Annotated in this window: 46 protein-coding genes and 3 tRNA genes (2 of these 49 only partly in view); 21 read left to right on the top strand and 28 right to left on the bottom strand. The window is 65.9% G+C overall.

The genetic code is table 11. The features are described from left to right. The 3 genes from ACILRJ_RS14200 to ACILRJ_RS14190 form a co-directional block, all read right to left on the bottom strand. Positions 1–805 carry the start of a hypothetical protein gene (locus ACILRJ_RS14200; RefSeq protein WP_395683850.1) on the bottom strand. It extends 1,175 nt beyond the left edge of the window, so 805 of the gene's 1,980 nt are visible here — the first part of the coding sequence; its start codon is at positions 803–805; the stop codon falls past the left edge of the window. 179 nt (positions 806–984) lie between these two features. After that, on the bottom strand, positions 985–2,922 hold the full coding sequence (locus ACILRJ_RS14195) for a hypothetical protein (protein ID WP_395683849.1): 1,938 nt from the start codon (positions 2,920–2,922) through the stop codon (positions 985–987). A gap of 3 nt (positions 2,923–2,925) precedes the next feature. Beyond that, entirely contained in the window at positions 2,926–4,869 is a 1,944-nt protein-coding gene (locus ACILRJ_RS14190) for a hypothetical protein (RefSeq protein WP_395683848.1), read from the bottom strand. 134 nt (positions 4,870–5,003) lie between these two features. Between ACILRJ_RS14190 and ACILRJ_RS14185 the strand changes: the two genes are divergently transcribed. The 3 genes from ACILRJ_RS14185 to ppk2 all read left to right on the top strand — a co-directional run bounded on the left by ACILRJ_RS14185 (position 5,004) and on the right by ppk2 (position 8,572). Beyond that, positions 5,004–7,094 carry a tetratricopeptide repeat protein gene (locus ACILRJ_RS14185; RefSeq protein WP_395683847.1) on the top strand — a complete coding sequence of 697 codons (2,091 nt, stop codon included), beginning with the start codon at positions 5,004–5,006 and terminating at the stop codon, positions 7,092–7,094. A 91-nt stretch (positions 7,095–7,185) separates the two neighbouring features. Next, a complete protein-coding gene (gene moaB, locus ACILRJ_RS14180) occupies positions 7,186–7,707 on the top strand; it encodes a molybdenum cofactor biosynthesis protein B (RefSeq protein WP_395683846.1) in 522 nt (173 codons plus the stop codon). Between the two features lie 100 nt (positions 7,708–7,807). Then, positions 7,808–8,572 (top strand): polyphosphate kinase 2, encoded by a 765-nt coding sequence (ppk2, locus tag ACILRJ_RS14175; protein WP_395683845.1) that lies wholly within the window; start codon positions 7,808–7,810, stop codon positions 8,570–8,572. A 192-nt stretch (positions 8,573–8,764) separates the two neighbouring features. Here the strand turns inward: ppk2 and secF are convergent, their stop codons facing one another. The 5 genes from secF to queA form a co-directional block, all read right to left on the bottom strand. Then, a complete protein-coding gene (gene secF / locus ACILRJ_RS14170) occupies positions 8,765–9,706 on the bottom strand; it encodes a protein translocase subunit SecF (protein WP_395683844.1) in 942 nt (313 codons plus the stop codon). Between the two features lie 10 nt (positions 9,707–9,716). Continuing rightward, the gene (gene secD / locus ACILRJ_RS14165; RefSeq protein ID WP_395683843.1) at positions 9,717–11,627 is read right to left on the bottom strand and encodes a protein translocase subunit SecD; all 1,911 of its coding nucleotides are present in this window, start codon (positions 11,625–11,627) and stop codon (positions 9,717–9,719) included. A gap of 69 nt (positions 11,628–11,696) precedes the next feature. Next, positions 11,697–12,032 carry a preprotein translocase subunit YajC gene (yajC, locus tag ACILRJ_RS14160; protein ID WP_395683842.1) on the bottom strand — a complete coding sequence of 112 codons (336 nt, stop codon included), beginning with the start codon at positions 12,030–12,032 and terminating at the stop codon, positions 11,697–11,699. 175 nt (positions 12,033–12,207) lie between these two features. Then, a complete protein-coding gene (gene tgt, locus ACILRJ_RS14155; protein ID WP_395683841.1) occupies positions 12,208–13,329 on the bottom strand; it encodes a tRNA guanosine(34) transglycosylase Tgt in 1,122 nt (373 codons plus the stop codon). Positions 13,330–13,433: 104 nt separating this feature from the next. Continuing rightward, on the bottom strand, positions 13,434–14,468 hold the full coding sequence (queA, locus tag ACILRJ_RS14150) for a tRNA preQ1(34) S-adenosylmethionine ribosyltransferase-isomerase QueA (RefSeq protein WP_395683840.1): 1,035 nt from the start codon (positions 14,466–14,468) through the stop codon (positions 13,434–13,436). Positions 14,469–14,652: 184 nt separating this feature from the next. Here queA and ACILRJ_RS14145 point away from each other — a divergent pair, with 184 nt between their 5' ends. Continuing rightward, complete coding sequence (locus ACILRJ_RS14145) at positions 14,653–16,173, top strand: hypothetical protein (RefSeq protein ID WP_395683839.1); 1,521 nt, start codon at positions 14,653–14,655, stop codon at positions 16,171–16,173. 84 nt (positions 16,174–16,257) lie between these two features. On the opposite strand, the gene ACILRJ_RS14140 is transcribed toward ACILRJ_RS14145, so the two are convergent. From ACILRJ_RS14140 to ACILRJ_RS14125, 4 genes are all read right to left on the bottom strand, one after another. Beyond that, entirely contained in the window at positions 16,258–16,860 is a 603-nt protein-coding gene (locus ACILRJ_RS14140) for a response regulator transcription factor (RefSeq protein WP_395683838.1), read from the bottom strand. 82 nt (positions 16,861–16,942) lie between these two features. After that, positions 16,943–18,091 carry a sensor histidine kinase gene (locus ACILRJ_RS14135; protein WP_395683837.1) on the bottom strand — a complete coding sequence of 383 codons (1,149 nt, stop codon included), beginning with the start codon at positions 18,089–18,091 and terminating at the stop codon, positions 16,943–16,945. Positions 18,092–18,243: 152 nt separating this feature from the next. Then, the gene (locus ACILRJ_RS14130; RefSeq protein ID WP_395683836.1) at positions 18,244–19,011 is read right to left on the bottom strand and encodes an ABC transporter permease; all 768 of its coding nucleotides are present in this window, start codon (positions 19,009–19,011) and stop codon (positions 18,244–18,246) included. After that, on the bottom strand, positions 19,011–19,901 hold the full coding sequence (locus tag ACILRJ_RS14125; RefSeq protein WP_395683835.1) for an ABC transporter ATP-binding protein: 891 nt from the start codon (positions 19,899–19,901) through the stop codon (positions 19,011–19,013). Before ACILRJ_RS14125 ends, ACILRJ_RS14130 begins: the two co-directional genes overlap by 1 nt. Before the next feature lie 246 nt (positions 19,902–20,147). Here ACILRJ_RS14125 and ACILRJ_RS14120 point away from each other — a divergent pair, with 246 nt between their 5' ends. The 3 genes from ACILRJ_RS14120 (at position 20,148) to ACILRJ_RS14110 (ending at position 23,126) form a co-directional block, all read left to right on the top strand. Continuing rightward, complete coding sequence (locus ACILRJ_RS14120; protein ID WP_395683834.1) at positions 20,148–21,653, top strand: aminotransferase class III-fold pyridoxal phosphate-dependent enzyme; 1,506 nt, start codon at positions 20,148–20,150, stop codon at positions 21,651–21,653. 86 nt (positions 21,654–21,739) lie between these two features. Next, the gene (locus ACILRJ_RS14115; RefSeq protein WP_395683833.1) at positions 21,740–22,357 is read left to right on the top strand and encodes a PsiF family protein; all 618 of its coding nucleotides are present in this window, start codon (positions 21,740–21,742) and stop codon (positions 22,355–22,357) included. 382 nt (positions 22,358–22,739) lie between these two features. Continuing rightward, positions 22,740–23,126 carry a PsiF family protein gene (locus tag ACILRJ_RS14110; protein ID WP_395683832.1) on the top strand — a complete coding sequence of 129 codons (387 nt, stop codon included), beginning with the start codon at positions 22,740–22,742 and terminating at the stop codon, positions 23,124–23,126. Positions 23,127–23,404: 278 nt separating this feature from the next. Here the strand turns inward: ACILRJ_RS14110 and pip are convergent, their stop codons facing one another. The 14 genes from pip to uvrB all read right to left on the bottom strand — a co-directional run bounded on the left by pip (position 23,405) and on the right by uvrB (position 37,205). Then, a complete protein-coding gene (gene pip, locus ACILRJ_RS14105) occupies positions 23,405–24,358 on the bottom strand; it encodes a prolyl aminopeptidase (protein WP_395683831.1) in 954 nt (317 codons plus the stop codon). 231 nt (positions 24,359–24,589) lie between these two features. Further along, positions 24,590–24,666: transfer RNA gene (locus ACILRJ_RS14100), tRNA-Pro, on the bottom strand. A gap of 151 nt (positions 24,667–24,817) precedes the next feature. After that, the gene (locus tag ACILRJ_RS14095; protein WP_395683830.1) at positions 24,818–25,174 is read right to left on the bottom strand and encodes a MerR family transcriptional regulator; all 357 of its coding nucleotides are present in this window, start codon (positions 25,172–25,174) and stop codon (positions 24,818–24,820) included. Next, positions 25,152–25,454, bottom strand: a complete 303-nt coding sequence (gene ihfA, locus ACILRJ_RS14090) for an integration host factor subunit alpha (protein WP_131998830.1) — start codon at positions 25,452–25,454, stop codon at positions 25,152–25,154. The genes ACILRJ_RS14095 and ihfA overlap by 23 nt, the downstream gene beginning before the upstream one ends. A gap of 1 nt (position 25,455) precedes the next feature. Then, positions 25,456–27,825 carry a phenylalanine--tRNA ligase subunit beta gene (gene pheT, locus ACILRJ_RS14085; RefSeq protein WP_395683829.1) on the bottom strand — a complete coding sequence of 790 codons (2,370 nt, stop codon included), beginning with the start codon at positions 27,823–27,825 and terminating at the stop codon, positions 25,456–25,458. Between the two features lie 113 nt (positions 27,826–27,938). Further along, the gene (pheS, locus tag ACILRJ_RS14080; protein WP_395683828.1) at positions 27,939–28,934 is read right to left on the bottom strand and encodes a phenylalanine--tRNA ligase subunit alpha; all 996 of its coding nucleotides are present in this window, start codon (positions 28,932–28,934) and stop codon (positions 27,939–27,941) included. A gap of 234 nt (positions 28,935–29,168) precedes the next feature. Further along, positions 29,169–29,528 (bottom strand): 50S ribosomal protein L20, encoded by a 360-nt coding sequence (gene rplT / locus ACILRJ_RS14075; RefSeq protein ID WP_395683827.1) that lies wholly within the window; start codon positions 29,526–29,528, stop codon positions 29,169–29,171. A 12-nt stretch (positions 29,529–29,540) separates the two neighbouring features. Then, positions 29,541–29,738 (bottom strand): 50S ribosomal protein L35, encoded by a 198-nt coding sequence (gene rpmI, locus ACILRJ_RS14070; protein ID WP_395683826.1) that lies wholly within the window; start codon positions 29,736–29,738, stop codon positions 29,541–29,543. A gap of 188 nt (positions 29,739–29,926) precedes the next feature. After that, positions 29,927–30,451, bottom strand: a complete 525-nt coding sequence (gene infC, locus ACILRJ_RS14065) for a translation initiation factor IF-3 (protein WP_395683864.1) — start codon at positions 30,449–30,451, stop codon at positions 29,927–29,929. 45 nt (positions 30,452–30,496) lie between these two features. After that, on the bottom strand, positions 30,497–32,401 hold the full coding sequence (thrS, locus tag ACILRJ_RS14060; protein ID WP_395683825.1) for a threonine--tRNA ligase: 1,905 nt from the start codon (positions 32,399–32,401) through the stop codon (positions 30,497–30,499). A 177-nt stretch (positions 32,402–32,578) separates the two neighbouring features. Continuing rightward, positions 32,579–32,653 (bottom strand) — tRNA-Val (locus ACILRJ_RS14055). Between the two features lie 145 nt (positions 32,654–32,798). Continuing rightward, positions 32,799–33,743: a response regulator gene (locus tag ACILRJ_RS14050; RefSeq protein WP_395683824.1), complete on the bottom strand. Its 945-nt coding sequence runs from the start codon at positions 33,741–33,743 to the stop codon at positions 32,799–32,801. Further along, on the bottom strand, positions 33,740–35,116 hold the full coding sequence (locus tag ACILRJ_RS14045) for a sensor histidine kinase (RefSeq protein WP_395683823.1): 1,377 nt from the start codon (positions 35,114–35,116) through the stop codon (positions 33,740–33,742). Before ACILRJ_RS14045 ends, ACILRJ_RS14050 begins: the two co-directional genes overlap by 4 nt. Before the next feature lie 70 nt (positions 35,117–35,186). Then, positions 35,187–37,205: an excinuclease ABC subunit UvrB gene (gene uvrB, locus ACILRJ_RS14040; RefSeq protein WP_395683822.1), complete on the bottom strand. Its 2,019-nt coding sequence runs from the start codon at positions 37,203–37,205 to the stop codon at positions 35,187–35,189. A gap of 139 nt (positions 37,206–37,344) precedes the next feature. On the opposite strand from uvrB, the gene ACILRJ_RS14035 reads away from it, so the two are divergent. Further along, positions 37,345–37,902: a GspH/FimT family pseudopilin gene (locus ACILRJ_RS14035; RefSeq protein ID WP_395683821.1), complete on the top strand. Its 558-nt coding sequence runs from the start codon at positions 37,345–37,347 to the stop codon at positions 37,900–37,902. Positions 37,903–38,070: 168 nt separating this feature from the next. Here ACILRJ_RS14035 and ACILRJ_RS14030 read toward each other — a convergent pair. After that, positions 38,071–38,147 (bottom strand) — tRNA-Asn (locus ACILRJ_RS14030). A 188-nt stretch (positions 38,148–38,335) separates the two neighbouring features. On the opposite strand from ACILRJ_RS14030, the gene ACILRJ_RS14025 reads away from it, so the two are divergent. Beyond that, positions 38,336–40,159 (top strand): DUF1800 family protein, encoded by a 1,824-nt coding sequence (locus ACILRJ_RS14025; protein WP_395683820.1) that lies wholly within the window; start codon positions 38,336–38,338, stop codon positions 40,157–40,159. 13 nt (positions 40,160–40,172) lie between these two features. Next, positions 40,173–41,621, top strand: coding sequence for a DUF1501 domain-containing protein (locus tag ACILRJ_RS14020; RefSeq protein WP_395683819.1), 1,449 nt, complete (start codon positions 40,173–40,175; stop codon positions 41,619–41,621). A gap of 35 nt (positions 41,622–41,656) precedes the next feature. Here ACILRJ_RS14020 and ACILRJ_RS14015 read toward each other — a convergent pair whose 3' ends face one another. Next, positions 41,657–42,043, bottom strand: a complete 387-nt coding sequence (locus tag ACILRJ_RS14015; protein WP_395683818.1) for a hypothetical protein — start codon at positions 42,041–42,043, stop codon at positions 41,657–41,659. Between the two features lie 359 nt (positions 42,044–42,402). On the opposite strand from ACILRJ_RS14015, the gene ACILRJ_RS14010 reads away from it, so the two are divergent. From ACILRJ_RS14010 to ACILRJ_RS13960, 11 genes are all read left to right on the top strand, one after another. Further along, complete coding sequence (locus ACILRJ_RS14010) at positions 42,403–42,495, top strand: potassium-transporting ATPase subunit F (RefSeq protein ID WP_395683817.1); 93 nt, start codon at positions 42,403–42,405, stop codon at positions 42,493–42,495. Further along, complete coding sequence (kdpA, locus tag ACILRJ_RS14005; RefSeq protein WP_395683816.1) at positions 42,492–44,297, top strand: potassium-transporting ATPase subunit KdpA; 1,806 nt, start codon at positions 42,492–42,494, stop codon at positions 44,295–44,297. The genes ACILRJ_RS14010 and kdpA overlap by 4 nt, the downstream gene beginning before the upstream one ends. A gap of 100 nt (positions 44,298–44,397) precedes the next feature. Beyond that, the gene (kdpB, locus tag ACILRJ_RS14000) at positions 44,398–46,470 is read left to right on the top strand and encodes a potassium-transporting ATPase subunit KdpB (protein ID WP_395683815.1); all 2,073 of its coding nucleotides are present in this window, start codon (positions 44,398–44,400) and stop codon (positions 46,468–46,470) included. Positions 46,471–46,621: 151 nt separating this feature from the next. Further along, a complete protein-coding gene (locus tag ACILRJ_RS13995; protein ID WP_395683814.1) occupies positions 46,622–47,449 on the top strand; it encodes a TorF family putative porin in 828 nt (275 codons plus the stop codon). 19 nt (positions 47,450–47,468) lie between these two features. After that, complete coding sequence (kdpC, locus tag ACILRJ_RS13990) at positions 47,469–48,041, top strand: potassium-transporting ATPase subunit KdpC (protein ID WP_395683813.1); 573 nt, start codon at positions 47,469–47,471, stop codon at positions 48,039–48,041. A 92-nt stretch (positions 48,042–48,133) separates the two neighbouring features. Further along, positions 48,134–50,854 (top strand): DUF4118 domain-containing protein, encoded by a 2,721-nt coding sequence (locus tag ACILRJ_RS13985; protein ID WP_395683812.1) that lies wholly within the window; start codon positions 48,134–48,136, stop codon positions 50,852–50,854. Then, positions 50,851–51,549, top strand: coding sequence for a response regulator (locus ACILRJ_RS13980; protein ID WP_395683811.1), 699 nt, complete (start codon positions 50,851–50,853; stop codon positions 51,547–51,549). The genes ACILRJ_RS13985 and ACILRJ_RS13980 overlap by 4 nt, the downstream gene beginning before the upstream one ends. A gap of 143 nt (positions 51,550–51,692) precedes the next feature. After that, a complete protein-coding gene (locus tag ACILRJ_RS13975; protein ID WP_395683810.1) occupies positions 51,693–52,781 on the top strand; it encodes a sensor histidine kinase in 1,089 nt (362 codons plus the stop codon). Next, positions 52,750–53,553: a LytR/AlgR family response regulator transcription factor gene (locus tag ACILRJ_RS13970; RefSeq protein WP_395683809.1), complete on the top strand. Its 804-nt coding sequence runs from the start codon at positions 52,750–52,752 to the stop codon at positions 53,551–53,553. Before ACILRJ_RS13975 ends, ACILRJ_RS13970 begins: the two co-directional genes overlap by 32 nt. Before the next feature lie 217 nt (positions 53,554–53,770). Next, the gene (locus tag ACILRJ_RS13965; RefSeq protein WP_395683808.1) at positions 53,771–56,884 is read left to right on the top strand and encodes an efflux RND transporter permease subunit; all 3,114 of its coding nucleotides are present in this window, start codon (positions 53,771–53,773) and stop codon (positions 56,882–56,884) included. Between the two features lie 32 nt (positions 56,885–56,916). Beyond that, positions 56,917–57,671, top strand: the 5' portion of a protein-coding gene (locus tag ACILRJ_RS13960) for an efflux RND transporter periplasmic adaptor subunit (RefSeq protein WP_395683807.1). The gene runs 349 nt beyond the window's last position; the window shows 755 of its 1,104 coding nt (coding positions 1–755); the start codon lies at positions 56,917–56,919; the stop codon falls past the right edge of the window.

Below are 57,671 nucleotides of genomic sequence, written 5' to 3'. Positions count from 1 at the left end.
TGTTGCGCAACGTGGACGACGGTGCGAACGCGGCGGTGCCGCTGCCCGCCGCACCGCCGCAGCTCTGGCAGCCAACGGACTGCGTCGAGAAATTCTGCATGAAGAGGTCGGCCTGGTATGTCGCACCAGCGACGCCGGGAACCGAGGCACCGGGCCACGGATAGGTGGAGCAGGAGCGCTCCGGCTCGATGCCGCCGCCCTCGATGTTGACTTCGGTGTTCATCGCGAAATCGCCGAGCTCCCAGCCATCGGCTTCGGGGGCGCCGATCCGGCTCGCGAGCGCGGGCATGATGCGCAGGTCCGCCGCACGCACGGCGAGCGTGCGGTTGCTGTCGGCCAGTTCGAACATGATGCGATCGGTGAAGAACCACACCTTGCCGTCGCTGGAAACGAGGTCGAGGATGTTCGGGTTGCCGGCGCGCACGCGCAGCGTCGCGTCGCGCAGGTCGATCGTGCTGCCGTCGCGCAGGCCCAGCACGTAGCCGCCACTCATGCGAAGCGAACCACCGTTGAATTTCTGCAGCGCCGCGTTGCGCACGCTGAAATCGAGGCCGCCGGCTTCGCGCAATGCGAACCACTCGTGTGCACGCAGGTCGGTCTGGCGCAACTGCCCGGTACGCGACTGGATGCTGATGCCAAGGTTCTGCATCAGGTCGACATTCCAGCGCACGCCCATCGACCCGCCCCAGGCGGACCAGGACTGCGTGCCCTTGGTCGAGGTTGCCGACGCGCGATCCGTGATCCCCGCACTCGCACTCGCCGCGCACGCGAGCGCAACGCCCATGCACAACATCAGTCGCTTCATCGAATTCACCCCAAGGTTGTCGGTTCGGCGTTCCGCGAATGGAACGTCGTGGCCAGTCAGCGGTCGGCGATGCGCGTCCATTCGAACGTTCGCCGGCCCTGGCGTCCGAGGCGCAATTGGCAAATGTATCACCCCGGGTCCGTCCATGTTTTTGCGGCGCAGCAGCACGCCGTGGGCGCTCAAGGCGTGGTTGCCGCGCCGACCTGCATCAGTTCAGGCGGCGATTTGCCATAAAACGAGACGGTGGCCCCATCGAAGGCGTCGGCGAATATCCGGGTGCCTCCGAGCGCGCCGCTCCAGAGGTCGTACATGTACTGCCCGCGCGTGCTCGCCTGCGGCCCGACCGTGAACGGCCGTCCGGGGCCTGCCGCGCACATCGTGTTCTCAGCGGGCGTCGCGTTCGCCGCCGCCTCGTCGCGCAGGAACTCGATGTACTCGCGACTGGAGGTCTGGTAGTACAGCCGCGCCGTCGCCGTGAACGGACCGGTTGCACCCGCGGGAACCGGCAGTGCGTAGTCGATCGTGTCGTAGTTGACCAGGATGCCCGACCCCGGCGAGGTCTCCGGGTAGGTCGCCGCGACCGGCCTCAACGTGTAGCCGTTCGGATCAGCGACGGTGGCTGGCTGGAATCCGAGCGGCGGAATGCGGTTGTCCTTCGCGATGCAATCGTTCAGCACGAAATGGAACATCGCCTTGCCGGCGCCGTCCTCGACATCGCAGCCGCCGGTCCCGTTGTGGTTGAAGATGCCCTGCAACACTTCGTAGACGCGCGCCTGCGGGTCGATCGCCAACGTCGCGCTCGCTCGATCGTAGGCGCCGCTCTCGAACACCAGCCCACCGTTCGCATCGCGCACCTGCAGGTTCACCCACATGCGCCTGCCTTCGCTGTAACCACTGGGCAACTTGTGTCCGCTCAGGTTGGTGACCTTGACGCGAACCGCCATCGATCCGGGGGTGGCACCGACGGGGGGCGTGTACGCCGGGATCGTCGTTGCGACGGCGGCCGCATTCGTCAACAAGTTGCGCGCCCACGCGATCGTCTGGTCGTACGACGCCGTGCGGTTCGGTCCGCCGTTCGCGACGATGCCGGCGGCGTATTGGCCCTTGATGATCCCGGGCACCCAGGTATTGCCGCCGGCGAAGGCGTGCACGGGAAGATTGCCGGTCCGGTTCGACCCGCCCGCACAGGCGCTGGCGTTCGGGTCCATGCTGTCCGGCATGTGGCAGGCCTGGCAGGTCTGCTGCGGCGCTTGCGCATACTGGCTCTGCTGCCACTCCGCAAACGTGCGCTCGATCGGGAACGCGAGACCGGTATCGTTGCCATTCGCAAGCTTGAGCGTCTTCAGTGGACCGCTGACCGTGTCGGGCGAGCTGACGTTGTGGCAGACGCCGCAGATCTCGCTCTGCGTGTGATAGGGGGAATGTTCCCAGGCGTGTGGCGGGGCATTGCCACCGGAGGTGTAGTCGTACGGCCCGCGTCGACATGGTTCGAAATCGCCGGAATTTGCGCACGCCGCATCGTCGATCCAGGCATTGCCGTTCTCGAGATAACCGGGCTCGCTGTTCGGTCCCTGCGGCATCAGGCGATGGCAGAAATGGCAGTTCAGGCCACCGAAGTCCGAGTCGAGGTCATCGGCCGAGTCGTAGGTGCCGGACAGCAGGCAACCGGCACTGCCCTGCGCGACGTCGTTGTCGGGATTGCCGAACCCGACTTTCACCACGTGCCCGCCATACCAGCCGCGCGACGTGTGGCAGCGCAGGCAAAAGTCGCCGGAGCCGGGCACGTCATGGTTCGCGATGTCGAGCGCGGCCCAGAACAGCGGGTCGCGCGTCGCGTTCGCCATCATCGAACCCGCCCAGGTCGGGTAAGGTCGAAAGGTGGTTTGCGCAGGGCTGCTGCCCCCATGGCAGCCGCTGCAGTTGTCGGCAAAAATCAGGTCGCTGAACAAGCCAGGCTGGGTACCGTGCGGCGTGAAGTCGACCGCCGCTGCGCCGCCCGGCGACAGGCGCTGGGCAAGTTTCAACCACGCATCATCGGCGGCTCGCGCGTCGCGGACGAGCGTGCCGGACAGGAGAAGGATCGCAACGGTCGACCAGAGGAAGTGCAGTTTGCGCATGGCTTAGCGATGTCGTGGAGTGGCTCGGTGCGGCGCTGCCGGTCCGATGAGGTCAAGCGTATACGATGGCGCCTTCCCGGCCGTTGTTGCCGCTCCGTCCATCTGCACGCGGCGCGCAGTCGGCGGCCCATTCGCGACGAATTCGAAGTGATGGAGCATTCCCCAGCCGAGGGTATTGGCTGGATCGGGCGCCGTCCAGCTTAGCGCATCGCCGCTGGCCTTTGCCGTCCAGTCGTTGCCCGCGTCGCCATCCGCATCGTCGAAGCGCAGCGACGTGGCGACCACGCCGCGGGGCAACGGCACCACGAAACGGCCGAAGCCGCGATGGTCGAGCAACTTCACGTCGGGCTCGCTCGCGTGCGCGGGATCCACGCGTACCTCTGCATAGTCGAAGTTCATCAGCGCGTACTCGTAGCGCCAGCGGCCACCACCGAGCGCGGTCACCTTCACCGCGACACGTGCGCGCCCAAGCGACGTCGACAGTTCAGCGTTGCGTGCCGTGTCGGATGACGCGACGGGATCGATCCAGCGATTGATCACCGGTCCGAGAAAGAAATCGTGCGGCGGCGCCTGCGCATCGACGAGTTCGACGCGCCAGTTGGCGCCTTGCTTCGCCAGGCGGATTTCGCGATGTCCCATCGTGTTGTAGATGTCGACGTCGTCGCGGACGACGTACCAGTATTCGAAGAAGTAGCGCGCACCGGTCGAGAGGGGCGGCAGCAGTTCGGCCTCGTCGACGGTAAGGCGGTAGCGGTACAGGTCCTGTGCACCGCTGCCGGCGTCCATGCGGCCATCGCAGTCGTGGTCCCAGATCGAACCGCAGCGCGCCCAGATTCCCTTGAACGGAATGATTTCCGCACGCGGGCCAAGGTTCTGCTCCGCATTGCCGCTGCCATTGTCGTTGCTGCTCGACGAGTAGATGTCCTCGCAGCCGGGCCAGAACACGTTGCCGGACTTGCATCGGCAATGCTCGTTGATCGAGAAGAACGCGTGTTTGACGCCGGACGCGCCAATCTGCCGGATGCGTCCCTCGCGATCCATGCGATAGAGGTTCCAGATCAGGACCGGATGCTGGTCGTTGCCGTACGGCGGATGATTGCCGCTGAAATGGCCGTACCACGCGACGGCGGTCTGCCCGACATTACGCAGGCTCGCATCGGTTCCGAGCACGAGCTTGCCATTCGTGCTGCTGGCCGTGCACGCACCTCCGTCCGGCAGCGGAGGCAAGCCGCAGCGCGGCGCATAGATCGAATCCCAGAATCCGCTCAGGTTGGAGTAGCTGAGCTGGATGTCGGTCACGAGCCCCGGTCGCGGCCATGGCGCATCGCATTGCCCGCCCGCTATCGCATCGGCCGCGGCCGCGGGCGCGAACGCGCGGAACGCGAGCGTGCCGATCACCTGTCCGGCCAGGCGCGGCAAGCCCAGCGTTGCGGCGAACTGCGGCGACAAGCGCAGATCCATCTGCCGCATGGAGAATTCGGGCGGCACGCCTTTGCTGAACTCGTGATGCGCGTGGTCGGCCGTGAGCCACACCTTGCCGGCCGCGTCCGCGACCTCGATGCCCATCGGTGCGCCTTCATCTGCACGGAGTTCGAAACCACGCAGGTCGACGATGCCGCCGGCATGCGCGAACACGACACCGCCGATGAATCGCAGTCGGCCGCCGCCAAGGCCAACCGTCACGCCGTCGCGCACGCCCACGTCGAGACCATCGCCCGGCCGCGCATTGAATCCGGCCGTCGCATAGCGCACGCCCGCCTTGCCCTGCACCGGTTGCCGGGCCTGCTCGAGTGCATCGAGGCGCAACCCGCTCGAAACCAGCGCGTCGGGATTGAACGCGAACTCCGCCACGCCGCCGGCAACCTGCACCGCCGCTGGCGCGCCGGAGAGCGCGCTCGAAGCGATCGCCAGGCTCCAGAGAAGAACGACCCACCGCCTTGGCAACATGCGTTCGTGAGACTCCCGGGCTTGCCCTTGCCGGTGGAACAGGACTGGATGCGATGGCTTGACGCATCCGTCCGCCGGATCAACGCACCAGTCAAGGCTGGCGCGAGGCCTATCGTACGCGTTAGCGTTCCCCAATGAATGTCAGACCGTCGCTGCACGCAAGACTGGAGCGCATCGCCGAGATGATCGGTGCCGGTCGGCCCGACCTTGCCGCGACCGAGGCCGCGCAGGCGCGTGCGCGTGCGCCGCGTGAAAGCGAGGCCGCGCGCCTGCACGGCATTGCACTGTTCCAGCTCGGCCGACTCGATGAAGCGCTCGCCACGCTCGAGCACGCGCTAGCACTCGCGCCGCAGTCGGTTGAAGTGCTGTGCAACCTCGGTAGCGTGAATCTCGCTGACGGCCGCATCGAGGCGGGACTGGCGGCGTTCGAAAGCGCGTTTCGTATCGCCCCCGAGCATCCGGCCGTGCTGAACGGCCTCGGCAACGCGCGTCGCGCGCGCGGCGACGCGATCGGCGCGCGCGATGCCTATGCCGCGGCGACGCGTGCGCAACCCGATCACGTTGGCGCGTGGTGCAACCTCGCCGCGGCGCAACTCGCCGTCGGCGAGGCACAAGCGGGTGAAGTCAGTGCTCGCCGCGCCATCGCCCTCGCGCCGGGCTATCCAGAGGCACTGTTCGTGCTCGGCCACGCGCTCGCCGCCCAACATCGCCATGCAGAGGCCGCCTCAGCGTATGCGACCGGCGAACGCAGCGCGCCGAACGACGCGCGTTTCCCGTACCAGCGCGGCTTGATGGCCGAGGAGCAGAAGCAACTCGCACCTGCTGCCGCGGCCCATGCGCGCGCGCTCGCGCTCGATCCTTCGCTGGATGCGGCGCTGTCGCAACTGGTGTTCCTGCGTCGCCAGCTGTGCGACTGGAACGGACTCGACGCATTGTCGGCGCGCTTGCGCGCGCGCGTCGCGGCTTCTGCACACGGCATTTCGCCATTCGGATTCCTGGCCGAGGACGCTGGCGCGGCCGCACAACTGCATTGCGCACAGACGCATGCGAAACGCATCGCGTCGCAAGTCGCACCGTTGCTGGCGCGACGCCACGTGCGGACGCGCATCGGCGATGGACCGCTGCGCCTCGGTTTCGTCGCGAACGGATTCGGAAACCACCCGACCGCCTTGCTGGTCGTCGCCTTGTTCGAGGCGTTGCGGACGCACGACGTGCGTCTGCACCTGTATTCGACCGCACCCGACGACCGCAGCGCGCTGTTGCAACGCGTGCGCGCCACCGCGCACGTCTGGCGCGATGCGTCGGCGATGGCCCCCCGGATGCTCGTTGACAGCATCGACGCCGACGCAATCGACATCCTCCTCGACCTCGACGGCTATTGCAGCGGCGCGGTGCCGGAGGTGTTCGCGCTGCGTCCGGCACCGCTGCAGGTCAACTGGCTCGCCTACCCCGGCACGCTCGGCGCGCCGTGGATGGACTACGTGATCGCCGATCGCAGCGTGCTGCCGGAGTCGCTCGCCGCGCAATTCTCCGAACAGGTTGCGTGGTTGCCGCGCTGTTTCCAGCCGTCGGATTCGACTCGCAGCGTCGGCATCCCGCCCGCGCGCGAGGCCTGCGGCCTGCCCGCGAGCGGCGTCGTGTTCGCCTGCCTCAACAACAGCTACAAGATCAACACGGCGAGTTTCGAGCGCCTGCTCGCGGTGTCGCGTGAGGTGCCGGGCTCGGTGCTGTGGTTGCTGTCCGCCGCCGGCGACGCTGACCAACGGCTGCGCGAGGAAGCAGCGCGCCGCGGCTTCGACCCGGCACGACTCGTGTTCGCGCCGAAGCTGCCGCATTCCGACTACCTCGCTCGCTATCGCCACGCCGACCTGTTTCTCGATTGCACACCGTACGGCGCGCATACGACGGCTTCGGACGCGGTCTGGGCGGGATGTCCGGTCCTGACCGTCGCCGGATCGGCGTTTGCATCGCGCGTCGCGGCAAGCATCAACCATCACCTCGGCTTGCCCGAGCTGAATGCGCGCGACGACGCCGGGTTCATCGCAATGGCTGTCCGTCTTGGCCAGGACGCCGCCGCGCGCGACGCGTTGCGCAGGCAGCTTGCCGAATGTCGCGAGCACAGCGGCGTATTCGACATGCAAGGCTACGCGCGAGACTTCGTCTCGCTGCTGCAACGCATGGCCGAACGACACCGCGCCGGACTGCCGCCGGCGCAACTCGATTGACGCGCGAAACGACGGCATTGCACCCGCATTCGTCCGCGCGGATCCGCGTCCGCCGCTTTGCTTCGGAAAGCCGAAGCGCTAGGCTCGCCGCATGACTGCCCAAAGCCGATTCGTGCCACTGACCCTCTGCGTGCTGACAGTGTCCGACACGCGCACGCCGGACAACGACAGCTCCGGTGACTATCTCGCTCTGTCGCTCGGCCAGGCCGGGCACCGCCTGCATGAAAAACGCATCGTGCGCGACAACCGCTACGCGATCCGCGCGCTCGTCGCGCAATGGATCGCCGACGAGGACGTGCACGGCGTGCTGGTGACCGGCGGCACGGGCTTCACTGGCCGCGACTCCACTCCGGAAGCGCTCGCCCCGCTGCTCGACAAGGAGATGCCCGGCTTCGGCGAGATGTTCCGCATGCTCAGCTACGAGGAAATCGGCACATCGACGATGCAGTCGCGCGCGTTTGCCGGTCTGGCGAACAACACCTTCGTGTTCTGCCTGCCGGGCTCCACCTCGGCCTGCCGTACCGCATGGGAAAAGCTCATCCGTGCGCAACTCGACGCGACCACGACGCCATGCAATCTGGCTGGGCTGATGCCGCGCTTGCGCGAAACCTGAAGGCCTGAGGGCTGAGGGCTGAGGGCCGAAATGCATCGCTGCTGAAGCCCGCTCCCACAGAAGACAGTTGCTCCTGCATGCAGCCGCAAAGGAGAAGCCCTTGAAGAAGAAGAAATACGCCAACGCCATCGAAGACCACTACGACGACCTGCTGAACCTGCAACGCTGGATCATCGCCAGCGGCCAGCGCGTGATGATCCTGTTCGAGGGGCGCGACGCCGCAGGCAAGGGCGGCGTGATCAAGGCGATCAGCGAACCGCTCAACCCGCGCTACACGCGCATCGTCGCGCTGCCGAAACCGGACGAGCGCGAGGCCACGCAGTGGTACTTCCAGCGCTACGTCGAACACCTTCCCGCGGCTGGCGAACTCGTGCTGTTCGACCGCAGCTGGTACAACCGCGCCGGCGTCGAGCGCGTCATGGGGTACTGCACCGACGCGCAGTATCGCCAGTTCCTCGCCGACTGCCCGGCATTCGAGAAGCTGATCACCGGTGACGGCATCCTCCTGCTCAAGTACTGGCTCGCGGTAGACCAGGAATACCAGGAACAGCGCTTCGCCGAACGCGCGAGCGATCCTCTCAAGCGGTTCAAGATTTCGCCGATCGACCTCAAGGCACGCGAGCAATACGCCGCCTACGGGAAGGCGCGCGACGTGATGCTGAAAGCGACGCACACCCCCTGGGCGCCGTGGGCCGTCGCGGACTTCAACGACCAGAAGCGCGGTCGCCTCGACGTGATCGCGCACCTGCTGAAGCGGCTGCCGGAGCGCGCCGCCCCCGACAAGCCGCTGAAGCTGCCGAAGCTGAAGGAGAAGCCTGCTACGGAGCGCCTCGTCGACGAACGCCTGTGGATTCCGAGAAGCTGATCGAGCGAAGGCTGAACACGGAGCGTACCGAGCACACGAAGGGATCGTACCGGATCCGGCATCGACCACCGACAGCGCCAGGCGATGCTCGACGAGTTCGCAGGACGAGAAAAGCAAAAGGGGCGCAGTGCATGCGCCCCTTCCATGTTCTTGCTCCGATTGCGCCCTGTGTCTCGACCCAGGGCGTACACGTCACGGGCGGCGTTCGAGCTCCGGATTCTCCCGCGAGACCGGCATGAGGTCGGACTTCGACACGCCGAGCCAGTACAGGATCGGATTGGCAAAGAAGATCGACGACAACGTGCCGATCACGATGCCGATCAGCATCGTCAGAGCGAAGCCGTGCACCGCCGGACCGCCGAAGAAGTACAGCGCGGCCATCGCGATGCCGGTCAGCACCGAGGTCATGATCGTTCGCGACAGCGTCTGGTTGACCGCCTTGTTGAGGATCTCGTACGGCTCCGCCTTGCGGGTCATGCGGAACAACTCGCGCACGCGGTCGAACACGACGACCTTGTCGTTGATCGAGTAGCCGATCACCGCCAGCAGCGAGGCGAGCACGGTCAGGTCGAACTCCATGTGGGTCAGCGCGAAGAAGCCGACGGTCAGGATCGTGTCGTGGATTTCGCTGGCGATCGCCGCGATCGCGAAACGCTTCTCGAAGCGGATTCCGATGTAGATCATGATGCCGAGCATCACGAACACCGCCGCGACGATGCCGTCGTTGCGCAGCTCCGCACCCACCGACGAGCCAACCAGGGCCGGATGGGCCTTCATCGACACGTCTGCCCGCTGGGCCTTGAGCGCCGCGATCACTGCAGCGCCCACCTGTTCGGCATCCTTGTGGTCGGCCTGCGGTTGCAGGCGGATCGACACTTCCTTGGCGCCGCCGACGCTCTGTACCTGCGCGCTGTGGAAACCGCCGGTTTCGAGTGCGCTGCGCACCTGGTCAATCTCGATCGGTTGCTCGTATTTCGCCTCGACCAGCACGCCGCCGGTGAAGTCGAGCGCGTAGTTGAGGCCACGCGTCGCGACCAGGCCGATCGAGATCAGCACCAGCGCGGCGGACAGGATGATGCTGACCTTGCGCCAGCCGAGGAAGTCGATATTGCTGTTGGGATTGAACAATTCCATGGACTTTTCCTCAGGCCGTCGCGCCGCTGGTGTAACCGCTGCCGATCGACAGACCCTTGAGCTTCTTGCGGCCGCTGTGGATCAGGTTGGTGATCGCGTGGGTCACCGTGACCGAGGTGAACATCGACGTCAGGATGCCGATGAACAGCGTCACGCCGAAGCCGCGGATCGCGCCGGAGCCAAGCGTCATCAGCGCGAGCGCGGACAACAGGTGGGTCACGTTCGCGTCGAGAATCGTCGCCCACGCCTTGTCGTAACCGGCGCGGATCGATGCGAGCGGGGTCGATCCGTTGCGCAATTCCTCGCGGATGCGCTCGCAGATCAGCACGTTCGCGTCGATCGCCATGCCGAGGGTCAGCACGATGCCGGCGATGCCGGGCATGGTCAGGGTCACGCCGATCGCGCTCATCACGGCCAGCAGCAACACGAGGTTGAAGAACAGCGCAATGTCCGCTATCAGGCCGAACAGCCAGTAGTAGAACGCGACGAACAGCAGCACGGCGGCGAGGCCCATCAGCACGGCCCGGATGCCTTTCTCGATGTTGTCCTTGCCCAGGCTCGGGCCGATCACGCGCTCCTCGACGATGTCGATCGGTGCGGCAAGCGCACCGGAGCGCAGCAGCAACGCGGTGTCCGACGCTTCCTTGTTGCTGGACAGGCCGGTGGTCTGGAAGCGGTTCGAGAACACGCCGCGGATGCTCGCGACGCTGATCACCTCCTCGGTGATCTTGGTGCTGCGCACTTCCTTGCCGTCGATGATCTTCGTCTCCGGCGTGCGTTCGATGTACAGCACCGCCATCGGCTTGCCGACGTTCTGGGTGGTGAAGTCGAGCATCTTGCGTCCGCCGGTGGCATTCAGCACGACCGACACCGCCGGCGTGCCGCTCTGCGGATCCGGCGCGCTGGAGGCATCGACCATCTCGTCGCCGCTGACGATGATCTTCTTCTTCAGCAGGATCGGCACCGGCTTGCCGTCAGCGCCGCGCTCGCGCCTGTAGTAGAGCTTGGAGTCGGGCGGCACCTGGCCGGTGCGCATGGCGTCATACGGGCTGCCGTTCTCGTCGACGGCGTGATATTCGAGGGTCGCCTGCGCGCCGAGCACCTTCTTCGCCTCGGCGGTGTCCTGCACACCCGGCAGTTCGACCGCGATGCGCGTCTCGCCCTGCTGCTGGATCAACGGCTCGGCCACGCCGAGCGCATTGATTCGATTGCTCAGGGTGGCCTGGTTCTGGCGGATCGTGTTGAGCGCGATCTCGCGGATCTTCTCCGGTTTCACGTTCGCGTTCAGCGTATAGGAGTCACCGACCTGGCTGCCGTTGGAGACCACGACGTCGGGCACCTTCGACTGGATTGCACTGAGCGACGCATCACGATCCTCGCTGCTGCGCAGTTGCACGACGACGCCCTGCGGGCCACGCCCCACCGACTGGTAGCGGATGTTCTTGTCGCGCAGCGCCGAACGGATGTCGTCGGCATAGCGCTGCAACTGCTTCTCGACCACCTCCTTGTCGTCGACCTCCAGCAGGAAATGCACGCCACCCTGCAGGTCGAGGCCCTTCGGCATCTCGCGCGCGCCGATCGCGCGCAACCAGCTGGGTACGGTCGAGGCGAGGTTCGGCGCGACGACGTAGCGGTCGCCGATGGCGCTCTTGATCTTCTCGAGCGCAAGGGACTGCACATCGGCCGAATTGACCCGCGCGAGCAGTGTGTCCTTCTCGATCGCGACGCGGTCGAACGGCAGCTTCTCCTTTTCGAGGACGCCCTGGACCTGTTCCTTGAGCGCCTCGTCGATGGTGCCGCCGCGGTTTGCGGTGACTTGCACCGCGTACTGCTGCACGTACAGGTTCGGAATGCCGTAGAGCACGCCGAGCAGCAGCACGACGACCACAAGCGCGTATTTCCAGCGGGGAAAATCGTTCATAGGCTCTTTATTGGCAGTGCGGTCATGGCTGACCGCTTCTTGATGGTGTGATCAGGACAATCGCACCAATTAACTCGCTTTCAGGGTGCCTTTCGGCAACACGGCAGACACCGCGTCGCGGCGCAGCTTGACCACGACGCCGGGGGCGACTTCGAGCGCAACAAACTGCTCGCTGATGTCGTCGATGCGACCGAGCAGGCCGCCGTTGGTCAGCACTTCGTCGCCCTTGTTGAGCGCGGCGACCATCGCGCGCTGTTCCTTCGCGCGCTTCATCTGCGGGCGGATCAGCATGAAGTAGAAGACGCCGAACAGGATGATCAGCGGCAGGAACGACATGATCGGGTTCGGCGCCGCGGCCGCTCCGCCAGCCGCCTGGGCATGTGCGCTTGCAATGAAGAAATCCATGGGTGCTCCGGAAGCAACAGGTTGGACGGATCGGCGCGTCGCTGGCGTCCGGCCCGGTCAAAAGGCCGCCGATTATGCCATAGGCAGGGCCGAGGGCTGTGGGGTGAGCGCCGGACTCATCGCAGGACGGAAGGTTTTTGGTCGAAATCGACCCCTAAACCCGGTTTCCCGGCTCTCAGCCCTCCGCCCTCAGCGTTGCCCTCAAACCATGAAACTCCGCCACGAAGTCGGCGAGGCGTCCTGCCGCGACCGCGTCGCGCAAGCCCGCCATCAGTTCCTGGTAGTAGTGCAGGTTGTGGATCGTCGCAAGCATCGGCCCGAGCATCTCGCCGCAGCGGTCGAGGTGGCGCAGGTAGGCACGGCTGAAGCCGGAGCGGCATGTGTAGCAGGCGCAGGCCTCGTCGAGTGGCCGCGTGTCGCGCTCGTACTTCGCGTTGCGGATGCGCAGGGTCCCTTGGCGCGTGAACAGGTGTGCGTTGCGCGCGTTGCGGGTGGGCATCACGCAATCGAACATATCCACGCCACGCCGGACCGCCTCGACGATGTCCTCCGGTCGACCCACGCCCATCAGGTAGCGCGGCTTGTCCCTCGGCAGCAACGGCTCGGTTCGCTCGAGCGTCGCGTTGCGCTCGTGCTCGGGCTCGCCCACCGCGAGCCCGCCGATCGCGTAGCCGTCGAAGCCGATGCCGATCAGGGCCTCCGCCGAACGCCGACGCAACTCCGGGTACACGCCACCCTGCACGATGCCGAACAGCGCATTCGGGTTGCCGAAGTCGTCGAACGCGCGACGCGAGCGCTCGGCCCAGCGCAGGGACAGTTCCATCGAGTCGCGCGCCTGCTTCTCGGTCGCCGGATACGGCGTGCATTCATCGAAGATCATCGCGATGTCGGAATCGAGCACATGCTGGATGCGCATCGATTCCTCCGGCGAGAGGAACACCTTCGAACCATCGACTGGCGAGGCGAACGTCACGCCCTGCTCGGTGATCTTGCGCTTGTGCGCGAGGCTGAAGACCTGGAAGCCGCCCGAGTCGGTCAGGATCGGCTTGTTCCAGCCGATGAAACGGTGCAGCCCGCCAAACTCGGCGACGACATCCAGACCGGGCCGCAGAAACAGGTGGAAGGTGTTGCCGAGGATGATCTCGGCGCCGATCTCCCCCAGCGACTGCGGCGTCATCGCCTTGACCGAGCCATAGGTGCCGACCGGCATGAATGCCGGCGTCTCGATCGTGCCGCGCGGAAACGTGATGCGCCCGCGGCGCGCGGTGGCGTCGGTGGCGAGCAGGTCGAATTGCATCGAGGCGGGAATTGGGGAATTGGGGAATGGGGAATGGTAGGTGCTGGTGACTCGAAGCGCACGAAATCCTTGCTTGACCATTCCCTGTTCCCGGTTCCCCGTCCCTACTCCCGGCTCTGCGGATACAGCAGCATTGCGTCGCCATACGAGAAAAAGCGATAGCGCTGCTCGACCGCGTGACGGTAGGCGTCGAGCATGAAGTCTCGTCCGGCGAAGGCCGACACCAGCATCAACAGGGTCGACTCGGGCAGGTGGAAGTTCGTGACCAGTGCGTCGACGCTGCTGATGCGGTAGCCCGGGAAGATGAAGATCTGCGTCTCGCCCGCGAACGGCGCGACCGCTCCGTCCTTGATCGACGATTCCAGCGCGCGCACGACCGTCGTGCCGATCGCGACGACGCGCCCGCCACGCGCACGCGTGCGCTGGATCTTCTCGACCAGTTCGGCGCCGACGTTGAGCCACTCGCGGTGCATCGTATGGTCTTCGAGGCGCTCGCTGCGCATCGGCTGGAACGTTCCGGCGCCGACGTGGAGGGTCACGAAACCGGTCTCGATCCCGCGCGCGGCGAGGCGTTCGAGCAGCGCGGCGTCGAAGTGCAACCCCGCCGTCGGCGCCGCGACCGCGCCGCTCGCGCGTGCGAACACGGTCTGGTAGCGCTCGTCGTCGGCGGTGCCGGCCTCGCGCTCGATGTACGGCGGCAGCGGCATGCGACCGAGCTTCAGCAGCACCTTCTCGACCGGCTCGACCGTCTCGAAGCGCAGCAGGAAGAACTCGCCATCGCGGCCGAGCACGCTGATCTCGCTGCCGTCGGCAAGCACGATGCGCCCACCGGCCTTCGGCTTCTTGCTGACGCCCAGCTGCGCGCGCGCCTCGTGGCTGCCGGTCACCCGCTCGATCAGGATCTCGACCAGGCCACCGCTCGCCTTGCGCCCGTGCAGTCGCGCCGGCAGCACACGCGTGTCATTGAACACAAGCAGGTCGCCCGGCCGCAGCAGGTCGACCAGTTCGGTGAAGCGTCGATCCTCGAGCGTGCCGCTGCGCGGATCGGCGACCAGCAGCCGGCTTGCGGAGCGCTCGGCCAACGGCACCTGCGCGATCAGCTCGTGCGGCAGGTCGAAGTGGAAGTCGGACTTCTTCAAGGGAACGCCGGGCTGAAGGTTGCGATCGCGAATTATCGCCGCAGCGCCGCGATCCGTCACAGGGTTGGTTTGCCGACTGCGCGCGATGCGCGCAAGATGGACGTCGGGCGCATCCGCTGCGGCGTGCATGGCGGATTTCCAGGGGCTTCCGACATCGTGCACTTCACCGTGGTGGAGAATGGCCATGCAACGCTTGCTTGCGCTCGTCACTGCCTGCTTCCTGCTCGCCATGTTCGACGCACGGGCGGTGGACCTGCCCGTCTACACCGACGGCCTGCAGAACGGCTTTGACGACTACTCCTACGGCGGCGGCAGCAATCTCGCCAATGCCGCGCCAACCCACGGCGGCAGCGCGCTGTCGATCGCGTTCACCGGCAACGCGAGCTTCAACGCGATGGCGTTCCACCATACGCCAGCGTTCGCGGCCGGCGCGTATTCGGGCCTGCGCCTGTTCATCCATGGCGGCGCCTCCGGTGGCCAGCAACTGGCCCTCATCCTCTACCGTCCGGACGACACCACCACGGCGCCGTATCTGCTGCCCGCCGCCACCGCCAACACCTGGACGCAGATCGACGTCTCGTTCGCCACGCTCGGCTTCAATGACGCGTTCAATCGCATCGACCTGCAGACCGCCGGCGGGGTGCAGCCGATCATGTATGTCGACGATGTCAGCCTGATCGCTGCGGGCACGGGCGGACCGCAACCGGATTCGATATTTGCCGACAGCTTCGAGACGGAATACCTGCTCGTGCCGCAGTACGACGTGGCCGTTGGCGGCGGCAACGGTGGCGCCCTGCAACTCTTCACGCGCGTACCGGCGCCCGCGCCCGCGGCGCCTCGATTCGTCTACGCGGGGAGCGCCGAGCTGGCCTCGACGCATTCCATGAACACGGTTTCGATCGCGCCGGACGGCAGTCTATGGGCGGTCCACGCGCTGGCCGGACGTCTGGATCGCTACAACCGCAACGCTGTGTTGGCCGGCGGACTGGTTCCTTCCACGGGTCAGACCGATCTCGGGTCATGCGGCAATGGCGACGTATTCGATCTGGCGTTCTTCGGCAGCAATGCCTATGTCACGCGCGGATTCGGCGTCCACCAGATCTGCCGCTACACGATTGCCGCGCTCAACGGCGGAGGCACGCCTGCGTCGACCCTGCTCGGCGACAACAACGTGCTTTCCACGCCGGTCGGCCTCGCGTTCGATGCGCAGGGCAAGCTCTGGGTCGGCAGCTATGACAACCAGACGATCGTGCGCATGGATCCAGCAACCGGGCACATCGACAAGAGCATCACCCACGCGACCATGACCAATTCGGAAGGGCTCGCGTTCGATGCCTTCGGCAGTCTCTGGGTCGGCAGCAACAACGGCCCGACCATCGCCGTGTACTCCGCCGCCCAGCTCGCCGCCGCCGGCCTCAACGCAACCACGGCGCCGCTGTACTCCATCGACACCGGCGGGACGCCGCACGCGGGCACACCCAGCGGCTACGTCGGTGGCCTCGCATTCGACAGTCGTGGCCAGCTTTGGGCCGGTTACGAATACTCATTGACGGTCGTCGGCTACTCGCTGGTTCCGACGGTCGGCGCCGGCGCCGTCACCGGCTACGCGGCGACGGCACTGGCGCCGCTTGCCAATGCCACCACCGATCCCGGTCGCGCCGGCATCGCGTTCTGGCCGCGACCGCCGACGTTGCATATCCACTGAGATACCCTCTTGCGAAAAATCCGCGCCGCGCGGAATGTTTCATCGACGAGTCCGGCGCATGTCCGGACTCGCCTCGGCAAGCTCTCACAGCCAGCCTTTCTGCCGTGCGAGCCGATAGGCTTCGATGCGGTTGCCGACGCCGAGCTTGCCGATCGCTTCGGAAAGATAGTTGCGCACGGTGCCCTGGGAAAGGTTCAGGCGTTCGGCAATGTCGCCGGCCGAAAGCCCCTCGCCCGCGAAGCGCAGCACCTGCCGTTCGCGATCATTCAGCGGGTCGGCATCGGACCAGGCTTCGACCGCGAGTTGCGGATCGATCGCGCGCCCGCCGCGATGCACCTTGCGCAAGGCCTCGGCAAGCTGCTCGGCAGGCGCATCCTTGAGCAGGTAGCCGCCGACCCCGGCCTCGAGTGCGCGGCGCAGGAAGCCGGGGCGCGCGAACGTCGTCACGATCACCACCTTGCACGCGAGTCCGTGGCGCTGCACGCGCTGCGCGAGTTCGAGCCCGGTCAGTCCCGGCATCTCGATGTCGGTGACGAGCACGTCCGGCTTGAAGTGCTGCACGCCGCGCCACGCCTCCTCGCCGTCCGCGGCGGCGCCGACCACGTCGATGTCGGATTCGAGCTTCAGCAACGCGGACAGCGCGCCGCGTACGAGCGCCTGGTCTTCGGCAAGCAGCACGCGGATCACGGTTGAAGGGTCCTCGGCGGGCAATTTCGTGGGCGGGCGGACTGTAGCGCAAGTCGCCACCCCGATCCGGGTATCCGCGGGATCAGGCGAGTGCGTGCGCGGTTGCCGCCACATCGGACGATGGCAGCGGGATCGACGCCCGCAACCTCGTCCCGCGCCCGCGCGCCGACTCGATCTCGAGGCGACCATCGAGCAGGGCCAACCGTTCGCGCATCCCGCCGAGTCCGTTGCCCGGCACGATCACGCCACCGACGCCGTCATCGAGGATGGCCAGGCGCGCCTCACCGGCTTCGACGACCATCTCCACCCGCGCCTGCGACGCGCGCGCGTGGCGCTGGATATTGGTGATCGCCTCGCGCAAGGTCAGCGCGAGCACGGTTTCCACCTCGGGCGGCAGCGTGGCCGTCGCAATCGCGTAGTCGAGGCGCACGTCACCCGATTCGAGCAGCAGGCGCGCCGATGCCAGCTCTGCAGCGAGACCGGCAGTACGGATGCCGGTAACCGCGCGCCGCACCTGACCGAGTGCATCGCGTGCGACGCGTTCGACATCGACGATCTCGCGGCGTGCCGCCAGCGGCTCCCGGTCGAACAGTTTCACGGCGAGTTCCGACTTCAGCGTGATCAGCGACAAGGTGTGTCCGAGCAGGTCGTGCAGGTCGCGACCGATGCGCTCACGCTCGGCCAGCGCCGCGAGTCGGCGCACTTCGTCGTGACTGAGCTTCAACTCGGCCTGACGCAGGCGCTTCTCGTGGTGGAAGTGGTTGGCGGCACCGATCGCAACCATCAGCATCGCGGTGACCACGACCGACAGCCCGACGAACCGCTCCGGCCAGGCGAGCAGCCACGCTTCGAGCGCAAACACCAGCGTTGCAGCGATGATCCATTTCAGCAACGCACGCAAGCCGACCCCGCTCGCACCCACCATCGCGCCGGCGTAGATGAGGTACGTGTTCGCACCGGTGTTCTGCGGCAGCAGCAGATAGCCAAGCAGGGCGACGGCCATGGCATAGACCAGCTGGCGCCGCCCGCTGCGCAACTGCGCGAGAAAATACAGCGGCAGGAACACGAGCACGCTGGCCACGGTAAACCCCAGCCAGTACCGGCTCGCGCTGAAGTTCATGAACAGGAAACCGAGATAGAGCAGGCTCCACAGCGGCGCCCAGCCCTGCTCGGCCAGGCGCGCATGCAGTCGCGAGCGCAAATCCGCCAATGCGGTGTCGAGACGTCTCATGCCGGCTCCCTTCGTTCCGGTCGATGGATGCGGATCATAGGCCGGTCGCATTCACGCGTGCAGGCGCATCATCGCGAATGCGAGCAGAGCCATCAGGTACACGACGGCCGTCACGCGCAGGCGAGCACGGATCGAGCGCACGCTGGCCCCGTTCACCCGCGCACCAGGCGCCGGCGCGCAAGCAGGGCGAACAGCGCGGCGACCAGGGCGAGCGCAAGCACATGTGGCAGCAACGCCTCCCCTGGCGCCTGCCCGACGGCCGCAAGCGCCAGTCGGCCGAGGTGCCAGGCCGGCCACAACGGGGCCAGCTTGGTGATGAATGCGGGCAGCACGGCGAGCGGCATCCACAAGCCGGACAGGAACGACATCGGCAGATAGATCAGGTTCGCGATCGCCGGTGCCGCGCTGCCACCGACGAGGCTGCCGATGAAGAGCCCGATCGCGCAGAAGGGCAATACGCCGAGCAAGTCGAACGCCAACAGTGACAGCCAGGCCGAAAGCGGCAGCCGTACCCCGCCGAGCGTCATCGAGATCACGGCAAGCATCGCGAAGATGATCGCCGCGAACAGCATCGCCATCGCCAGTTTCGACACGATGTAGGCGCCCGGCGGCATCGGCAATGCGCGTTTGAGGGTCAGCCAGCCGCGCTCGCGATCCGTCGCCACGGTGACGCCGAGACCGAACAGACCCGGACTCATCACGCCGAACACGCCGTAGGTCGCCAGCAGATAGACGTTCGCCTCGAAGCCGCTGTGACTTCCGAACAGCACGGCGAACAGTACATAGAACATCGGCGGAAACAGCAGTGTCGGCAACACGAATGAAGGCGCGCGCAGCATGCGCAGGAATTCGTTGCGTGCTTCCAGTGCGTAGCAGCGCCACAGCGAAAACCGCGGCGCGGGCAATGCGAGCGTGTTCATCAGGCAGCCTCCCGGGTGATCTCGACGAACGCCTCGGCGAGGCCGGCGCGCTGCACTTCCAGTTCGCTGACCGCGCTGTCCTCGAACAACAGCTGCCGCACGACGATCTCGGCGGCATCGGTCACGATTTCGATGCGCTCGCCATCGCGACATACGCTGCGCACTTCCGGCCATGTACCAATCGCGGTCGCATCGAGCGCGCTGATGCAACGGATGCGGCGCTGGGTCACCCGGGCGCGGATCTGCTGCACGCTGCCCGCAGCGACGACGCGTCCACGCGCGAGCACGGCGACGCGATCCGCAAGCGCTTCGGCTTCCTCCAGATAGTGCGTCGTCAGCACTACGGCGCAACCTTCGGCGACGAGGTCGCGCACCGAGCGCCAGAGTATTTCGCGCGCGTCGACATCGAGCCCGACCGACGATTCGTCGAGGAAAAGCAGGCGTGGTCGACCGCAGATCGCCAGGGCGTACTGCACGCGGCGCTGCTGGCCGCCGGAGAGCCGGCCGTAACGCCGATCCATCAGACCGTCGAGGCCGGCTCGCCGCACGCAATCCTCGGTTGCGCGCGGGTCTGCGTAGTAGCTGCGCGTCTGCGCCAGCAGTTCGCCGACCTTCAGCGTATCCGGCATGCTCGCCGCCTGCAGCATCACCCCGACGTGGCGGCGCGTCGCCAGCACACGCGGCGACTGCCCGAACAGGAGCACCTCGCCCGCGTCCGGCTCGACCAGACCGAGCGCGGCCGCGATCGCCGTGCTCTTGCCGGCCCCGTTGGGCCCGAGCAACGCCAGCAATTCCCCGGCGCCGACCGCGAGATCGATCCCGTCCAGCGCGATTGTCGCGCCATAACGCATGCGCACTCCGTTCCAGCTCGCCGCGGCCGCCTGACTCATGGAACCATTCCTGCGTGGATTCATCGGGGCCACTTTAGGCGGAGTGCGAAAATCCCCACAGAATCAGCTATCAGGCCGTCTGCGTGACGACTGTCATGCGCACACGACCCACCGTGCCGGGGTACCGCGGCCAGCCCCCCTGTGGTACATTGGTTGCTTGCCGTTTTTTCCATTCCAATCAAAGATTAAAGCGGACGTGCCCGCACCCGGCGAGGGGCGGGCACGTGTCGTTTCGAGGAGGTTGCTATGAATCCGATGCTGGCCAAGCTCAAGGAAATGCGCGAGTTCGACGGCGCCGTGCGCACCACGGGCCTGCCCGACGCGGTCATCGAGCGCTTCCTCGCGAACGACGCCGAACTGGTCGAGGCAATCGACGAGGCGTATGCGGCGCATCTGGCGCTGCGTTCGTGCATGGCGGATTTCCTGCACCTGGATGAAGTCGAGCAGATCCGCCAGGCGCAGGCGGACTTCGTCAACTTCTACCCGGAAGACGGCGTCAACCCGTATATCGCGCTGGCCGCGCACGGCGCGTGGCTGGTCACGCTCAAGGGCGCGGTGATCTACGACGCGGGCGGCTACGGCATGCTCGGCTTCGGCCATGCGCCGAAGCACATCCTGTCGGTGCTCGCGCGCCCGCAGGTGATGGCGAACGTGATGACGCCGAACCTGTCGCAACTCAAATTCGGCAAGGCGCTGCGCAAGGAGATCGGGCATACGCGCGGCGGCTGTCCGTACGTGAAGTTCATGTGCCTCAATTCGGGCTCCGAGTCCGTCTCGCTGGCCTGCCGCATCATCGACGTCAACGCCAAGCTGATGACTGACCCGGGCGCGCGCCACGCCGGTCGCACGATCAAGCGCGTCGCGATCAAGGGTGCCTTCCATGGCCGCACCGAACGCCCGGCGATCTACTCCGACTCTTCGCGCAAGGCCTACGAGCAGAACCTCGCCAGCTTCCGCAACGAGAACAGCCTGCTGACGGTCGAGCCGTACAGCATCGAGCACCTCAAGCAGGTGTTTGCCGATGCCGACAGGAACGGCTGGTTCATCGAGGCGGTGTTCATCGAGCCGGTGATGGGCGAAGGCGATCCGGGCCGTGGCGTGACGCCGGAGTTCTATGCGGCTGCGCGCGAGCTGACCCGTGCCCACGGCAGCCTGCTGCTGGTCGACTCGATCCAGGCCGGCCTGCGTGCGCATGGCGTGCTCTCGATCGTCGACTACCCGGGCTTCGAACAGCTCGAAGCACCGGATCTGGAAACCTATTCGAAGGCGCTCAATGCAGGCCAGTATCCGCTGTCGGTACTGGCGGCGAACGCGCACGCGGCCGAGCTGTACAAGAAGGGCATCTACGGCAACACGATGACCGCGAACCCGCGCGCTCTCGACGTCGCCTGCACCGTGCTCAAGGCGCTCACTCCCGCGATGCGCGAGAACATCCGCACGCGCGGCAAGGAATTCCTCAGCAAGCTCGGCAAGCTCAAGGCGGAACTGCCGGGTTACATCACCAAGGTGCAAGGCACCGGCCTGCTGTTCTCGTGCGAACTGGCGGCCGAGTTCAAGTGCTACGGCGCCGGCAGCACCGAGGAGTGGATGCGCGAGCATGGTTACGGCGTGATCCACGGCGGCGCGAACTCGCTGCGATTCACCCCGCATTTCGGCATCACCCCCGCCGAAGCGGACCTGCTGGTCGAAGGCGTGCGCCGCGCCCTGCTCGAAGGCCCACGCAAGCCGGAAGTCGCGCGCGCCGCCGCTTGATCACGCGCGGTGCGGCGCGGCCGCAACCGCACAAATTCCTCGCATAGCCGTGGCGTCGCCACGGCTGAATCGCCGGCAACGCGATCATGAGGATTCCCCGGCCCCCTCTTCCACCCGACGGTGCGCGGCGTAGACTGCGCCGCACCGTTGCCGCACGGCAGCGGCCCATCATCGCAGAGAGGAGTTCCATCATGCAGCTGAAGACGACGTCATCGCTGGTCCTGGCGCTTGCGCTTGCAGTCGGTTCCGGCGCTGCGTTTGCGCAGGACGCGTCGAAGTCGGGCAAGAGCCTGACGCCGCAGCAGGAACGCATGGTCCAGTGCAACAAGCAGGCAACCGGCAAGACCGGCGACGAGCGCAAGACGTTCATGAGCGCCTGCCTGAAGGGCGAAACGGTTGCCGCGGCGCCGAGCGCGAAGACGACCCAGCAGGAAAAGATGAAGACCTGCAGCGCAGACGCGAAGTCGAAGTCGCTGAAGGGCGATGCGCGCAAGAACTACATGAGCACGTGCCTGAAGGGTACCGCGGCCACAGCAGCGCCTGCACCGGCCGCGGCAGCGACCACCGCCAGCACGGACAAGGCGACCCAGCAGGAGAAGATGAAGACCTGCAGCGCAGACGCGAAGTCGAAGTCGCTGAAGGGTGATGCGCGCAAGAGCTACATGAGCACATGCCTCAAGGGTGACGGCGCCGCCGCACACTGAACCCTGGTTCGAGTTGCAACAACGCGAAGGCCCGCCAACGCGGGCCTTCCGCTTATGACCATGGACGGTCGGTATGCCTGCAATGCAGGAGCAATTGCAGGCGTATGACCATGGACGGTCGGTATGCCTGGCATCTGGCGCTCCCGACGCCAGCGAGCACTCCGCACATCCCCGTGTGTCGCGATCCAGGAGCAATTGCAGGCACGCCCGGGGGCCTCCGTTTTCCTACAAGAACGTCGGCGTTTTCGTCGCTACTACGGCGATGACGGCTTTCATCGCGCGCCGGGTTCTTCCTCTGTGCGGCCCGTGCCGACCTGCGCACACTTTCTCCACCGCGATCGGAACCGGTCGCGGATTCATCCATCAGGGAGGAGTGTCACCAATGCAGATCAGGAACATCCCGTCGCTGGCCCTCGCTATCGCCTTCGCGTTCGCAGGCAGTATCCACGCAGCCCCGGCGCAGGACGCCACCGCCGTCGGCAAATCCGGCAAGGCGCTGACCGCGCAGCAGCAGCGCATGAAGAACTGCAATGCAGAGGCAAAGGCGCAGTCGCTCAAGGGCGACGATCGCCGGGGCTTCATGAGCACTTGCCTCAAGGGCGGCTCGACCGAGCTCGCAGCGCACGCGGACAAGTCGGCGCCGACTCCGGCCCAGCTCAAGCGCAAGGCCTGCAGCGCCGAGGCGAAGGAGAAGGGTCTCAAGGGCAATGAGCGCAAGACCTTCGTGCGCGAATGCATCAGCGACGACGCGGTTGCCAGCGCGGACTGAGGGGCTGCAAGGCCTCGAAGGCAAACCACGGAAGGTTTGCACGCGGATCGAGCATGACAGCCCGATCCGTGGCAGCGCATCCGGTCGCGTACCGGATGCGCAAATCGCGGAGAAATCGACAGGACGCCGATTGCTTCACGAGCCCTGGCATGGGTACATCCCGGAACCGCCAGGGCCGGCACAGGGATGTGCCACCCGCAAAATCGATCCACCGCCCGATCGAGGCGAAATCGCGGATACAAGAGCAGAGCTCGCTCCGCGGCCCTGACGGCGATCAATCAACGGAAGCGGTCGGTCGCCTCGACCAACTCGTGCACGATGCCCGGTTCCAACGCCGAATGACCGGCGTCTGCGACGATGCGCAAGTCCGCTTCCGGCCATGCGCGATGCAGATCCCACGCGCTGCGCATCGGGCAGACGACGTCGTAGCGCCCTTGCACGATGACCGAGGGGATGCCCTTCAGGCGATGCGCATCGCGCAGCAACTGGTCGTCGCTGTCGAAGAAACCTCCGTTTACGAAATAGTGGTTCTCGATGCGCGCGAACGCGAGCGCGAACTCGTCCTCACCGCTGGAGGCGATGTGCGCCGGGTCCTGCAGCAGAAAACTCGTCGCACCCTCCCAGATCGACCATGCGCGCGCGGCTGCGACGCGCGCCACCGGATCCGGGCTGGTAAGGCGGCGATGATAGGCGCTCATCAGGTCGCCCCGCTCGGCCAACGGGATCGGCTCGAGGTATTTCTCCCAGACGTCCGGGAACAGCGCATCGCAACCTTTCTGGTAGAACCACTCGAGTTCCCAGCGCCGCAGCATGAAGATTCCACGCAGAACCAATTCGGTCACGCGCGCGGGGTGCGTCTCGGCATAGGCCAACGCCAGCGTGGATCCCCAGGAACCACCGAATATCTGCCAGCGCGCAATGCCGAGGTGCTCGCGCAGGTTTTCAATGTCGGCGACAAGATGCCAGGTCGTGTTGTCCACGAGCTCGGCATGCGGGGTCGAGCGCCCGCAACCGCGCTGGTCGAACAGCACGATGCGGTAGCGCGCGGGGTCGAAATAGCGACGCGAATTCGCGTTGCAACCTGCACCTGGCCCGCCATGCAGAAACACCACGGGTTTGCCGGCGGGGTTGCCGCACTGCTCGTAGTACATCCGGTGCAACGGCGACAACTGCAGGAAGCCGGTGTCGAACGGTTCGATCTCGGGGTACAGCGTGCGGCGCGTGGCATTCATCTGTATGGGGAGGCTGCGAAGCAAGCGCCGCTCGGCTGGAAGGGAGCCGGGCATGCTACGGCGCATGACCTGCGTCGACAAGCCGGCGCTTTTGGGGCCAGCGTGGACAGGTATCGTCGGAGATGGAAAATATTACGCAGTCGAGCCATCGCGCGTTTCCCGCGAAACACGAGTTTCTCGTCCTCTCCTGAGCCAAATGAAAAACGGGCCACAAGGGCCCGTCCTTTCGTTTGGTCGGGGCGGCGGGATTCGAACCCACGACCCCCTGCCCCCCAGGCAGGTGCGCTACCAGGCTGCGCTACGCCCCGATTGGTAATCATCCGTGATTGCGAACATCAAAAAGCGACCGTCCCGGCCGTGGTACTTCTGCGATCATCCTGAATCGCGGACATCAAAACGCGGCCGTCCTGGCCGCACTTCTCAACAAGAGCCGCGCATTCTAGCAGATGCTTCGCGGGGTCAGCGGCGCAGGATTTGCAGGACTTCCTCGAGCTCCATGCGCACCTGGCGCACGATCTGGCCCGATATGCTCGATTCGGCACGCGCCTGCGTGCCTTCCAGACGCTGGCGCGCGCCGGTGATCGTGAAGCCCTGATCGTACAGCAGCGAACGGATCTGCCGGATCATCAGGACGTCATGACGCTGGTAGTAGCGGCGGTTGCCGCGACGCTTTACCGGCTTGAGGTTCGAGAACTCCTGTTCCCAATAGCGCAGCACGTGCGGCTTCACGGCGCACAGCTCGCTGACCTCACCGATGGTGAAATAGCGTTTTGCCGGGATGACCGGAAGTTCGCTATTGCTGCCCTGATCCAGCATAGGCTTCGACCCGGACCTTCAGTTTCTGTCCCGGACGGAACGTCACCACCCTCCGCGCGGAAATCGGAATTTCCACGCCGGTCTTGGGGTTACGCCCTGGACGCTGATTCTTGAAACGCAGATCGAAGTTGCCGAAACCCGACAGCTTCACCTGCTCCCCTTTCTCAAGCGCATCGCGCACGACTTCGAAGAACGCGTCGACGAATTCCTTGGCTTCACGCTTGTTGAGACCGACGTCCAGAAACAGACGCTCGGCCATCTCCGCCTTCGTCAACGCCATCCTACCCTCGCAACTTTGCTTTGCATACCGATTCCAGTGCGGCAACCGCGAGAGCCGTGCAGCGGTCAGCGTCCTGATCCGTAAGGGTGCGGTAACCATCCTGCAAAATCAAGCCAATAGCGAGACTTTTGATGCCGCTGCCGAGGTTTGCACCTACATAGCGGTCGAACAGGATGACTTCCGACAGGGTTTCGCCAACCGCATCACGGATCGCCGCCTCGACGGCCCCGTACGCGACCGTTTCCGGCAACTCGAACGACAGGTCGCGCCGCACCGACGGATAACGCGACACCGGCTCGGCCTTCGGCAGGTCGCGCCGCGACAGTGCATCGACCTCGAATTCGAACACGAAGACGTCGCCGTCGATATCGAGTGCTTTCAGCAGGTCCGGGTGCAGCGCACCGAGCCAGCCGACCACGGCGCCGTCACGATGGACTTCCGCGGCCTGTCCCGGGTGTAGCCAGGGCGGACCGCCCGGCACGAAACTGAACGACGCCGGCGCATTGGTGAGCGCGAACAGCGACTGCACATCGCCCTTGAGGTCGAAGAAGTCGACCGCACGCGCCTCGCTCGCCCAGTTCTCGGCGACTGCGCGCCCGCAGGCGACGCCGGCGATGCGCTGGTCTTCGTCCGCTCCCTCGCGAAAGACATTGCCCGTTTCGAACAGGCGCACGCGCGTCTGCTGCCGGCGGCGGTTCGTCGAAAGCGCCTCCACCAGGCCCGGCAGCAACGACGTGCGCATCACGCCAAGTTCGGCCGACAGTGGATTGGCGAGCGCGACCGCGCCATCGTCCAGTTTCCACTTGCCGAGCAGTTCGGGCGCCACGAACGCGTAGCAGATCGCCTCGGCGTAGTCGCGCGCGACCAGTTGCGCGCGCAGGCGCGCCGTTTCCAGCCTCGCCTCCGGCAGCGTCGGGCCGAGCAGTTCGCCGCGCGGCGCACGCGTCGGCACTCTCTCATAACCGTGCACGCGCACGACTTCCTCGATGAGGTCCTCCTCGATCTGGATGTCGAAGCGATGGCTCGGCGGAATCGCACGCCAGCCGTCCGCGGTGGTCTCGACCTTCATTCCGAGCGCAGCCAGGATGCGCGCGACATCGGAATCGGCGATTTCGATGCCGAGCAGGCGCGTCATGCGTGCGCGACGCAGCACGACCGGCGCGCGCTGCGGCAGGTTCCCGCGCTGCACCGACTCGCTCACCGGCCCCGGCGAGCCACCGGCAATCGCGAGAATCAGTGCGGTCGCACGTTCGATCGCTCGGCGCGGCGAGTCCGGGTCGACGCCACGTTCGAAGCGATGCGAGGCGTCGGTGTGCAGGCCGAGCTTGCGCGCACGCCCCATGATCGCCGCCGGCGCGAAGTGCGCGGCTTCGAGGAATACCGTGCGCGTCGCATCGGTGACGCGCGAGTCGTATCCGCCCATGATGCCGGCGAGACCATGCAGCCCGGTACGATCCGCGATCACGAGGAAATCCTCGTCGACGGCGTGCTCGTTGCCGTCGAGCAGTCTCACCTTCTCGCCAGGGCGCGCTCGCCGCACGCTGATCGCGCCATCGAGTCGATCGTTGTCATAGGCATGCATCGGCTGGCCGAGCTCGAGCATGACGTACTGGGTCACGTCGACCATCGCGCTGACCGGACGCACGCCGCTGCGGCGCAGGCGCTCCGCCATCCACAACGGTGTCTTTGCGGTCGTGTCGATGCCTTCGATGACGCGACCCAGGTAGCGTGGACAGTCGGCACCGGCATCGAGCGTCGCATCGCGCGATCCGTTCGCGACCGCCGCAACGGCATCCGCAGCCGGTACGTGCAGCGCGCTGCCGAACAACGCCGAGGCATCGCGGGCGAGGCCGGACACGCTGAGGCAATCCGGGCGATTCGGCGTCAGCTTGATCTCGATGCTCGCATCGGGGAGCCCGAGATAGGCTGCGAGCGGCGTGCCGACCGGCGCATCCCCCGGCAGTTCCATCAGGCCGGACGCGTCCGCGTCGATGCCGAGTTCTTTCGCCGAACACAGCATGCCGTTCGATTCGATGCCGCGCAGTGCGGCGCGCTTGATCTCGATGCCGTTCTGCATCGTTGTTCCGATCATCGCCAGCGGCGCTTTCAACCCGAGACGCGCGTTCGGCGCGCCGCAGACGATCACGAGCGGCGCGTCCGCACCGATCGCGACCTGGCACACACGCAGCTTGTCGGCGTTCGGATGCGGTTCGCAACCGACGATTTCGCCGACCACGACCCCGTCGAGCGCCATACCGAGCGGTTCGACGCCTTCGACCTCCAGGCCGGCCATCGTCAGGCGGTGCATCAGCGCATCACGGTCGACGGGAATGTCGACGAGTTCGCGCAGCCAGTTTTCGGAGAATTTCATGGAAGGGCCGGGGTTGGAGACTCGGGATTGGGGATTCGGAAGAGCTTGCGCGGTGATTCAGGATGGAGTCCGGCTTCTACGAATATCGAATCTCCAATCCCGAATCCCGGCTCTCAGGCAAACTGCCTGAGGAACCGCAGGTCGTTCTCGAAGAACTGGCGCAGGTCGTTGACGCCGTAGCGCAGCATCGCGAAGCGCTCGCCGCCCATGCCGAACGCGAAGCCGGTGTAGCGCTCCGGATCGATGCCGCAGTTGCGCAGCACGTTCGGATGCACCATGCCGCAGCCGAGCACCTCAAGCCACGACTGCGTGCCGTCCTCGCGATCCCAGCGGATGTCGACTTCGGCACCCGGTTCGACGAACGGGAAATAGCTGGGCCGGAAGCGCATCTCGAAGTCGCGCTCGAAGAACGCGCGCACGAATTCGGTGAGCGTGCCCTTGAGGTCGGCGAAACTGACGTCCTCGCCCACGAGCAGGCCTTCGATCTGGTGGAACATCGGCGAGTGCGTCTGGTCGGAGTCGCTGCGATAGACCTTGCCGATCGAGATCAGGCGGATCGGCGGCGTGCGCCCGGTCGCGGCGCGGATCTGCACCGGCGAGGTGTGGGTACGCAGCAGGCGACCGTCGGGAAACCAGAAGGTGTCGTGCATCGTGCGCGCCGGATGGTCCGGCGGGAAGTTCAGCGCCTCGAAGTTGTACCAGTCGGTCTCGATCTCCGGGCCGTCGGCAAGTTCGTAGCCGAGGCGCGCGAAAATCTCGACGGCGCGATCCAGCGTGCGCGTGATCGGATGCAGGCCGCCGCGCGTGCCGCGCCGGCCCGGCAGGGTCACGTCGATGCGCTCGGAAGCGAGGCGGCGATCCAGCTCGGCCTGTTCCAGCGCCGCCTTGCGTACGGCGATCGCGTCGGCGATGCGCTCCTTCGCGCGATTGACCTCGGCGCCGCGCGCCTTCTTTTCGTCCGGCGGCAACGCACCAAGCGCCTTCAGCGCAGCGGTGATCGCGCCGCCCTTGCCGAGCAACGCGACGCGTTGCGCGTCGAGGGCTTCCAGCGACGGCGCCGCCGCGATGTCGGCCAGGGCGGTGTTGGACAGCGCTTCGAGATCAGCCATCGTTGCGGTTCCTGTGCTTCTGCATCCCGCGCGCGCGGGAACTACGATTCACGTCATGCACGATCACCACGGACTCCCGCGTTCGCGCGAAACGGCTCCCAGGAAGGAGTCCTTCCGTGATTTTGCATGCGTTCAAAAACGCAAACGGGGAGGAGGCCAGGCCTCCTCCCCGCGTACTTCACGCATTGCGATGGCCGGCGGCGGAAGCTTCCGCGCGATCAGCCTTCGCAAGACTCAAGCCGCCAGGCTGGCCTTTGCCTTTTCCGCCAACGCACCGAACGCCTTGATGTCGTGCACGGCGAGATCCGCCAGCACCTTGCGGTCGAGCGTGATGTCGGCCTTCTTGAGGCCGTTCATCAGGCGGCTGTAGGACAGGCCGAACTGGCGCGCGCCCGCATTGATGCGGACGATCCACAGTGCGCGGAAGTTGCGCTTCTTCTGCTTGCGGCCGATGTAGGCGTACTGGTGCGCCTTGGTGACGGCCTGCTTGGCGACGCGGAAAACCTTGCGGCGCGCGTTGTAGTAACCCTTGGCCTTGCCGAGGATCTTCTTGTGACGACGGTGGGCGATGACGCCACGCTTTACTCGTGCCATGTCTCGTCCTCCTTATGCGTACGGCAGCATGCGCGAGACGCGACCGGCGTCTTCCGCGCGCACGTGGTTGGTCGCACGCAGGCCACGCTTGCGCTTGGTGGCCTTCTTCGTGAGGATGTGGCTCTTGAACGCGTGGCCGCACTTGAACTTGCCGGACGCGGTCTTGCGGAACCGCTTGGCAGCGGCCCGATTGGTCTTCATCTTGGGCATGACCCAACTCCTTCGGTGATTTTCGTTACTGGTGCGAGCGGTGGCCTTCGCCACGCTTTCCGTCCTGCTCGTTCCGGCTTGTTTGGCCCGCATCGCGGGCCGGCTCCTAGTGTTACGTCTACTTTTGCGCTCGTCCTGAGCGCGAAACCAAAGCGGTCGTCCTGACCGCACTCTTCAACAACAGCAAATCAAATCTTCTTCTTGGGCGCGATCATCATGACCATCAGGCGCCCTTCCATCCTCGGATACTGCTCGATCACCGCTTCCTCGGCGATCTCGGCCGAGATCTTGTCGACCATCGCCCGACCAAGCTCCTGATGGGTCATCTCGCGACCGCGGAAGCGGATCGTGATCTTGACCTTGTCGCCTTCCTCGAGGAAGCGCCGCAGGTTGCGCATCTTGATCGTGTAGTCACCGACATCGGTAACCGGGCGGAACTTGAGTTCCTTGATCTCGACCTGCTTCTGCTTCTTCTTCGCCGCGTGCGCCTTCTTCTGCGCGTCGAACTTGAACTTGCCGAAATCCATGATGCGGCAGACCGGCGGGTCGCCGTTCGGCTGGATCTCGACCAGATCCAGACCAGCGTCCTGGGCCATGGCGAGCGCTTCGTCGCGGGACAGGATTCCGACCTGCTCCCCTTCAGCGCCGATCACGCGGACTCGCGGAACACGGATTTCGTGGTTCCTGCGATTCGGCTTGCTATCAGTGGCGATACGTCAGTCCTCCAAGGGGGAAACTCTTTTCCGCGTGACGGCGCTTCAGCGCGGGCGGCACTCGGACTCCAAGCGTTCGGCGAAGCTGGAAATCGGCATCGACCCCAGATCCTCACCCGCACGCGTACGCACGGCGACGGCCCCCGCCTCCCTTTCCCGGTCGCCAACGACCAGGAGGTAGGGCACCTTGTCCAACGTGTGTTCGCGGATTTTATAACCGATTTTCTCGTTACGCAAATCGGCCTCCACCCGGAAACCTTTTGCCACAAGGGCTTGCGCCACTTCATTGACGAAACCGGCCTGGGCATCCGTAATGTTCAGGACGACCGCCTGGACCGGGGCAAGCCAGGGCGGGAACGCGCCGGCGTGGTTTTCGACCAGGATCCCGATGAAACGCTCCATGGAGCCGACGATCGCGCGATGCAGCATGACCGGATGGCGCTTCTGGCTGTGCTCGTCGACGTATTCAGCGCCGAGGCGCTGCGGCATCATGAAGTCGACCTGCATGGTCCCGAGCTGCCAGGTGCGGCCAATCGCGTCGTTCAGGTGGTACTCGATCTTGGGGCCGTAGAAGGCGCCCTCGCCCGGCAGCTCCTGCCACTCCACCCCGGCGGCACGCAGGGCCGAGCGCAGCGCCTCCTCCGCCTTGTCCCAGGTCGCATCGTCTCCGAGGCGCGGTTCCGGGCGCAGGGCGATCTTCAGCTGGACGTCGCTGAAGCCGAATTCGGCGTAGACCTGCATCGCCTGGCGGTGGAACGCCGTCACCTCGGCCTCGATCTGGTCCTCGGTGCAGAAGATGTGGCCGTCGTCCTGGGTGAAACCGCGCACGCGCAGGATGCCGTGCAGCGCGCCGGACGGCTCGTTGCGGTGGCAGGCACCGAACTCGCCGTAACGGATCGGCAGGTCGCGATAGCTGCGCAGCCCCTGGTTGAACACCTGTACGTGGCCGGGGCAATTCATGGGCTTCAACGCGTAGGTCCGCTTCTCGGACTCGGTGAAGAACATGTTGTCCTTGTAGTTGTCCCAGTGACCGGACTTCTTCCACAAGGACACGTCGAGAATCTGCGGGCAGCGCACTTCCTGGTAGCCGCTGTCGCGGTAGACCTTGCGCATGCGCTGCTCGACCACCTGCCAGATCGACCAGCCCTTCGGATGCCAGAACACCAGACCCGGCGCTTCTTCCTGGATGTGGAACAGGTCGAGCTGCTTGCCGATCTTGCGATGGTCGCGCTTCTCCGCTTCCTCGATCTGCGTCAGGTAGGCCGCAAGGTCCTTGTCGTTGAGCCAGGCGGTGCCGTAGATGCGCGACAGCATCTCGTTGTTCGAATCGCCGCGCCAATAGGCGCCGGCCACCTTCATGAGCTTGAAACTCTTGAGCCGGCTCGTGTTCGGCACGTGCGGGCCGCGACAGAGGTCGGTGAACTCGCCCTGCGAGTACAGCGACAGCGCCTCGCTGGCCGGAATGCTTTCGATGATCTGCGCCTTGTATTCCTCGCCCCTCGCGCGGAAGAACTTCACCGCCTCGTCGCGCGGCAGGACCGAACGCGACACCGGCAAGGCCTCGGCCGCGATCTTCTTCATCTCGGCCTCGATCAGCGCGAGATCCTCGGGCGTGAACTGCCGCTCGAACGCGAAGTCGTAATAGAAACCGTTGTCGATCACCGGACCGATCGTCACCTGCGCCTTCGGGAACAGGCGTTGCACAGCCTGGGCGAGCAGATGCGCGGTCGAGTGACGGATCACCTCGAGCGCTTCGGGACTTTTTTCGGTGACGATCTCGAGCCTCGCGTCATGGTCGATGACGCGGCTGCTGTCGACGAGTTCGCCGTCGACCTTGCCGGCCAGCGCCGCCTTGGCGAGCCCCGCGCCGATCGATGCAGCAACGTCCTGCACACTGGGCGGGTTGTCGAACTGCTTCCTGCTGCCGTCGGGTAGCGTCACATTGATCATGGGATCTTCTTCCGTTCGCCGGAAGCCGCCTGTCGCGCTTCCAGCCTGCTGGCCATCGGCCAATAAAAAAGGGCGCCAAGGCGCCCTTTCTTGATACCAGGAGACCTTGCGCGGCTTTCAGTCGATGTTGTCGAAGGTTCGCGTCATGGTGATCATGTTCTTTCGAACTAAGGCTCCTGGTGGGCGGTACAGGGATCGAACCTGTGACCCCTACCATGTCAAGGTAGTGCTCTACCGCTGAGCTAACCGCCCGGTTGGAATCGAAACTGCCTGCGCAAACTGCCGCCTTGCGAAGGGCGCGCAAGGTAGCACAGCGCCAGCGACGGAACAACCCGTCGAAGCGAAAACGCCCGCCCCGTTCGCCCCAGGATTCATGCTGGGGCATGGGCAAGCGGAATCAGGCGATGCGCATGACCGCGGCCTCGCGCAGGCGACGCCACGCCCGCAGCAGGCGCCCGGGCATCGTCGCGGACGATGGCACGCTCGACACCTCCACCGCGTGTCGGCGCAGCAGGTTCGACTGAGTCCGCAGCTGCTCGTGGCGCTCGAGCGCGGCGATCAGGCCACGCCGCAGCAGCTCGCGCGGCGGCGGTTGCAGCAGGAAGCGGAACACCTGGCCTTCATTGATCAGGCCGATCAGCAAGCGACTGTCGCGCAACGTCGATACCACGATCGCCAGCGTCGCGGGCCGCAACGTCTTCAGCTGCTTCAGGGCATCTGCAACCTCGCCGTCGGCGCTCGACAGGCGCGCGACGATCACCGCGACGTCATGGTCGACGAGCAGATCGAGTGCTCCCTCCAGGTCACTCGCGTGTTCGACCTGCACCGCCCCGGGCAGCAGCTCGCGCACCTGCGCCGCAAGGGCCCCCTCCTCGTCGAGCACGACGACCCGCGCGGCCACCGAAGCGAACGCGGCCTCCGGCGGCGCCACGCGGATCTGTTCACGCGATGCCGCGGCGAAATCGTGCATCGCGACGCGCGCGGCCTGCTCGACCGTCGCGATCAGCTGCCGCGCCAGCCACGGCTTCTCGATGAAGCGGTAGATCTCGCCCTCGTTGACCGCAGCGGTCACCGCATCGATGTCCGCGTATCCGGTCAGGAGGATGCGCATCGTCGCCGGCGAAATCGTCGCGACCTCGCGCAGGACCTCGACGCCACCCATCTCCGGCATGCGCTGGTCGCTGACGATCACGTGCACCGGGCGCTGGCGCACCCACTCGATCGCCTCGCGCGCCGACGTTGTCGCGAGGGTTTCGCAACGACCACGAAACAGCATGCGCAGCGAGCGCAGGATGCGTTCCTCGTCGTCGACGAACAATACGCAGGGCAACGGCGCGTTCATGCATCCGCCCCGTCCGGGCCCAGCGGCAGCACCACGAGAAAACGGGTGCCGACGCCCGGCTTCGAGCTGACCCGGATCACGCCGCCGTGCTGATCGACGATCTGGTGCGAGATCGACAGCCCCATGCCGCTGCCCTGCCCGATCGGCTTGGTCGTGAAGAACGGATCGAAGATGCGCGGCAGGTTGCTCGCCTCGATGCCCTTGCCGTTGTCCTCGATCATGACGATCGCGCGGCGATCGAGCATCCGGGTCGCGACGACGATGCGCCCGTGGTTGTGCTCGATCGCCTGCGCCGCGTTGCCCAGCAGGTTGAGCAGCACCTGGTTGATCTGCGCCGGCGCGCAGTCCAGCGGCGGGATCTCGCCGAGCTTGAGCACGACTTCGATATCGCGCTTGCGCAGCACGTGCGCGACGATGCGCAGCGCGCTCTCGACGAGGCGATTGATGTCGGCCTTCTGCATGCCCGCCTGGTCGAGGCGACTGAAGTCCTTGAGGTTCAGCACGAGCTCACCGATCTGGCCGATGCCGTGCACGGTGTCATCGAGCAACCCGCACAGGTCGTCGAGTGCGGCCGGATCGACCGTAACCCGCAACTGGCCGATCTCGGCAATGAGCGCATCGAGCTGGTCGCCCGGCTCGCCCTCGCCCGTCACCGCGTCGATCACCGCCTGTTGTGCCGACACGAGGCGCGCGGCATCGCCGAGTGCCACCCGCGTCATTTCGACGTTGTTGCGCACGTAGCCGAGCGGCGTGTTGATCTCGTGCACCAGCCCTGCAACCATCTGTCCGAGCGAGGCCATCTTCTCCGACTGCACGAGCTGCGACTGCGACGATTTCAGACGAGCATAGGCACGTTCGAGTTCGTGCGAACGCTCGGCGAGGCGGCTCTCGACCGCGTGCAACACGTCGAGGACGAGGCCGGTGCCGGCGTAGCCGCGTTCATCCACCAGCACGAAGTCGTCGGTGATCGGACTCCTCACATGCGACGCGATTGCTCGCGCCGCCTCGTCGATCGAGCTTGCCAGCGACAGCACCAGCGGCGCGCGATCCATCAACACCGCGATCGGACGGCGTCCGTACAGCTCGCGCCCGTACGGCTGCAGGAACATGCGCATCAGTTCGTAGCGACTGATCATGCCGACAGGACGGCCGTCCGGTGCGACCACCGGAAGACTCAGCAGTCCCGCATGACGGGTTTCGAGGAAACGCTGGGCTGCATCGAGCACGCAGGTTTCGGGGCGCAGCGGTTCGGTCGCGAGCAGCAGCGCAGCCAGCTCGCCGCGGCCGGCGCCAAACCGCGCATCACCGGAAATCGCGCGCGTGAGAGGGTCGCCGATCGGCGCCCCTGCCGGCGCCGCCAATGCAAGATTCATCGTTGTCGTCCATGCCGCGGATGCGGCGCAGCCTAGTCGGCATCGACGACAGCCACGTTACCGACAACGATCAGCCGATCAGTCCCTGCTCGCGCACGCGGTGGATCTCGTCGCGCAGACGCGCCGCGTCCTCGAACTCGAGATCCTGCGCATGCTTGTACATCTGCGCCTCGAGCTGGCGGATCTTTGCCGCGATCTGCTCCGGCGACAGCAGGCGGTAATCGGCAACCGGCTCAGCCACCTTGCGCGCGCCGCGGCCACGACCTCGTTCGCTTTCGCCTTCGCTGCGCGCGCCTTCCATGACATCGTTGATCTTGCGGACGATCGACGCCGGCGTGATGCCGTGCGCCACGTTGTACTCGACCTGCTTGGCGCGACGACGATCGGTCTCGTCGATCGCCGCCTGCATCGAGCGCGTGACGCGGTCGGCATACAGGATCGCAGTTCCACGCAGGTTGCGCGCGGCGCGGCCGATGGTCTGGATCAGCGAACCGGTGGAACGCAGGAAACCTTCCTTGTCCGCGTCGAGGATCGCCACCAGCGACACCTCGGGCATGTCGAGGCCTTCGCGCAGCAGATTGATGCCTACCAGCACGTCGAACTTGCCGAGGCGCAGGTCGCGGATGATCTCGACCCGCTCGACCGTCTCGATATCCGAATGCAGGTAGCGCACGCGGATGCCGTGTTCGTCGAGATATTCGGTGAGGTTCTCGGCCATGCGCTTGGTCAGCGTCGTGACCAGCACGCGGTCGCCCTGCGCGATGCGCAAGTTCGCTTCGGTCAGCAGGTCGTCGACCTGGGTGCGTGCCGGCCGCACTTCGATGCGCGGGTCAATCAGGCCGGTCGGGCGCACGACCAGTTCGACCACGTTGCCCTGCGACTTGTCGATCTCGTACGGCCCCGGCGTGGCGGAAACGAACACCGTGCGCGGCTCGCGCTCCTCCCACTCGGCGAACTTGAGCGGCCGGTTGTCGAGCGCGGATGGCAGCCGGAAGCCCCACTCGACCAGCGTCTCCTTGCGCGAACGGTCGCCCTTGTACATCGCGCCGATCTGCGGAATCGTCACGTGCGATTCGTCCACGACCAGCAATGCATCCGCCGGCAGGTAGTCGAACAGGGTCGGCGGCGGTTCGCCCGGCTGGCGTCGGGTCAGGTGGCGCGAATAGTTCTCGATGCCGTTGCAGTAACCGACCTCTGCCATCATCTCCAGATCGAAGCGCGTGCGCTGTTCGAGCCGCTGCGCCTCGACCAGCTTGTTGGCCGAGTACAGGTACGCGAGCCGTTCCTTCAGTTCCGCCTTGATCGATTCGATCGCGTTCAGCACGCTCTCGCGCGTGGTCGCGTAGTGGGTCTTCGGGTAGACCACGAAACGCGGAATCTTGCGCAAGGTCGCGCCGGTCAACGGATCGAACAGCGAAAGGTTCTCGATCTCGCCGTCGAACAGCTCGATGCGCAGCGCTTCGGTCTCCGATTCCGCCGGGAACACGTCGATGACCTCGCCGCGCACGCGGTAACTGCCGCGACGCAGGTCCATGTCGCCACGCGTGTACTGCAACTCGGTCAGGTGGCGGATCAGCTTGCGCTGGTCGGTGTGCTCGCCACGCGCGAGGATCAGGCGCATCTGCAGATAGTCCTCGGGATCGCCGAGGCCGTAGATCGCCGAGACCGTCGCGACGATCAGAGCATCCGGGCGCGACAGCAGCGCCTTGGTAGCGGCGAGGCGCATCTGTTCGATATGTTCGTTGATCGATGCGTCCTTCTCGATATAGGTGTCGCTAGAGGGAACGTAGGCTTCGGGCTGGTAGTAATCGTAGTAGCTGACGAAGTACTCGACCGCGTTGTGCGGGAAGAACTCCTTGAATTCGCCGTAGAGCTGCGCCGCGAGGGTCTTGTTCGGCGCCATCACCAGCGTGGGCCGCTGCACGTTCTCGATCAGGTTCGCGATCGTGAACGTCTTGCCCGAACCGGTCACACCGAGCAGGGTCTGCTGCGCGAGGCCCGCTTCGAACCCCGCGGTCAGGCGTTCGATCGCGGCCGGCTGGTCGCCGGATGGCTTGAACGGTGAAACAAGCTGGAAGCGGTCGGTCATCCGACGAAGTATACGGCGTGCGTCCATGCGAATCGGGCGTCGGCTCGCGCGATTTTCCTACACTGCTGCACGAATGCGCCCATCGCGCGCGGCCGATCGGCCGCCTAGGATGTGCCCGACCTCACACGGAGTCGTGGCCATGCCGCAGGAAGCGAAGGCAATGCGTGGATTCACCCTGGTCGAGCTGATGATGGCGCTCGCGATCGTCGCTGTACTCGCCACCGTCGCGATTCCGGCTTTCGGCAACCTGCTCGGACGCACGCGCCAGCAAGTCGTGATGGCCGATCTGCAGGCGTCGCTCAACCAGGCGCGCAGCGCGGCCGTCAGTCGCGGCATGCATGTCATAGCCTGTCCAAGCGTCGACCAGAGCACCTGCCTGCACACCACGCAATGGCATCTCGGCTGGCTGCTGTTCGCCGATCGCGACCACGATGGGCAGCGCTCCGACGAAGAGCCGGTGATCGGGGGCGGCCAGGCGCAGCCGGAAGGCATCGGCATCCTCGCCACCGTCGGCCGGCCACGCATCGACTACCAGTCCGACGGCTCGGCCTCCGGCACCAACATCACGTTGACCGTATGCGACCGCGCCGCCGGGCCGACGCGGGCGCGCACTCTGGTGGTCAGCCAGTCCGGCCGCATCCGACTCGGCCAGGCTACGGCGGGCGCGGCATCTGACTGCATTGCCGGCGCGGGATGAAGACCGGGTCGACCCGTCGACGGCTCTGGCAGCGATCAATGCACGCTTCGCGGGCGGCAACCCGCCAGCGGCGTGCGGCCTCGCGCGTACGCAGGGGAAACGACGGCAACAAAAAACCCCGCGGTCCGCGGGGTTTTGGTGTTTCCGGGATGTCCCGGCGAAAGCATGTGGCGCCCGAAGTTGGACTCGAACCAACGACCCCCTGATTAACAGTCAAGTGCTCTAACCAGCTGAGCTATTCGGGCGAGCCGCATATTCTGTGGCGACGTGTGCCGGACGTCAAGTCCCTGACGGCGCGACGTCCGTCACGCGTCCGCTGTGGCCCGGCGCACGTTTTCAATCCGTTGTAAGCGTAACGTATGCTCCGTCCAGCGGGGGTTGGGGAAAAATCATGGGTATGCATGGGATTGTTCGTCGCACTGCGACTTGCGCCATGGCGGCGCTCGCCGTCGCGGTCTCCGGCATCGTGTTCGCGCAGAGCCATGCGCCGGACGCGATGCTCCACGATGGCTTCGAGGGCGCCGCACTCGGGCCGTTCACCGACTCCGACGCTTCGCGCTTCCTGGCGCAGGCGACGTTCGGACCCACCGACGGCGACATCGCGCACCTGCGCGCGGTCGGCTACCAGACGTGGCTGACGGAACAGTTCGCAGCCGCACCGACGCACACGCTCGCCTACATGGACTGGGTCGAAACCACGCTTGGCGAACAGGTCGGGCAGGACTCCCGGCGCGAAGCATGGTTCCTCGGCGCACTCGGTGGACCCGATCCGGCCAACATTTCGTTGATCCATTCCGACCAGCTGCGCCAGCGCGTCGCGTTCGCCCTCAGCGAAATCATGGTGGTTTCCGAACAGAATGCGATGCTCGCCGCGTTTCCGCGCGGAATCGCCTACTACCAGGACACGCTCGTCGACGGCGCGTTCGGCAACTTCCGCACCCTGCTCGAGAAGATGACGCTGAACCCGGCGATGGGCGTCTACCTCAACATGCTCGCGAACCAGCGCGCGAATGCGGCGCAGAACATCCACCCGGACGAGAACTACGCACGCGAGATCAACCAGCTGTTCAGTGTCGGACTCGTGCTGCTGAATCCCGATGGCACCCCGACGCTCAGCGGCGGACAGGAGATCCCGACCTACACGCAAGACACGATTTCGGCGTTCGCGCATGTGTTCACCGGCTGGAACTGGTCGGACTGCGCCGACTTCACGACCTGCGGCCCGGACTGGACCAACAGCACGAACTTCATGCAGCCGATGGCGCCGATCGCGGCGTACCACGACAACGGCACGCATGCCGACGACATGCACGCCAAGCAGCTGCTCGCCTACCCCGGCGCTCAAAATGGCGGCGTGCTCACGGACGGCGGCACGCCCGCTTCCGACCTCGCGTTCGCGCTCGACAACATCTACAACCACCCGAACGTCGGTCCGTTCATTTCGAAACAGCTGATCCAGCGCCTCGTCACGAGCAACCCTGCGCCGGCTTACGTGCAACGCGTGGCGGCGGTGTTCAATGCGAATCGCGCCAATGCGAACCAGCTGCGCGAAGTGATCAAGGCGGTCCTGCTCGATCCGGAAGCACGTTTCGGCCAGTGGCGCTCCATGGATACGTTCGGCAAGTTGCGCGAACCCCTGCTCGCGCTGACGCACTTCTGGCGCGCGATGCATGCACGCCACATCTGCGGCACGGATGGACCCAATGGCCACTATGCCAATCCATACCGCTATGCCGGCTACATCACCGCATGGGGCACCTCCGACAGCCAGTACGGATCGGGCGTGGCGCAGGCGCCGATCAACGCGCCGTCGGTGTTCAACTTCTTCAAGCCGAGCTACCTGCCGCCGGGCGAGATGACCACGCGCGGACTGCGCGGCCCCGAATTCCAGCTGCAGACCGACAGCATCATCGCGAACACGGTCAACAGTGTCGGCGTGCGATCGTTCGCGCTCGACTTCTCCGACAGCTGCGCAGGCGACGACTTCGGCGAAGTGAGGATCGATCACCTGCAGGACATCGCACTCGCGGCCAGCGCGAACGGCGGCGCCGCCGACCCGGCGAACCGGCTCGTCGATGCCTACAGCAAGCGTTTCATGTCCGGGCAGATGTCGCCCTTCATGCGCCAGACGCTGCTGACCTACCTGAATCCCATCGACTCGACCTGGACCGATGGCGTTTCCGACTGGCGCTTGTGGCGCATCCATACCGCGCTCTACCTGATCCTGTCCTCGCCCGAATACATGATCCAGAAATAAGGAGCCGGCCATCATGCGCACCTACAACCCCGATCGCCGACGCTTCGTTCGCGACACGCTTTGCGCGGCCTTGGGCGGCGCCAGCGTCTACTCCGCCCTCGGCGGCATGAAGTTGCTGCAGGCGGCGACGCGCGCGGGCACCTACGGGTTTGCCGACTATCGCGCGCTCGTCTGCGTGTTCCTGTACGGCGGCAACGACGGCTTCAACATGATCGTGCCAATCTCGGGCCAGGCGCGCACCGACTACCTCGCGGTACGGCCCACGCTCGCACTACCGACCGCCGGTCTGCACGCGCTGAATGCGCCTGCATCCGGGTTCGGCAGTCCGGGCGACGGATCGAGCTACGGCCTGCACGCATCGATGCCGGAGCTGGCGACCGTCTTCAATGCCGGGAAGGCGGCGATCGTCGCCAACGTCGGCACCCTGGTGCAGCCCGTGACGAAGGCCGAATACCAGAACGGCAATCCGCCGTTGCCGCCGCAGCTGTTCTCGCATGCGGACCAGTCGGCCTACTGGCAATCCTCGCCACCCAACAACCAGCCGGTGACCGGCTGGGGCGGGCGCATCGCCGATCTGGTCGTCAACGCCAATCCCGCCAACATCCCGACCCTGACCTCGCTCGGCGGGCAGGATGCGTTCCTGCGGGGACAGGACGTCAACGGGTACGTGATGAACTGGTACGGCCCGAACGTGGTCGACTTCCCGTACGAGTTGTCGCAGACGAACGCGCTCCAGAATGCATTCAACGCCCTGCATGCGCCCGGCCAGGTGAATGCGCTCGAACGCACCTATGGTTCGTCGATGCGCCACTCGATGGCGACCGCAAGCCTTATCGATGCAACGCTCGGCGCGGCCGGGATGCCGGATTTCAGCGGCTTCTTCACCGGCACCGACACGCTCGGCCAGCAACTCCAGACCGTCGCCAAGCTGGTGTGGGCGGCGAACAACAACGTGCCCGGCTACACCGGCATCCAGCGCCAGGTGTTCTTCGTGACGACCGACGGCTACGACACGCATTCGGACCAGCTCGTGCGTCAGGACCCGCTGCTGGTCGATCTGTCGCGCTCGCTCGCCGGCTTCCACAATGCAATGAACAGCGTCTCGCTGGCATCGCGGGTCACCGCATTCACGGCCTCCGATTTCGGCCGCTCGCTCTCCAACAACCAGAACGGCAGCGATCACGGCTGGGCCTCGCACCACTTCGTCGTCGGCGGCGCGGTCAATGGCACCAGGTTCTACGGCGACGATCTCGGCCATACCGGAACTGCGCACATGCCGAGCCTGGCACCATCGGCTTCCAATCCGAACGATGCCGGCTACGGCCAGATCATCCCCACCACGTCGGTCGAGCAATACACCGCGACGCTGGCGAAATGGTTCGGACTCACCGACGGCGACATCGACCTGATCACGCCGAATCTCGCGAACTTCAACACGCGTTATCTCGGCTTCGTCTCGTAGGACGGGTCGAGCGCGGAGGGCGCGCGCCGCCGGCGTCAGTCGATCGTGAATGACTGCAAATCGACCGGCGTCGAAGGCAGCACGACGATCGTGCCGCGCATGCCGTCGGTGGGCGAGCCGTGCTGTTCGCAGTAGTAGCCCACCTCGCCGAGCTGGTTGAAGACGATGTCGACAAACCAGAGGTCGCTGCTCGGCGCGCCATTGCCGCCGGTACCGTCGCAGCCTCGCGCGCACCGGAACGACAGGTCGTCCGCGACCACGTTGTGCAGGCCGCCGCGGTTGCGGAACCGGACCGTATCGCCGAGCGCGATCGTCAGCGTCGCCGGACTGTAGGAAACGCCCGGCCCGACGTTGACGGTGTGGCTCGCCGCGAACAACGGCGTGGCGAGGCTGCAAGCTGCGAAGGCAAGGAGTCGGCGCATGCGCACAGCCTGACGCAGTTCGGTGCCTGCTGACAACTCGCGCGCCCCCGATCGGTCGACCAGATCGCATTCCGTCCCTTGACGTGCTGATTTTTACGCGATGTTTATGCGCACGCGCTGATTCTCTACGCGTTCCTTACGCGCTGCCTCCTATCGTGACGGTCACGCTGGACCTGGACGACTCGTCATGGACATCGCCTCTCTGCTGTTGCTCGCCCTCCTGGTCGCATTGACCGGCGGCTACCTCTGGCTGTGTGCCCGGCTGGAGGAACGCAAGTGAACCCGCTGTCCACTACGGTCGCGCCTAGGGCCAAGGCCCCTTCCGCGATCCCCGTCTACTGCCGCGCGGAGCGCCGTCCATGAACGTCCTGTACACCGTCGCAGCGCTGATCGCACTCGCGCTTTCGATCTATCTGGCGATCGCCCTGCTCAAGCCGGAGTGGTTCGAATGACCACGAACAACTATCTGCAACTCGGCCTGTACCTGGTCGTGCTGGTATCGCTGGTGAAGCCGCTTGGTGCCTACATGGCCGCCGTCTTCGCCGATTCACCCAACCGCGTGCTGCGCATCGGTGCGCCGGTGGAGCGCGGTCTGTACCGCGTCGCCGGCGTCGACCATGGCGAGGACATGAGCTGGAAGCGATACGCGCTGGCGATGCTCGCCTTCAACGTCCTAGGCCTGCTCGTCGTTTATCTGCTGCAACGGGTACAGCAGTGGCTGCCGTTGAATCCGCAGGGCTTCGGCGCGATCTCCCCAGACTCCGCTCTGAACACGGCCATCAGTTTCGCGAGCAATACCAATTGGCAGGGGTACGGCGGCGAGTCGACGATGAGCTACCTGACCCAGATGCTGGGCCTCGCCGTGCAGAACTTCCTGTCCGCGGCGACCGGCGTCGCCGTACTGATCGCATTGGTCCGAGGCTTCGTGCGCAAGACATCGAACGGCATCGGTAACTTCTGGGTCGACATGACGCGCTGTACGCTGTACGTACTATTGCCGCTGTCGCTGCTGCTGTCGCTCGTACTCGTCTCGCAGGGCGTGCCGCAAAACTTCAAACCGTACGAGAACGTCCCGCTGCTGCAGGCGACCACGCAGACAGAAGCGGTCAAGAACGCCGATGGCAATCCGCTCAAGGACGCGGACGGCAATGCGCAGACGAGGCAGTCGCCGGTGGTCGAGCAGTCGCTGCCACTCGGCCCCGCCGCATCGCAGATCGCGATCAAGCAGCTCGGCACCAACGGTGGCGGCTTCTACAACGTCAACTCGGCGCATCCGTACGAGAATCCGACACCGCTCAGCAACTTCCTCGAAGTGCTGGCGATCCTGCTGATTCCGGCTGCGCTCTGCTACACGTTCGGGAAGATGGTCGAAGACCGTCGCCAGGGCTGGGCCCTGCTGGCGACGATGCTGGTGATCTTCGTACCCCTGCTGCTCGCCTGCACGGCTGCAGAACAAGCCGGCAATCCTGCTTTCACTTCCGCGGGAGTGGATCAGCTGGCGTCGGCCGCGCAGGCAGGCGGCAACATGGAAGGCAAGGAAGTGCGCTTCGGCGTCGTCAACTCGACCCTGTGGGCGAGCGCGACGACCGCCGCGTCGAACGGTTCGGTCAATGCGATGCACGACTCGTTCACACCGCTGGGCGGCCTCGTTCCGATGTCGTTGATGCAACTCGGCGAGGTCATCTTCGGCGGCGTCGGCAGCGGCCTGTACGGAATGATCGCGTTCGCGATCGTCGCGGTGTTCATCGCCGGCCTGATGGTCGGGCGCACGCCTGAATACCTCGGCAAGAAGATCGAGGCCTACGAGATGAAGATGGCGAGCCTGGTCGTGCTGATCCCGTGCGCACTGGTCGTGGTCGGCACCGCGATTGCAGTGCTCGCCCCGGCCGGCGTTGCGGGCACCGCAAACCCCGGCATCCACGGCTTCAGCGAGATCCTGTACGCACTATCGTCCGCGTCGAACAACAACGGCAGCGCGTTTGGCGGCCTCTCCGCGAACACGCCGTTCTACAACAGCCTGCTCGGGATCTGCATGTTCCTGGCGCGCTTCCCGCTCGCGATCGGCATGCTCGCGATCGCCGGATCGATCGCTGCGAAGAAGCACGTCCCTGCTTCCGCAGGAACACTTCCGACGCACACGCCGCTGTTCATCGTGTTGCTGGCGAGCACCGTCGTCATCGTCGGCGCCCTGACGTTCCTGCCTGCGCTCGCGCTCGGGCCGATCGCGGAACATCTCTCGGCCTTCGGACATTGATTGCACGAATCCCCTCCCGTTTGCACCGCCCGTGCGAACGGTTCTCGCGAGTCGCCCAGGCGATCGCCTGGCGCGAACGGGACTATCTGGACTCATTCACATGACATCGACCACCGCACGTACCAGCGCGCTGAGCAAGGAACTCATGGTTCCGGCGATCACGGCTGCATTCCGCAAACTCTCACCGCGCCAGCAATTCCGCAACCCGGTGATGTTCGTCGTATTCGTCTGCAGCATCCTGACCACGGCGCTCTGGGTGCAGGCGCTGGCCGGCCATGGAGAGGCGCCGGCAAGCTTCATTTTCTGGGTTGGCTTATGGCTCTGGTTTACCCTGCTGTTCGCGAACTTCGCCGAATCGATCGCGGAAGGCCGTGGCAAGGCGCAGGCGCAGGCGCTGCGTGGGGCACGACGCGACGTCATCGCGAAGAAGCTGACGGCGCCGCGCCGCGATGCCGATGTGGTCTTCACGCCCGCAGGCGAATTGCGCGTTGGCCATCACGTGCTGGTCGAAGCCGGCGACAGCGTTCCGGGCGATGGCGAAGTCATCGACGGCGCTGCATCGGTCGACGAAAGCGCGGTGACCGGTGAATCGGCACCGGTGATCCGCGAATCCGGTGGCGATCGCAGTTCGGTCACGGGTGGCACACGCGTGCTGTCGGACTGGATCGTCGTGCGCATCGCGAGCAATCCGGGAGAAAGCTTCCTTGACCGCATGATCGCGATGGTCGAGGGCGCAAGCCGGCGCAAGACCCCGAACGAGATCGCGCTGACGATCCTGCTCGCGAAGTTCACACTGATCTTCCTGCTCGCGTGCTCGACCCTGTTGCCCTATTCCCTGTACGCCGTCGCTGCCGCCGGCCACGGCAGCCCGGTCACGCTCACCGTACTGATGGCCCTGCTCGTCTGCCTGATTCCGACCACGATCGGCGGCCTGCTTTCAGCGATCGGTATCGCCGGCATGGACCGGATGATCCAGGCAAACGTGATTGCGATGTCCGGCCGCGCGGTCGAAGCGGCTGGCGACGTCGACGTGCTGCTGCTCGACAAGACCGGCACGATCACGCTCGGCAACCGCCAGGCAGTGGCGCTGCATGCGGCGCCCGGGGTCGACGCGAAGATGCTGGCCGACGCCGCCCAGCTCGCCTCGCTCGCCGACGAGACGCCCGAAGGGCGCAGTATCGTCGTGCTGGCGAAGGAGAAGTTCGGCCTGCGCGAACGCGCGCTGCATGAGCTCGACGCGCATTTCGTGCCGTTCACCGCGCAGACGCGCATGAGCGGCGTCGACATCCACGGCAGAAGGATCCGCAAGGGTGCGGTCGATGCGATCCGCAATCATCTCGCCGCGGTCGGCGCGACATTGCCAGCCGCGCTCACCAAAGCAGCCGAGGACATTGCACGCAAGGGCGGCACGCCGCTGGTCGTGGCCGAGGATGCGAATGCGCTCGGCGTGATCGAGCTCAAGGACATCGTCAAGGGCGGCATCCGCGAGCGCTTCGCCGAACTGCGCCGCATGGGTATCCGCACGATCATGATCACCGGCGACAACCCGCTGACCGCCGCATCGATCGCCGCCGAAGCCGGCGTCGACGATTATCTCGCGGAAGCGACGCCCGAAGCGAAACTGAAACTGATCCGCGACATCCAGGCCGAAGGTCGCCTCGTCGCCATGTGCGGCGACGGCACCAACGACGCGCCGGCGCTCGCCCAGGCCGACGTCGCAGTCGCGATGAACAGCGGCACCCAGGCGGCCAAGGAAGCCGGCAACATGGTCGATCTGGATTCGAACCCGACCAAGCTGATCGAGGTGGTCGAGATTGGCAAGCAGATGCTGATCACGCGTGGCTCGCTGACCACGTTCTCGATCGCCAACGATGTCGCGAAGTACTTCGCGATCATCCCGGCCGCATTCGCCGCGACCTATCCCGCGTTGAACGCGCTCAACGTCATGCATCTCGCCACGCCGCAGAGCGCGATCCTGTCCGCGGTCATCTTCAATGCACTGATCATCATCGTGCTGATCCCGCTCGCCCTCAGGGGCGTGCGCTACCGCGCCATGAGCGCGGCACAGCTGCTGCGCAGGAACCTGCTGGTTTTCGGCGTCGTCGGCCTGCTCGTGCCGTTCATCGGCATCAAGGCGATCGATCTGCTACTGGTCACGTGCGGCCTGGCCTGAGTCGAGCCCCATGCGCACGCATCTCATGCAGACCACTCATGCGTCGACCTCGGCTCGACCGGACACAGGCCACGCGGCCAACGAATCCCGCTCGCACCATTTCCAGCGCCGGTCACGGCGGTGAACGCGCCGAAAGCATTCAAGGATATTGATGAACAAGTCGATTACGCCCGCGGCGTTGCTCGCCGCACTCATTGCACCTGCATCCACCATGGCGCAGACGACGGAGACGGGAGCAGACTCCTCGAGCTACATAGTCACCGGCAACATCGCGCTGGTTTCGGACTACATGTTTCGCGGCCTGACCCAGAGTTGGGGCACTCCCGCGATACAAGGTGGCGGCGACCTCACGATGGAGAACGGGTTCGCCGCCGGCTTCTGGGCCTCGAGCGTCAGCGACAAGAGCTATCCTGGCGCGTCGCTCGAGCTCGACGTCTATGCGAACTACGGCCTGTCGATCAACGGCGACTGGTCCTGGCGCGTCGGCCTCTACAGCTACCTGTACCCAAAGGGCAATCTTGACGAAGCCGGCCTCGCGTCGCGTTCGTTCAACACGCTCGAGGCGAACGCGGCGCTGTCGTGGAAGTGGCTAACCGTGAAGTATTCGCGCGCCCTGACCGACTACTTCGGCATCGATGTCGAACAGGGCTATCGCGGCGATTCCCGGGGCACCGGCTACCTCGAACTGAACGCAGCGATCCCGTTCAACGAGCAATGGAGCCTCGCCCTGCATGCCGGCCGGACCGACGTCACGACGCGCCTCGCGACGCCACTGGCGAACGGAACAACGAAAGCCGACTACACCGACGTCGGCGCGACATTGAAGTTCCAGCTCGATCCGCACTGGTCCGCAAGCCTCGGCGCGACCCGTGCCGACAACGACGCGTTCTTCGGCCACACCGCCAGCTTCACGAATGCCGCCGACACGCGCAACACCGGCGGGACGCGTGGCTTCGTCACGCTGCAGGGCACGTTCTGAACAAAAAGGGGACACGATCATGGGCAAGATCATTCGTCAATCCGTCGTCATGCTCGTCGCGCTGACGATCGTCACGGGCATCGTTTATCCGCTGGTCGTGACCGGTCTCGCGCAAGCGTTGTTTGCGCGGGCAGCCAACGGCAGCGTGATCGAGCGCGACGGCAAGGTGTTCGGGTCGGCGCTCATCGGGCAACCGTTCTCCGATCCGAAGTACTTCTGGCCGCGACCCTCGGCAACGGCGCCGTTCGCGAACAATTCGGCCGCGTCCAGCGGCTCGAATCTCGGACCGACCAATCCCGCGCTCGCCGATGCGGTGAAGCAGCGCATCCAGGCGTTGCGCGCGGTCGATCCCGGCAACGTGGCACGGGTTCCGGTGGACCTGGTCACGGCCTCCGGCAGCGGCCTCGACCCGCACATATCGCCTGCGGCGGCACAATACCAGCTCGCGCGAGTGGCGCGCGTGCGCGGCATGCAACCCGAACAGGTGGCGGCACTGATCGCAAAGGCGACCGAGGGCCGCCAGCTTGGATTGCTCGGCGAGCCGCGGGTCAACGTGCTGCAGTTGAACCTGCTGCTCGACGGCAAGGGTTGACCGCGTGACCGCGCGATCGCCCGGCGACTTGCGCAGTCGTTGCCATCGGGGACTGCGCATCGCATGATGCGCGAAGCTGCGACCGCGCGACCATGTCTTCGATACCCGAGCGTCCGGATCCCGATGTGCTGCTCGCCCGCGTCCAGGGCGAAGCTGCGCGCGCACGGCGAGGCCGGCTCAAGATATTCTTCGGCGCGACGGCCGGTGTCGGCAAAAGCTATGCGATGCTCGAGAGCGCACGGCACCTCAAGGCCGACGGCGTCGACCTCGTGGTCGGCTATGTCGAATTGCATGGACGCCCGGAAACGGAAGCGCTGCTCGATGGGCTGGAAGTCCTGCCACCGTTGCGCCTCGAGCATCGCGGCATCGTTCTGACCGAGTTCGACCTCGATGGCGCGCTCGCACGCCATCCCCAACGCATCCTGGTGGACGAACTTGCGCACAGCAACCATCCGGGTGCGCGGCATCCCAAGCGTTGGCAGGACATCGAAGAGCTGCTCGAGGCGGGCATCGATGTCGACACCACGGTCAACGTCCAGCATGTCGAGAGCCTAAATGACGTCGTCGCGCAGATCACCGGAGTGCAGGTGCGCGAGACGGTGCCGGACCAGGTATTCGCCACAGCGGACGAAGTCGAGCTGGTCGATCTGACCCCGGACGAATTGCTCGAACGCCTCGCCGAAGGCAAGGTCTACCTGCCCGAAAAGGCGCGCCAGGCCGCGGAGGGGTTCTTTCGCAAGGGCAACCTGATCGCTCTGCGCCAGTTGGCGCTGCGCGCGACCGCCGATCGCGTCGATGCGGCGATGCGCGAGTACCGCGAACGCCATGCGATCTCCGATACCTGGGCGGCCAACGACCGCCTTCTCGTCTGTGTCGGTCCCGATCCGCTATCGGCGCGCCTGGTTCGTTCGGCGCGGCGCATGGCCACCGCCATGCACGCGCAATGGCTCGCCGTCTACGTCGAGACGCCGGCGCTTGCGCGCCTGCCGCAATCTGCACGCGACGGCATCCTGCGCACGCTGAAACTGGCGGAGCAACTCGGCGCCGAAACCGCGAATCTCAGTGGAGAGAGCGTCGCCACGACGCTGCTCGATTTCGCGCGGCAGCGCAACGTCACCCGCATGATCGTCGGCAAGCCCCTGCGCGCGCGTTGGCGGACGCTCCTCCGGCGCACTCTGGTCGACGAAATCATCGATGGCAGCGGCGACATCGATGTCTACGTGATCACCGGCGAGCAGCACGACGATCGTCCGGCACCGCCACGCCTGCCCGCGCGCAACAGCCATTGGCCTGCCTATGTGAAAGCGCTTGCTGTGGTTGCCCTGACCACGCTGTTGTGCCTGCAGATCAACGGTTTGTTCGAACGCACCAATGTCGTGATGATCTACCTGCTCGGCACCGTGTTCGTCGCCGCGCGCTTCGGTCGCGGACCGTCGATACTGGCTTCCGTGCTCGGCGTCGCGCTGTTCGATTTCCTGTTCGTGCCGCCAGTCCATTCGTTCACGGTCTCGGACACGCAATACCTGATCACGTTCGGCGTCATGCTGACGACGGCCCTCGTCATCAGCCAACTGACAGCGCGCGGCAAACGGCAGGCATCGGTCGCCCGTCAGCGCGAGCGGCGCACTGCCGAACTCTATGCACTGAGCCGGGAACTGGCGCGTCGCCGGAACATCGAGGAACTGTCGAAATTCCTCGTCCGACATGTGCTCGCCAGCGTCGACGGCGAGGCTGCAGTACTGCTGCCGGACGCCGACGGCAGGATCCGCGACCCGGCCGGTTTCTGCGATCGCGGCGCCGAGCGTGCGTCGTCCGGGCTCGCCCGCATGCCGGTGCCAGGCAACGACCTCGGTATCGCGCAATGGACCTTCGATCATCGCCAGAAGGCTGGCCTCGGCACCGATACGCTCGCCAGCGCCGCCGCAATCTACTTGCCATTGAACGCGCTCAAGCGCTGCATCGGTGTGCTCGGCCTGCGTCCGCGCGAGCCGCGCCAGCTGACCGTGCCGGAACAGATGCATCTGGTCGAAGCGCTGGTGAACCAGGCGGCGGTCGCGATGGAGCGCGTGCAACTCGCGCAGGCGGCGCAGGATGCCAATGTCCAGATCGAGTCGGAACGCCTGCGCAACACATTGCTGAGCGCGATCTCGCACGACTTCCGCACGCCGCTCGCGACCATCATCGGGGCGGGATCGACCTTGCGCGACAGCGCGCCGGGCGCGCTCGACGCGGTACAACGCACAACCCTCCTCGACACGCTGCTGCACGAGGCGGAACGCATGAACCGCCTGATGGGCAACCTGCTCGACCTGACCCGCCTCACCGGCGAGCGCACCGAGCTGTGCCGCGACAGCATCGCCATCGACGAACTCGTCGGCGGCGTGCTTGAGCGATTGCGCGCCGTGCTCGCACACCACCCCGTCTCCCTTGCGATTCCGGAAGACCCTCCGCTGGTTTGGGCCGACGAAGTGCTGCTCGGACAGGTGCTGTCGAACCTGCTCGAGAATGCCGCACGCCACACGCCGGCGGGCACCACAATCGAGATTTCGGCGCAGGTCTCGCAGGACACGTTGCGGGTGAGCGTACGTGACCACGGCCCCGGATTCGCGCCGGGCGACGAGCAGCGCGTGTTCGACAAGTTCCACCAGGGCGCGCCGGAGAGTGCGCAGAGCGGGTTCGGGCTCGGCCTCGCCATCAGCAAGGCGATCATCGATGCGCACGGGGGGACGATATCGGCGCGCAACGTACCGGGCGGGGGTGCGGAAATATCCTTCACGGTACCGACCCAGGCGCCGAGGCCGACGCCCGCATGAGCGCATCGCGCACCACCCTGCTACTGGTCGAGGACGATCCGCAGATCCAGCGCTTCCTCGTTGCGGCGCTCGAAGCACATGCGTACGAACTGCTTATCGCGTCGAACGGCGCGGAAGGTATCAAGCTCGCCGCGATGCGCCAGCCCGACATCCTCATCGTCGACCTCGGGCTGCCCGACATGTCGGGGCTGGACGTAATCCGGCGACTGCGCGAATGGTGCACGCGGCCGATCATCGTGCTGTCGGCGCGCGACAAGGAAGGCGACAAGGTGGTCGCGCTCGACGCGGGTGCCGACGACTACGTGACCAAGCCGTTCGGCATCGGCGAACTGCTCGCTCGCCTGCGCGTGGCCGAACGGCACCTGTCGGCGCGCGCGGACGGAACGAAGGAAGTGCGCATCGAGATCGGCGGCATCGTGATTGACCTCGCTGCCCGCCGCGTGACGCGCGACGGCATCGACATCCACCTGACGCCGATCGAGTACGACCTGCTCTGCGCGCTGGCCCGGCATCGCGGCAAGGTCATGACCCATCGCCAGTTGCTGAACCACGTATGGGGCGCCGCGCACGTGGAGTCCCCGCATTACCTGCGCACCTACATGCGCGCCCTGCGGCGCAAGATCGAGCCCGATCCCGCGCGGCCGATGTACCTGCTGACGGAAGTGGGTATCGGCTACCGCATCGCGGACAGCTAGTCGAAGCGAACCGGGCCGGCAAGGCGCCGGCCCGACATGCGCCAAGGCGAACGGTGGCCGCGCCGCGCCGAACCGCGATCCGCAACGATCGATTCATCCTAATATTACCGGATGACCTCCGTTCGAGTGACCACGCGTCGATGATGAGCCGCCAACGCCAGTTCTGGTTGCTGCAGACCGGGGCCTGGCTCGCCTATGGACTCGAGACTTTCCTCTCCGAGATCGGCTACGGCCGGCCGCTCTCGATGTGGAGGCTCAATCTCTACGACGCCTTGTGCGGCTTTCTGCTGACCCTCGCGATCCGCGCCGTGCTCAAGGCCACCTGGTCGCATCCGCCGGCGGAACGCCTGCGCTGGGGAGTCATCGCCCTGGTCGTGGCATCGGTCGTCGGCGGCTATGCGTGGTGGCTGGCGCTGTCCAATTTCTGCACCGAATGCAAACCGCCGAAGACCTGGCTCGGCTACCTGTCCTACTTCTTCGGCTGGCTGCAGCTGCTGGTCGCATGGACTGGCGCCTACGTCGGCATCAAGCTCGCGCGCCAGTTGCAGCACGAGAAGGAAACCGCGTTGCAGGCCACCGCGATGGCGCACCAGGCGCAGCTGCGCATGCTGCGCTACCAGCTCAACCCGCATTTCCTGTTCAACACGCTGAACGCGATCTCCACCCTCGTACTCGACGGCCGCGCGCAGCAGGCGAACGGCATGGTCGGCGCACTCTCCGGCTTCCTGCGCTATTCGCTCGACAGCGATCCGGAGCAGAAGGTTTCGCTCGACCAGGAGATCGGTTCGATCCAGCGCTACCTCGCGATCGAACAGGTGCGTTTCGGCGATCGCCTGCAGGTCGGCATCCTGATCACGCCGCCGGCCGGCGAGGCGATGGTGCCGAGCCTGATCCTGCAACCGCTGATCGAGAATGCGGTCAAGTTCGGCATTTCGAAGCGCGAGGAGGCAGGACGCATCGAAATCATCGCGCGCGTCGACGACGACGTGCTCGAGATCGTTCTGCGCGACAACGGTCCCGGCAGCCTCAACTACCGGCCAGAGCGCACGGACGGCCAGGGCGTCGGCCTCGCCAACACGCGCGAGCGCCTGCGCGTGCTGTACGGCGAGCGCCAGCACTTCGAGATTTCCCGCCTGCAGCCGCAGGGCACCGAGGTCCGCCTGCAATTCCCCTTCGAACCCGCGACCGAGGCAGACGCCGATGCGCATCCCAACCCTGATCGTCGACGATGAACCGCTTGCGCGCCGCGGCATCGCGCTGCGCCTTGCGCGCCACCCGGACATCGAAGTCGTAGCCGAAGCCGGCAATGGCCGCGAGGCGTTCTTCGCGATCTCCGAACACCAGCCGACCCTGATGTTCCTCGACGTGCAGATGCCCGGTGTCGACGGCTTCGAACTGCTTCGCGCGGTTCCGCTGCCGCAGCTGCCGCTGACGATCTTCGTGACTGCCTACGACCAGTACGCGCTGCGTGCGTTCGAGGCCAATGCGATTGATTACCTGCTCAAGCCGATCGACGACGCGCGCCTCGACGACGCGATCGAACGCGTCCGGCGCGACCTCGCCGCACGCGAAGCCGACGACCACTGCGCGCGCCTGCTGCGCCTGCTCGGCGACGTCTCCGGCCGCCCCGAGCTGACGCTCGAACAGGCACTCGTCGACGCCGATCGGATCGCCCAACCCGCCGAGCAGCGCCTGTCGATCAAGGATGCCGGACGCATCCTGCGCGTGCCGCTCGAGGATATCCTGTGGATCGACGCCGCCGGTGACTACATGTGCGTACACACGTCGAAGGAGACACACGTGCTGCGCGCGACCATGCGCGAACTCGAAAGCCGCCTCGACGCACGCCGCTTCCAGCGCATCCACCGATCGACCATCGTCAACGTCGCGCGCGTGAAGGAACTGCGCGCGCACCTCAACGGCGAGTATTTCCTGATCCTCGATTCCGGCCAGCAGCTGAAGTTGTCGCGCAGTTACAAGGAGAAGGTGCGGTTGTTGCATTGAGCCGATGGCGGGACTCGCCATTGTGCGGCTCGACCCGCCCTACGGCTTGACGACACGCGCGCAGGGCGGTACGCGCAGGCGCGTGCCGCCGTCCGTTGCACGCCTCGTCGCCCTCAGGCCACGGTTCGGCGCAATCGACGCAACCTTTGTTACTCATGGCGCATCCATTCCCCGGTGACGACGGCGCACGCTGGCGTCGAGCCGGGAGCCTGCCGCCATGCGCTTGATCGAATCCTCCATCCGCAACCCGATCGCGGTCTGCGTCGCCGTCCTGCTGGTCTGCCTGTTCGGCGGGATGAGCCTCGCCAAGCTGCCGCTGCAGCTGTTCCCCGACATCGAGCGGCCGAACATCACGATCTTCACCGGCTGGCGCGCGGCGTCACCGGAGGAAGCCGAAGCCCAGCTGCTGGAGCCGCAGGAGCAGGTCCTGCAGGGCCTGCCCGGGGTTGAGGAAATCGAAGGCAACGCGAACAACGGCGGCAGCTTCATCAACCTCAATTTCTCGATCGGAACCGACATGCGCGCCGCGCTCGTCGACGTCATCGGTCGCATGAATCGCATCCGCCCGCTGCCACAGGACGCGGATCGCCCGGTGATCCAGATCGGCGGCGGCGGCAACGACTCCAACGATTCGCTGTCGTGGTTCTTCGTGCAACTGCTGCCCGGCACGCAAGGTCCGATCGAAAGCTACCGCCGCTACATCGAGGACGTGATCAAGCCGCGCATCGAATCGGTGCCGGGCGTCGCATCGGTCAACGTCAACGCGGGCCCGCCCGACGACGTGCGCATCACGGTCGATCTCGCCAAGGCCGCGGCGATGGGCATCGCGATTCCCGACATCGCGCAGAAGGCGGCGAGCGCAAGCGACGTGTCCGGCGGCCAGGTCGAAGTCGGCCGGCGCCAATACCAGTTGCGTTTCACCGGCCGCTACAAGCCCGAGGATCTCGCCGGGCTCGTGCTCGCCTGGCGCGACGGGCGCCCGATCAAGCTCGGCGATGTCGCGACGATCGAGCGGCGCCCGCCGGAACAGCAGTTCTTCGTCTACCAGAACGGCAATCCGGCGGTCGGCCTGCAGGTGCTGCGCGCACCCGGCGCGAACGTGCTCGGCACGCTCGAACAGGTCAAGAAGGTCGTCGCCGAACTGCGCGACGGCCCGCTCAAGGCACGCGGCCTCGGCATCGAGCAGAGCTTCGATTCGGCGCTGTTCATCCATCGTGCGGTGAACCTGCTCACCGAAAACCTCATCGTCGGCGCCCTGCTTGCGCTGATCTGCGTTTGGTGGTTCATGCGCGACTGGCGCGCGACGCTGTTGATCGCGAGCGCGATCCCGATCTGCCTGCTGGCCACGTTCGGCGCGCTCGACCTGGCCGGTCGCAGCCTCAACGTTATCTCGCTCGCGGGCCTCGCGTTCGCGGTCGGCATGGTGGTCGAGGGCGCGATCGTCGTATCGGGCAACATCATCCGCCTCAAGGAGGCCGGCATGACGCCGGTGGAGGCCGCGCGCGAAGGCACCGCGCAGGTCGTGCCTGCATTGATCGCATCGACGATCACGACGATCGCGGTGTTCCTGCCGGTGCTGTTCCTGCGCGACGTCGAGGGACAGATCTTCGCCGACCTCGCGCTCACGATCTCGATCGCAGTCGCGCTGTCGATCCTCGTCGCGATCACCGTGCTGCCGGCCGCAGCCGGCGGCTGGCTCAAGGCGAAGAAGCTGAAGTCCGGTTACGGAGACGGCTGGCCGGCATTGACCGAACGCATCCTGCGCTGGACCGACACGCGCCCCAAGCAGCTTGGCTGGGTGTTCGGCCTGCTCGTGCTGCCGCTCGCAGCGAGCTGGTATTTCCTGCCCAAGCTCGACTACCTGCCGCCGGTCAAGCGCGCGGCGATCGACACGTTCTTCAGCTTCCCGCCGGGCATGAGCCCCGAGAAGGTCAACAGCGAGATCGGCGATACCCTGATCAAACGCCTCGAGCCCTACATGAAGGGCGAGAAGCAACCGGCGCTGAAGAACTACTACATCTGGCTGTGGCCGGGTGGCGGCACGATCGGCGCGCGCGTCGTCGACGAGAAGCGCATCGGCGACCTCGAACGCGTGATGCGCGAAGAGATCACGGTCGGCTTCCCTGACACGCGCGCGTTCTCGACCGAAGGCGAGCTGTTCGGTGGCGTCGGTGGCTCCGCGCGTTCGGTCGCGATCCACCTGCAGAGCGACGACGCGGAGACGCTCAATCGCGTCGCCGAGGAAGGCCGCAAGCTGCTCGAGCAGAAGTTCCCCGGCGCGAACGTGCAGGCGAACCCGGCCACCGACCAGACCACGCTCGAACTGCACGCGATCCCGGACGACCGGCGCATCGCCGAGGCCGGCTGGGACCGCGCCTCGCTCGGCACGATCGTGCGCGCTCTCGGCGACGGTGCCTGGCTCGGCGAATACTTCGACGGCCAGACGCGCCTGCCGATCATCCTGCGTGCGGACCGGCGCGAAACGCCGGAGTCGCTCGCCGAAGCGCCGCTGGTGTCGCCATCGGGACAGGTCGTTCCGCTCGGCGACGTGATCAAGCTCGAGACCGCGCTCGGCCCGAACCAGATCCGCCGGCTCGACCACCGCCGCACGGTGACCCTGACGATGGATCCGCCGCCGACGCTGTCGCTCGAAGATGCGCTGAAGACGCTTCAGAACGAGGTGGTTCCCGCGCTCAAGGCCAAGCTGCCTGCCGACGCGAACATCCGCCTCGCGGGCAGCGCCGACCGCCTCCAGGCGACCGTGTCGACGATGGCGAAGAATTTCGTGCTCGCGATCCTCGTGCTGTTCCTGCTGATGGCTGCGATGTTCCGCTCGCTGCGCGACTCGCTCGTCGTCGTGCTGACGGTCCCGGTCGCGCTCGTCGGTGGCGTGCTCGGCCTGCGCGTGCTCGGCGCGATCGCGTTCCAGCCGCTCGACCTGCTGACGATGATCGGCTTCATCATGATGGTCGGCGTGATCGTCAATCATGCGATCCTGCTCGTCGATCGCACGCGCGACGCGCAGAACCACGGCCACGACCTCGAGGATTCGATCCGCCTCGCGCTGAACCAGCGACTTCGCGCGATCCTCGCCAGCACCCTGACCGGCGCACTCGGCGCATTGCCGATGGCGATCAACCCGGGGCCTGGCAGCGTGATCTATCGTGGCCTCGCGGCGGTCAACGTCGGTGGCGTCGTCGTCGCGATGGTGTTCTCGCTGCTGCTGTTGCCGAGCCTCATGCGCCTGACGACGCGCGAACACAAGCAGGATGCGAAGACCGCACCCTCGCCATCCGGCGAGGAAAGCGCGGCGATCGCGCGCGCCGCATGAACATTCGTACACGCATCCGACTGGAGGTCAGCATGCACCGTCAACTTCGAACCCGCTCCCTGGCGTTGGCGCTCGCGCTGCTGCTGCCGGCGCTCGCCGCCGCCCAGGCGCCGACACCACCGGCACCGATCGTCGAGGTGGCCAAGGCCGACGTCGCGCAGATCGCACCGCGCCGCTGGGTTCCCGGCAGCGTGGTCAGTCGCGACGACGCCAAGCTCGCGACCAGTGCTGCCGGCCGTCTGGAATTCGTCGCCGAGGTCGGCACACGCATCAAGGCCGGAGAGCGCGTGGCGAAGCTCGAGGACCAGGCGATCCGCCTGCATCTTGAGGACGCGCGCAGCGAGGTGGAACGGATCAGGGCCCAACGCGCGCTCGCGCAACGCCAGAAGGAACGCTTCGAAAGCCTCGCCGCGAACCACAGCATCGCGGCGAACCAGGTCGACGAAGCGCGCGCGCAGGTCGAGCAGTACAGCGCGCAGTTGCGCCAGGCCGAGGCGCGCGTGCGCACCGCGCAGTACGAGCTCGAGCAGACCGAAGTGCGCGCGCCGTTCCCCGGCGTCGTCAGCGAGCGCCTCGCGCAGCGCGGCGAATTCGTCGCGACCGGTGCCTCGATCGCGCATCTGGTCGACACCTCGAGCCTCGAAGCGCGCGTGCAGGCACCGCTCGCACTCGCGGAAATGCTCAAGGCAGGCATGGAACTGCCGGTGCGCTTCGGCGAGAAGATCGCGAAGGCGCGCGTGCGCGCGGTCGTGCCGGTCGGCGAGGAACGCTCGCGCCAGTTCGAGCT

It is taken from the genome of Dokdonella sp., assembly GCF_044227025.1.
Lineage (GTDB): Bacteria > Pseudomonadota > Gammaproteobacteria > Xanthomonadales > Rhodanobacteraceae > Dokdonella_A.
The sequence above is the reverse complement of the archived record's forward strand: the minus strand, read 5'-3'. Positions and strand labels throughout refer to the sequence as shown.

Coding starts and splice junctions, on each gene's coding strand:
- ACILRJ_RS14195 (WP_395683849.1), bottom strand. CDS start 2,922: ATGCGCAAACTGCACTTCCTCTGGTCGACCGTTGCGATCCTTCTCCTG.
- ACILRJ_RS14190 (WP_395683848.1), bottom strand. CDS start 4,869: ATGTTGCCAAGGCGGTGGGTCGTTCTTCTCTGGAGCCTGGCGATCGCT.
- ACILRJ_RS14185 (WP_395683847.1), top strand. CDS start 5,004: ATGAATGTCAGACCGTCGCTGCACGCAAGACTGGAGCGCATCGCCGAG.
- moaB (WP_395683846.1), top strand. CDS start 7,186: ATGACTGCCCAAAGCCGATTCGTGCCACTGACCCTCTGCGTGCTGACA.
- secF (WP_395683844.1), bottom strand. CDS start 9,706: ATGGAATTGTTCAATCCCAACAGCAATATCGACTTCCTCGGCTGGCGC.
- secD (WP_395683843.1), bottom strand. CDS start 11,627: ATGAACGATTTTCCCCGCTGGAAATACGCGCTTGTGGTCGTCGTGCTG.
- yajC (WP_395683842.1), bottom strand. CDS start 12,032: ATGGATTTCTTCATTGCAAGCGCACATGCCCAGGCGGCTGGCGGAGCG.
- tgt (WP_395683841.1), bottom strand. CDS start 13,329: ATGCAATTCGACCTGCTCGCCACCGACGCCACCGCGCGCCGCGGGCGC.
- ACILRJ_RS14145 (WP_395683839.1), top strand. CDS start 14,653: ATGCAACGCTTGCTTGCGCTCGTCACTGCCTGCTTCCTGCTCGCCATG.
- ACILRJ_RS14135 (WP_395683837.1), bottom strand. CDS start 18,091: ATGAGACGTCTCGACACCGCATTGGCGGATTTGCGCTCGCGACTGCAT.
- ACILRJ_RS14130 (WP_395683836.1), bottom strand. CDS start 19,011: ATGAACACGCTCGCATTGCCCGCGCCGCGGTTTTCGCTGTGGCGCTGC.
- ACILRJ_RS14125 (WP_395683835.1), bottom strand. CDS start 19,901: ATGAGTCAGGCGGCCGCGGCGAGCTGGAACGGAGTGCGCATGCGTTAT.
- ACILRJ_RS14120 (WP_395683834.1), top strand. CDS start 20,148: ATGAATCCGATGCTGGCCAAGCTCAAGGAAATGCGCGAGTTCGACGGC.
- ACILRJ_RS14115 (WP_395683833.1), top strand. CDS start 21,740: ATGAGGATTCCCCGGCCCCCTCTTCCACCCGACGGTGCGCGGCGTAGA.
- ACILRJ_RS14110 (WP_395683832.1), top strand. CDS start 22,740: ATGCAGATCAGGAACATCCCGTCGCTGGCCCTCGCTATCGCCTTCGCG.
- pip (WP_395683831.1), bottom strand. CDS start 24,358: ATGAATGCCACGCGCCGCACGCTGTACCCCGAGATCGAACCGTTCGAC.
- ACILRJ_RS14095 (WP_395683830.1), bottom strand. CDS start 25,174: ATGCTGGATCAGGGCAGCAATAGCGAACTTCCGGTCATCCCGGCAAAA.
- ihfA (WP_131998830.1), bottom strand. CDS start 25,454: ATGGCGTTGACGAAGGCGGAGATGGCCGAGCGTCTGTTTCTGGACGTC.
- pheT (WP_395683829.1), bottom strand. CDS start 27,825: ATGAAATTCTCCGAAAACTGGCTGCGCGAACTCGTCGACATTCCCGTC.
- pheS (WP_395683828.1), bottom strand. CDS start 28,934: ATGGCTGATCTCGAAGCGCTGTCCAACACCGCCCTGGCCGACATCGCG.
- rplT (WP_395683827.1), bottom strand. CDS start 29,528: ATGGCACGAGTAAAGCGTGGCGTCATCGCCCACCGTCGTCACAAGAAG.
- rpmI (WP_395683826.1), bottom strand. CDS start 29,738: ATGCCCAAGATGAAGACCAATCGGGCCGCTGCCAAGCGGTTCCGCAAG.
- thrS (WP_395683825.1), bottom strand. CDS start 32,401: ATGATCAATGTGACGCTACCCGACGGCAGCAGGAAGCAGTTCGACAAC.
- ACILRJ_RS14050 (WP_395683824.1), bottom strand. CDS start 33,743: ATGAACGCGCCGTTGCCCTGCGTATTGTTCGTCGACGACGAGGAACGC.
- ACILRJ_RS14045 (WP_395683823.1), bottom strand. CDS start 35,116: ATGAATCTTGCATTGGCGGCGCCGGCAGGGGCGCCGATCGGCGACCCT.
- uvrB (WP_395683822.1), bottom strand. CDS start 37,205: ATGACCGACCGCTTCCAGCTTGTTTCACCGTTCAAGCCATCCGGCGAC.
- ACILRJ_RS14035 (WP_395683821.1), top strand. CDS start 37,345: ATGCCGCAGGAAGCGAAGGCAATGCGTGGATTCACCCTGGTCGAGCTG.
- ACILRJ_RS14025 (WP_395683820.1), top strand. CDS start 38,336: ATGGCGGCGCTCGCCGTCGCGGTCTCCGGCATCGTGTTCGCGCAGAGC.
- ACILRJ_RS14020 (WP_395683819.1), top strand. CDS start 40,173: ATGCGCACCTACAACCCCGATCGCCGACGCTTCGTTCGCGACACGCTT.
- ACILRJ_RS14015 (WP_395683818.1), bottom strand. CDS start 42,043: ATGCGCCGACTCCTTGCCTTCGCAGCTTGCAGCCTCGCCACGCCGTTG.
- ACILRJ_RS14010 (WP_395683817.1), top strand. CDS start 42,403: ATGAACGTCCTGTACACCGTCGCAGCGCTGATCGCACTCGCGCTTTCG.
- kdpA (WP_395683816.1), top strand. CDS start 42,492: ATGACCACGAACAACTATCTGCAACTCGGCCTGTACCTGGTCGTGCTG.
- kdpB (WP_395683815.1), top strand. CDS start 44,398: ATGACATCGACCACCGCACGTACCAGCGCGCTGAGCAAGGAACTCATG.
- ACILRJ_RS13995 (WP_395683814.1), top strand. CDS start 46,622: ATGAACAAGTCGATTACGCCCGCGGCGTTGCTCGCCGCACTCATTGCA.
- kdpC (WP_395683813.1), top strand. CDS start 47,469: ATGGGCAAGATCATTCGTCAATCCGTCGTCATGCTCGTCGCGCTGACG.
- ACILRJ_RS13985 (WP_395683812.1), top strand. CDS start 48,134: ATGTCTTCGATACCCGAGCGTCCGGATCCCGATGTGCTGCTCGCCCGC.
- ACILRJ_RS13980 (WP_395683811.1), top strand. CDS start 50,851: ATGAGCGCATCGCGCACCACCCTGCTACTGGTCGAGGACGATCCGCAG.
- ACILRJ_RS13975 (WP_395683810.1), top strand. CDS start 51,693: ATGAGCCGCCAACGCCAGTTCTGGTTGCTGCAGACCGGGGCCTGGCTC.
- ACILRJ_RS13970 (WP_395683809.1), top strand. CDS start 52,750: ATGCGCATCCCAACCCTGATCGTCGACGATGAACCGCTTGCGCGCCGC.
- ACILRJ_RS13965 (WP_395683808.1), top strand. CDS start 53,771: ATGCGCTTGATCGAATCCTCCATCCGCAACCCGATCGCGGTCTGCGTC.